The following is a 57,671-nucleotide window of genomic DNA, read 5'->3' on the forward strand; positions in this document are numbered from 1 at the left end:
TCATCACGACCATATTCAAATTCAGGCTCAAAATCATATTTTTGTTTAAATGCTTCTTTTTGCTTATCATCAATCGGTATGCAAGTCGCTCTCTGCACTGCATCAATCATTCCGTCAAATTTTACTAAATCCATTTCTGTTACCCCCTTATATATTTCTTATATAACACCTGTGTTCCACTATTACTTTCCCCAGCTTCAATTAACTGCTCATATAAATCTTTTGCTAAAGATAAACCAGGTACAGGTAATTGTAACTTTTCTGCTTCATCTAATGCAATTTTCATATCTTTCATAAAATGTTTCACATAAAAACCTGGTTCAAAATCTCCTTTTAACATACGAGGAGCCAAATTGCTTAAAGACCAACTTCCAGCCGCTCCAGTTGCAATACTTTGCAATACTTTCTCTGGATCTAAACCGGCTTTTTGTGCATATGCCACCGCTTCACAAACACCTATCATATTCGATGCAATTGCAATTTGATTACACATCTTTGTATGTTGACCACTCCCAGCAGGCCCTTGCAATTGAATATTTTCACCTAGCATGTTAAAAAGCGGAAAACAAACATCATATACTTCTTGGTCTCCACCAATCATAATAGCAAGTTTCCCTTCCTTTGCACCAATATCTCCTCCTGAGACTGGAGCGTCTAAAGCATATATATTTTTTTCTTTCCCAACTTCATATATCTTTTTGGCTAATGTTGGTGTAGAAGTAGTGAAATCAATCGCAATCGTTCCTTCCTTTGCATTTGCTAAAATTCCATCCACTCCAAAATATATTTCTTCTACATCATGTGGATATCCTACCATTGTCATAACAACATCAACATTTTTCACCAAATCTTTTGGCGTACTACACCATTTCGCACCCTCTCTTACTAAAGAAGCTGCTTTTTCTTTCGTACGATTATACACATATACTGTATAACCCCCTTGTAATAAATGATGTATCATGCTTTTTCCCATTACGCCTGTGCCAATAAAACCAATTGATGAAATGTTACGCTCCATCTTCTCATCCCCTTTGTTCTAATAAATCGCTAACCATTTTTCGGAACTCTTTATTAAAATCATCGTCCATACTATTTTTTACATTCGAGAATAAAATAACAAAAATCCCTTTATCTTTATTAAAGTTATTAAATGTATTCCAACCAGCAAGTACGCCATGATTATGAAAATAATCATTATATATATAGAAACTATATGCATACTTGCGCTCAGGTGAAGGAGTGAACATCGCTTGTCTACTTTGCTCTGATAGAAGTTTCCCATTTATAATTGCCTCATCTAGCTTTTTCATATCCCCAACAGTCGTATACATCTCACCACATCCATATAACCAATCCATTCCTAATTTTGGTGCAAGTACAAGTAGATGATCTTGCTTTTTATATCCTTTGGCTAAATGCTGCTCTCCGGGCATCGCATTCCCCATCCCAGATTCATGCATTTCAGCTGGTCCAAATATATTCTCTTTTATGTATTCACCTAAAGGCTTTTTGGATATCGTTTCAACAATATAAGCAAGCACCATATAATTATAATCTGTATATCTCCATCCTGTTCCTGCTGGAAATTCTAGTTGTTGATTTCCAATCCAATTCACTAAATTCAAACGAGATGCAGGATTTACTCGTCCCTTCCCTTTCTCTGGTAAACCGGAAGTATGTGTTAACAAGTGATATATTGTGATATTTTTATCCGCTGGAAATGAAGGAATATATGTATTTACATTATCTTGAATGTTTAATTTCCCTTGCTCTTGAAGCTGTAAAATTGAAGTTGCAACAACAGTTTTTGTGATCGAACCAATGCGGTATTTCGTTTGTGGTGTATTTTCAAGTTTCTTTTGAACATCTGCATATCCATAACCCTTGTTTAATATAACATGTTCCTTATCTGTAATAAGAACGGTTCCATTAAAGGCTCTATCTTTTAAATATTGATCTAATTTTTGTGCGATGCTAGCATAATCAATCGGTGACTCCTTCTCTTCTTCCATATGATCTTGTAATTCAGCTTGTACAGAAGGAGTTACCTTTGAAGTTAGTACTTTTTGTTCTTTTGGTTCTCTACAAAAATAGTATACACTCCCGAATACGATAAAGCACAGCGAAAACATAATAACTACCTTTTTTATCATTTCAAAACCTCCACGGTTATTTCATTATAAACGATTCCTCTCCTATCTATTATCAAGCAACAAAAAAAAATCGCAACACTTTGTTGCGAAAAATTTACATTTTTCCTTTTCTATATATACGAACTTGATTTTTTCCATTTTGTTTCGCCTCATATAACGCAATATCCGCGCGTTGTATGAGTTCTTCTTTCGTTATCCCTTGTTCGTATAATGCAACCCCAAAACTCGCCGTAAGCTTTGAAATACTTGAGAATTGTTTTGTCTCAATAAAAAAACGTAATGATTCAGCAACTTGAAACGCTTCTTTTTCCGTTGTATCTGTTACAAGTATAACAAATTCTTCTCCACCCCATCGCGCAAACGTATAATTGGAATCAATTTTTGTTTTCATCAGCTCGGCTAACTGAATTAAGGCCAAGTCACCAAAATCATGCCCATACGTATCATTTACCTTCTTAAAATCATCTATATCAAAGAAAATAAGTGCCATTTTTTGACGATTACGCTGAGCATTTTTCCATACTTCTTCTAATATTTGTTGAAACTTTAAACGATTATATATTTCTGTCAAAGTATCAATTGTAGCAAGTCGCTCTTGTTCCTGATACAACTCATCTAATTCTGTAATATCCGTACACTTTACAATAAATCTAGATACATCTTCTGGTAAAGCAGCTGCACGTAATAAAAAAACAAACTCCTCTCCCTTATCATTATACATTTTGATTTTTCTAGCTTTTATTAAAGAATCATCGAGCCAAGTTATGTCATGGTCTGTAGCATAATAACCATGCTCTTGAATAAAATGTTCTGCAAATACGATATGATTTTCACGATAAGCCATTAAATTTTCATATCCAAAAAAGTGCAAAAAATTCGTATTACAATCAATAATTTCATCATCTTCAACAATAAACAACAAATCATTTTGAAAATCAAACATCATTTGCAGCAGTTCTTGTTGTAAGCCTAGTTGCTGTAGTAAAGATAATTGATAGAGCCCCCTATTCACTTCTTCTAATACAGCTTGAGGCGTTACTGGGGGGAGAACAATATTCCGTATCCCTATTTTCAACATATCTACAAATTTTGATGTCACAGGCTGATCCCAAATTACAATGAAAGCAATCTCCGAATCATATATCCGTTTTATATGTTCTACTTGTATACAATCTGATACATATATAATGACAACTTGTGGATGAACCCTTTCGAATAATCTCTCCCCTTCTGCAAAACTGCCCGCTATAAACATACATTTAGGATGTACCCTTTCTATTGCATGTTGATGCTTACAGCCTTCTTCTATATAAAGTACGTTCAACCGCAGATCTTGCAATACATTTTGAAAAACCGTATTCTCTAATAAAAAATGTAGTATGTTTATCACTGTTCTTCACTCACTTCATATATCTTGTTCTACTGAATTCCTCACGATCCTTTTATCTCGCTATTTTAGGGCAGTAAGACTCCTACCTTAAGATTCAGAGAGAAGCAAGGAAGATAGGCGGGAGCCTTACTGCCCGTAACAACCTGGTTCATGAATTAAGCCACCTATACAACTTCATGAACGAAATTTCTCACTTTATAGGAAACTATCATCAAAAGAACCCGATTGATGAGGTTTAATCGTCAGCAGGACGAAGAATTCTCCTACTGATAGGAGCTATATTTTCCCTATTCTCCAATGTGAATTATCTTTTTATTGTATGATTACACAAAGGATATCGTTTGTACGAACGCCCTCTTTCTTACTATTCGAGAAACTTGACAATTAAAATAGAGATATTATATTCTTTACAGTGACAACTTACTAAATATAAGTAATTTATAGACATTATTTCATAAAATTGATATGTAATTTGGAGGAAATATAATGACAAAACAAGATTTTTTTAGTGTTTTATACGAGCGTACATCGAATCGTGCATTCAACCCAGAAAAGGAGATTTCCGCTGAAGAACTTCATCAAATTTTAAAAGCAGCTGCACAAGCTCCATCTGCTTGGAACTTACAGCATTGGAAATTCCTTGTTTTTCAAGGAAAGGATGTTCAAAGTCGCCTACTTCCAATCGCATACAACCAACAACAAATTGTTGATGCCTCTGCTGTAGTAGCGATTTTAGGTGATTTAGAAGCATATAAGAACGTGGAAACGGTCTACGGTCCACTTGTGGAACAAGGATTGATGAAAGTAGAAGCGAAAGAACGATTAGCTCAAAATATTGAATCTGCATACAATCGTGAGCAGTATCCACGAGATGCAGCTTTCTCAAATGCATCATTAGCAGCAATGCAACTTATGCTTGCAGCAAAAGCAACTGGTTGGGATACTTGTGCAATTGGTGGTTTTCATTCACAAGCATTAATGGAAGAGTTTCATATTTCTTCTCGTTACGTCCCAATTATGCTTATTACAATTGGTGAATCTACCCTAAAAGGTCATCCTGCACCACGTATGAGTGTGGAAGAAGTAACAGAATGGGCAAAATAAAAAACGAAGGTGAATCCCTTCGTTTTTTTATTTCATCTATTTGTAATATATGTCATTTGAATTCGACATAATGATTAGAAATCATGCGATAAACTTATCTACCCTAGCAAAAAATGAAGTATTATGTCGAATTTTGTTGTACATTCGGAATATAAGGGTGCTTTTTTGTTACAATTATGATACAATAGTAACAAATAGATAACAAGAGAGGGATTTTTATTGAATTCATGTGGAAGCTTTATTGCATTTTTAAGCTATGCCGTTACTGTATTACTTCTATACTTTATTGGTGATGCTACAAATATTGCAATATTGCAATTCTCAAAAGAAAAAGCATTCCAACTAGAAGAGGGATTACATACCTCGCGATCGATCGCACCATTACTTTTAGCACTTCCCGTATATATAATCGTTTTATATAAAAGTAAAAAAGCGTAAAGACTACCTATTTCTTTTATGAAGGTGGTCTTTATTTTATGTAGAAAATAACCTTTTACAATTCTCTTCAAACTACCTCTACTTCAAGTGAATGAAAATAAGAAAATATCCTAGTAAAAACTACACGCTTTGTCCAATCATCCCCTATACAAAATACATACATTATAAATATGAAAGGGGTGATGAAGAGTATGTTTGGATCTTTTGGGTGTTGTGACAACTTTAAAGAAAGAGATCGCCATCATCATGAAAAAGAAGATTTTAATGGACGTTCTAATAGAAACTTTGATAGAAGATTTGCTGTATGTAACGTCCTTGAAAATGTTGCAATAGGAACTAACATTTCCCTTCTTACGTTAAAAGACAACGGAACATTCAATAACGTAATATTTCAAGGTTTTTGTAATGGAGTTGCATTATTCTCTGCCGGCGAAAATGGATTTGAAGATGACTTCACAGGACTTTTACGCGTTTGTCTAGATGATATTGTTGCTATCGCTATCTAATAATCTCTTGCCTACTTCATGTACAAAAAAAGCCCTGAGACCGATTTCATTGGCCTCAGGTTTTTTGTACTTAAATACTTTTTACTAATTCAACAACTTCTTCAGCCGTTGACATCATTAATGCTTTTTGTGCTAACTCTTCCATTTCTGCTTTTGACAATTTACTTAATTGTGTTCTTGCAGGAAGAATAGATGTTGCACTCATACTAAATTCATCTAATCCTAAACCTAATAATAACGGGATTGCAAGTGAATCTCCTGCCATCTCACCACACATACCAGCCCATTTTCCTTCTTTATGAGCAGCATCGATCACCATTTTTACAAGACGTAAAATAGCTGGATTATATGGTTGATACAAGTAAGATACACGTTCATTCATGCGATCCGCAGCCATTGTGTATTGAATTAAATCATTCGTTCCGATTGAGAAGAAATCAACTTCTTTAGCAAATTGATCTGCTAATACTGCTGAAGCTGGTATTTCTACCATCATACCTACCTCAATAGAATCAGAAACTGTTGTACCAGCTTTAACAAGCTTTTCTTTCTCTTCTAATAAGATTGCTTTCGCTTGACGGAACTCAGCAAGAGTTGCAATCATTGGGAACATAATTTTTAAGTTACCGTATACGCTAGCACGAAGTAATGCACGAAGCTGTGTGCGGAACACATCTTGCTCTTCAAGACATAAACGAATTGCACGGTATCCTAAAAATGGGTTCATTTCTTTTGGTAAATGTAAGTATGGAAGCTCTTTATCTCCACCAATGTCAAGTGTACGAACAACGACTGGTTGACCTTCTTTTACCCCTTCCAGAACTGCTTTATATGCTTCGAACTGTTCTTCCTCTGTCGGAAGGTTGTCACGACCCATATATAAGAATTCTGTGCGGTATAAACCAACGCCTTCTCCACCGTTGTCAATGATACCTTGTACATCATTTGGTGTACCGATATTTGCAACAAGTTCAACATGATGTCCATCGCTTGTTACAGTAGCTTGATCTTTTAATTTCGCCCATTCAGCTTTTTGCTCTTCAAATTTTATTTTCTTTTCTTCAAAAGTACGAAGAGTTTCTTCAGATGGGTTTACAATGACTTCTCCATCTAATCCATCGATGATTACAATATCGCCATTTTGAATTTTCTCCATCACTACTTTCGTACCAACAACAGCTGGAATTTCCATAGAACGAGCCATAATTGCAGAGTGAGATGTACGTCCACCGATATCAGTTGTAAAGCCTTTTGCATATGTGCGATTTAATTGTGCTGTATCAGATGGTGTTAAATCTTCAGCAATAATAATCACTTCTTCAGAAATTGTGCTTGGATTTGAGAAGTTAACTCCTAGTAAGTGTGCAAGCACACGTTTCGTTACATCACGAATGTCAGCTGCACGTTCTTTCATATATTCATTATCCATGTTTTCAAACATGGTAATAAACATTGTTGCAACTTCATCCATTGCGAATTCAGCATTTACTTTTTCATTTTTCACTTTATCCTTAACTGGATTTACCAACTCCGGATCATTCAATACTAGTAAATGCGCTTCAAAGATAGCAGCTTTATCCGCACCTAACTCAGCAAAAGCGTGGTCTTTGATTGCTTCTAATTCAGATTTCGCCTTCTCTAACGCAGCTTCTAAGCGTGTAATTTCTGCAGCTTCATCCGTAATCGTTTTCTTTTCAATGTTAAATTCAGGATTCTCAAGTCTGAAAGCCTTCGCAATAGCAATCCCACTTGATGCAGCAATCCCTTGAATATGAAGAGTCATTATTCTCCTAATCCTTCGTTTTTCATTGTTTCTTCGATAGCTGCTAGTGCTTGAGCTGCATCATCACCATTTGCAGTGATTTTAATTTCTGCGCCTTGTTGAATCCCTAAAGACATAACACCCATGATTGATTTTAAGTTAACATTTTTTCCGTTATATTCTAAGTTAATGTCAGCACCGAATTTACTTGCTGTGTTTACAAGTAGAGTTGCTGGACGAGCATGAATTCCTGAGTCACTAGTTACTTTAAAAATTTTTTCCATAGTTATTTATCTCCTTTAAAATACATAATTTTTAGTTGTATAGACGTGAGTACTACACTATCTATTTTATATAATAGGTGATATTCGGTCAACCACATCACCTATTATAATTATAAACATTTTGCGTCAATTTCTTACTGAATGTCAATAATTGCGGCTTCGCCTTTCTTGACAGTTCCTTCTTTTTTCAATATCACTTGTTGTCCTTGCTGTAAATTTGTAAAAATAACTGGTGTAATCGTAGACGGTGCATTTTCTTTTACAAATGCTAAATCTACTTTTAATAAAGGTTGTCCTTGCTTCACTTTATCACCTTGTGCAATAAGAGCTTCAAAGCCTTCACCATTTAATTTTACAGTATCAATACCAAAGTGAATTAAAATTTCTTTTCCACCTTCAGATTGAATACCAATTGCATGTTTTGTTGGGAATACATTGACGATTTCACCATCTACTGGGGATACAACTGTTCCTTCTGTTGGTTCAATCGCAAAGCCATCTCCCATCATTTTACCTGAGAACACTTGATCAGGTACTTCTGTAATCGGTAAAATTTTACCTTCAATTGGAGATACAAGCGTTTCATTTGTATCAGACTTTTGTACAACTTCTTCTACCTTTGCAGGCTCTTCTTTCTCTACATGAGGTGTACGGCCTGACATAATATCATGAATTTGTGATTTTAACGTATCAGACTTCGGTCCAAAGATTGCTTGAATATTATTTCCTACTTCAAGTACTCCAGCTGCTCCAAGCTCTTTTAGACGATCTTTATTTACATTTTTTTGCTCGTTAACTTGAACACGTAAACGTGTAATACAAGCATCTAAAGAAGCAATATTTTCCTTACCACCAAGCGCTGTTAATACTTCGCGTGGAAGTTCTCCTGCTTCTGTTTTTCCTGCACCGTTCGTATCTGTTGTTACTTCGCGACCAGGTGTTTTTAAATTCCATTTACGGATTGCAAAACGGAAGCCGAAATAGTAAATTACTGCAAGTACAAGACCGACAATAATTACCCACCACCATGGTGTACGTCCCGGCAGCACACCAAATAATAAGAAGTCAATTAAACCACCAGAGAATGTCATACCAATTTTAACACCTAAAATGTGCATTGTCATGAATGATAGACCTGCAAAAACTGCATGTATTCCAAACAGTACTGGTGCTACGAATAGGAATGAGAATTCAAGCGGTTCTGTAATACCTGTTAAGAATGATGTTAACGCAGCAGAACCTAAAATACCAGCTGCTAATTTTTTATTTTCTGGACGAGCTTCATGATACATTGCTAATGCTGCTGCTGGAAGACCAAACATCATGAATGGATACTTACCAGTTGTAAATGTACCTGCTGTTAATTCTACACCGTCTTTTAACTGTGCCATAAAGATTTTTTGATCACCGCGTACAAGTTCTCCTGCCGCATTTGTGTATTGACCAAATTCAAACCAAAACGGTGAATAGAAAATATGATGTAATCCAAATGGAATTAGTGAGCGTTCAATTAATCCGAAAATAAGTGCTGCTAACGTTTTATTCGCATCAATCATTTGATGTGAGAATGTATTTAAACCACTTTGAATATATGGCCATACAAAGCACATTAAAATTCCTAAAATTAATGAAAATGTTGCAGTTGCGATTGGTACGAAACGCTTACCTGCAAAGAAACCTAAGTATGGTGGCAATTCAATATTGAAATATTTATTGTAGCAATAAGCTGCTAATATACCAACGATAATACCGCCAAACACCCCTGTTTGCAGTGTTGGAATCCCTAATACATTTGCATACGCGGGATCTGCGAAACCGATTTTAACTGGATCTGACCCTGTACTAGTTACTTTCACGAACTTGTCTACTTCTAAGAACACACTCATCGTTTTGTTCATAATTAAGTAACCGACGAATGCTGCTAATCCAGCTACCCCGTCTCCACCAGCAAGACCAATTGCTACCCCGACTGCAAATAATAACGCAAGGTTAGCAAATATAATGTCACCAGATTGTTCCATGATTTTTGCAACCATGACAAACCAATCTGCCTTTAAAGCAGGAATTAGATTTGTTAACTGTTCATTTTGAAATGCGTTACCAAATCCAAGTAAAATCCCTGCCGCCGGTAAAATCGCTACTGGAAGCATAAGCGCTTTTCCGACTTTTTGAAGAACACCAAAGATCTTCTTAAACATGGAAAACCTTCCTCTCTTATCTATATTGTACTTTTCGACAAACGCCAAAAAGGCATGAGGAAAAAAGACAGAACGATAACTATACAAAGGGTAGTATGTCCCTTTCTTTAGCTTACATTCCTTACTTTTCTCTACTCATGCCTGATCGAATCAGTAACACGTGTCAAAAATAAGTTTACGTATAATTTCACTATTATTAAAGCAAATATTTTCACTACTCGCTTTAATTTGTTTGTCGAATTTTGTATAACTTTGCAAAACCTATTATACAAAACAATTGTAAGCGATTCAATCATTTTTTTTAACGTTTTCATTTTAGACAAAATTATATACTTGTTAGACGCGTTCTGCCTTTACTAATCGTTGCAAGTGCATCGTCAAATATATACTTTCCGCTTCATATACAGGGAGTTGCAATTCCTTTTGCATGACCTTAACAAGTTTCCATGCTAGGTTATAGTAAACTGGATATTCTGCCTTTAATAAATCAGCAAATCCTTGTGCTTCTTCTACTTTTTCCCCTTTTTTTACCCGTTCAATTGCATATTGTAAATGACGAATTAGACGTAAATAATGAATACTTTCTGGATCTAATGTAAGGTGTAAATTTGTCTCAATTAAAGTTACCAATTGGGCAATAAGACGGGAGTTTTGATTGACAGAAGCTAACTCAGAGTTTGTAAGCGAGCTATAAATATGAAGTGTAATAAATCCTATTTCTCCTTCTGGCAATGTAATTTGCAAACGAGAATTCAGCATTTGCACGACACCCGCGGCAATTTCATATTCTTTTGGATACAGCATTTTCGTCTCTACTAAAAAAGGATTATCAATGGTCAAACCTTGTTTTAGCCTTTTAATCGCAAAAGAGATATGATCTGTTAGGGCAATATGAATATGTTCATTTAATGGCGCTTGTGCTTTTTCTTGGATATAAAGCATAATATCATTCATTAGTTCAATGAACTGTTCACTTACATGCGGTACTAAAAGTTTATATTGTTCACGATCACGTTCATTTTTTAAAACAAACATTTTTTCAATTTGCTCCTGCTCAAGCACATCTTTTGCTTTTTTTCCAAATCCAATCCCTTTACCAATCACTACTACTTCCTTATGTTCAGAATGATTAGCGATGATAACATTATTATTTAAAACTTTTTTAATCTCTAGACAATTATTCATATAACACCACCCTCGTCCTTAAATAGCCTGCCTTTATGTTACAGAACATTCTTCTTTTTCGTCAATGAAAACATCTACTGTTCGCGAAAAAGTCGTTTTTTAGACATGTTTGCACGAGATGCGTATAATGTTAAGAGCAACCGTACATAGAAAGGAGCTCGGCTACAATGATTAAAATGTTTGTAAGTGATATTGACGGTACGATGATGCAGCATGGCGGTTTGATTGATAAAGAAGATATTGCGGCACTTCGTAGCCTCGCAGAGCACAATATAATACTTTGTTTTGCTTCTGGTCGACTGGATAATGAAATTGCTGATTTAATGAAAGAAGTTGGCACTCATTTCCACCGTATCAGTGTAAATGGTGTCTTTGTATATACACATGAAAATAAACAATTATTATCGGCCACATTTGATTCTGAAATTTTACCTGATCTGTTATCTATAACAAATGAAGAACCTTATTTTCGTTATGTAAGTGATGAGCACAATTATTACATCGAAGAAAAAACACCTTTTATCCATGAGCTTGAAAAACAAGTTACAATGACTTCTATCGAAGAACCTAATTTATTAAAAAAAATTGATGACACGATTTTCCCAAATAAAATTTCTGTCGGTGGTAAAAAAGAAGATTTACAAACACTTCAGAAGAAAATTAATGAAACATTTAAAAACAAAGTTAGCACGTTTATCTCTGCTGAGCAATGCTTAGATGTTATGCCTTCAAATATTAGTAAAGGCTCAGCCATTTCTGTTTTATCAAAAGAATTCCAAATAAATCCTGAAGAAATCGCTTGTATTGGTGACTCTTACAATGATATCCCTATGTTTCACCTTACACCTCACAGTTTTGCCATGTCACAAGCTGATGAAGAAGTGAAAAAGCACGCTAAACATGTTGTTCCTTCTGTAAAAGATGCTGTAAAACATGTTTTACACTATAATGCTACACAATATAAAAATACGACTCGTTCCAAGTAAGGACGAGTCGTATTTTTTATATTTCACAAAGTAAAGTTACTTATTTCGTGAAATATTCGTAATAAACTTATAACGATCACCACGATAGATACATTTTACGTACTCTAATGGTAATTCTCCTTCTGCATATGACCATTGTCTCATTACAAGCACAGGTGCTTTTTTAGGTATATGCAGATGTTCAGCTTCATCATCTGTTGCAATTGAAGCTTCAATTGTTTGTGCGGCACGAACAAGTTTAAAACCTAATTTTTTCTCTAAATGTTCGTATAAAGATTGTTGCAAAATTTCTTCGTTAATATCTTTCACAAGAGTTGGTGACAAATATGTTGTCTCGAAAGCAATCGGTTCATCATCAGCTAAGCGAATACGCCTCACTTCATAAATCGACTCTCCCTCTTGTATTCTAAGTCGATCCGCTATTTTAGCAGTAGCAGGAACTAGCTGAAAACTTAGTAATTGACTGCTCGGTTTCATCCCACGTGATAACATATCTTCAGTAAATCCCGTCATCCCTTGCAGTTTTTGTTCCACTTTTGGAAGTTGAACAAACGTGCCAATTCCACGTTTTCGATATAAATACCCTTGTTCCACTAAGTTATTAATTGCCTGTCTAATCGTCATACGACTTACTTCAAACTTATCACAAAGTTCATTTTCAGATGGAATTTTATCTCCCGGCTTCCATTCACCGTCCTCAATTAGCTGTTTCACCCACTCTTGAATCTGATAATAGATCGGAAATGGTGAATACTTGTCGATGTTCATCAGCAATCGCCTCACTGCATAAAGATAGAGCTTCTTGATCAGCGATTACGGTTACATTCGGATGACGCTGCAGAACTGTAGCAGGACACGCTTCGCTATACTCTCCTTGCAATAATTCCTTAACTGCTTCCGCTTTTTTCTGTCCCATAGCAACAAGTAGAATTTGTTTTGCTTTTATGATGCTTCCAATTCCCATCGTAATTGCATGCGTTGGTACATCTTCTTCTTTTTCAAAAAAGCGACGGTTTGCTTGGCGTGTAGACTCTGTTAATTCTACAATATGAGTTTGAGAATGAAATGGCGTTCCTGGCTCATTAAATCCGATATGACCGTTTTCACCGATTCCAAGAATCTGTAAGTCAACTGGGTTAGCTGCTAGAATGCCTTCATAACGCTTGCACTCTTCCTCTAAATCGTTTGCCATCCCGTTTGGTACATAAGTTTCTTTAAATGGAAGATGATCAAACAACTGTTCTTTCATAAAATAATGATAGCTGTTTTTATCTTCATGTGGTAAGTTTACGTACTCATCTAAGTTTACAGTGGTTACATGACTTGTATCAAGTTTATTTTTTCTTATTTCTGCATAAATTCCAAGTGGAGAGCTTCCTGTAGCCATTCCTAAAGTTGGATTTTCCTTTGATTTTACAACATTTTCGATTAATTTATAACCTGCTTTGGCTAATTCTTCTGGGGATTTTACAACAAGAATATTCATCTTATTTCTTCCCTTCTTTCATATGAATTCCTAAACGAACTGTATCATATACATGTAAATTTTCATTCATTACAACGAAGTCTGCATCTTTTCCTACTGCTAATGCACCTTTATTTGTTAATCCAAACTCTTCTGCTTGGTTCACTGATGTCATCAGTACCGCGTCTTCAATTGAACATCCTGTAAATTGAATTACATTGCGGAATGCTTGGTCCATTTTCAAAATACTACCTGCTAACGTGCCATCTTCTAATCGAGCACTTCCGTCTTTTACATGCACTGGTTGCCCACCAAGCTCGTACAATCCATCTTCTAACCCTTTTGCACGCATTGCATCCGTAATCACGCTCATTTTTTTAGGACCTTTTAATTTATATGCTAATTTCACCATATCAGGGTGAATGTGAATACCATCTGTAATAACTTCAACCATTATCTCTGGATTTAATAACACATGACCAACTACTCCTGGCTCACGGTGATGTAAACCACGCATTTGGTTATATAAATGAGTTGCATGTGTAATCTTTCTATTTTTTAATTGCTCATCGATTGCATCAGTATGCCCTATCGTACCAACAACACCCGTTTCAGCTAAATACTGTTCAAATTCAATTGCACCTTCTTCTTCTGGTGCATATGTTACTAATTTAATTAAATTCCCACTTGCCTCTTGCCACTTTTTAAATTGCTCAATATTCGCTGGGACAATATGTTCAAGCGGCTGTGCTCCTGCACGTTTTTTAGAAACGTACGGTCCTTCTAAATGAATATATTCAAAATGCGCTCCTTTTTCTTTCGCTTCTTTTGCAGCGCGTAACGCACATTCAATCGCCTCTGGAGCTTGTGTCATTGTTGTTGGGAAGTAAGTTGTAACACCTTCTTTTAACATTTCTTTACCAAGGGTTACTAAACCATCGCTATTTGCATCCATTGCATCAATATCGTATCCACCATGAATATGAACATCAATCATACCTGGAATAATAATCTTTCCTTCTGCATCAAAAACAACTTCATTTTCTTGTGGTACATATTGAGCCATCAAACCAATTTCTGTAATTGTTTTTACATAACGAATAAATCCACTTTCTATTACTTCTTGACCTGTATAAATTTTGGCGTTGATGACAATTTGCGTTTTCATTTCTATCGACCCTTTCCCATAAAATACCTACTTGTTATCTTTACCTATTTGCCTAATCTCATCTTAATATACACACAAGTAGTTGTCTATACATTTAAGTGAAATTTCCTTTTCTATTGCTTAAAAAGGAAATTTCTATTTATTCTCATTATAATATATCTTATTCTTTTTTTCCAAAAAGGACCTTGCTCTTTTTTACTTTAATAATGGGAGTGGAGCATTTGACCACATTTTCATATGCTCCCCATCTGTTTCAATCTCCACCGTTCTTTTATTTGTCCCATACATCATCACACCATGCCGTTTTAACCTTTTGACTACACTTTGATGTGGATGACCATATGGATTTTTACTCCCATAAGAAAGAATAGCAAATTGAGGATTTACCTTTTTTAAAAAAGCTTCACCTGTTGATGTATAAGAGCCATGATGTCCTACCTTTAACACATCTGCATGGACATCATATCGCTTTACTATTTTATTTTCCGTCCGTACATCTGCATCCCCCATTAATAAAAAGTCCGCTTTCCCATAACGAACCTTTAATACAATAGAAGATTCATTATTCTCATCTTTTGATTTCCCATTATTCAGCACTTGAATGGACACATGAGGATCTAACGGGAGATATTGCCCTTGTTTGACACGAACAAATGGAATCCCTCTCTTTTTAATATGATTTCTATACGTATGATATGTAAGAGAACTATACGTTTTTCCACTATCTAATACAAGTGCTACAGGCATTTGTTCTATAATTGGAATCAACCCACCTATATGATCCATATCTGGATGCGTTCCTACTACAACATCTAAATGATTAATTCCTTTTTCAATTAACTTTTGAATAATGACTTCTCCTGCTTCATAAGGTCCTCCATCAATTAATACCGTTTGACCATTTGGTAACGTAATCAATGTTGCATCACCTTGCCCTACCTTAAAAAAACTTACTTTCATTTTCCCAAGATGCGGACGTTGCATAGAAAAAAAGGATGCCGCATGAATAGACATCATATATCGTTTCGCCGATGTGCTGTTTAATGAAAAACATAATAAAACAGAAACTAGCAAAAGAATACTCCGTACCCCTTTCATAACTTGCCTCCTTTTTTTCATTTAGTATGACACGCTATGTATTTCATATACAAAAAAGCTTAGCAAAGTGCTAAGCTTTACGAGGATTGGCAAAAGTAACGATTGAGTTTGGGCGGATTGCCATAGCCCACAACTTCCTCAAACAGGCGAAAAAACGCTTGTTTGAGGAAGAACATCAAAAAAATAACAAAACTCAGGGAGAAAATATATTTCCCCCTGAGTTTTAGTCATTTAAAAAAGCTTTTGGGACAGCTCCTTCATTTTGATAATTCTTGCAACGAACCGAAGAATAAATCAGCTTCATTCATTTGTTCATTTTCTTCCGAAAGAGTAGGTAAGTCATCTAACGTTTGTAATCCAAATGTATCTAAAAACTCTTTCGTTGTCCCATATAAAATCGGGCGTCCTGGTCCTTCCGCACGCCCAACCTCTTTGATAAGAAGATGTGAAACTAATGTTTGTAATGCTCTCTCTGTTTTCACACCACGAATTTCTTCCATTTCCATTCTCGTAATCGGCTGACGATAAGCAACAATGGCTAGCGTCTCAAGCGCTGCTTGCGATAACGAAGCAGCTGTTGGCGTGTCCATTAACTTTTGATAGTAAGGTGCATGTTCTTTCTTAGTAGCAAGGCGATATGCTTTTGCAAATTGTACAATTTGCAATCCACGCCCTGCACCTCCCCATGTCTCTTGCATTTCTTCAATTATTTTAATGACATCTTCCCCTTCAATCTCAAGTACTTTCGCTATTTGTTCTGGATAGATTCCTTCATCACCTGCGACAAAAAGAAGCCCTTCAATAATTGCCATCTGTTCTTTTCTTTCCAACGTACAATCTCCTTTCTCAAATTATTTCATACGAAATTCCCATAAAAAAACCGAATCACAGTTAAGTGCTTCCGGTTTGGTCTTTCTTTTTATTGTTCCACACTTTACTTAACAACAATTTTAATACAGCGAAACTTGAATCAATGTTTGTTCTTTATCCCTATTGATTAAAAGTCTACTCCTACCCAACTTTTTTACTTTCGTTAAATCGTGAGGCAGGCGTTTTCTTTCTCTAAAATAGCGAGATAAAGTGAAACTTGAATCAGTGGGGTTTTGCTTCATCTCCCACCGATTCTGCACCTTCACCAATCGGGATAAAAATCGCACTTCTCACTTATCTTCTTCATTTGTTCTCACGCTCAAATTTTATTTTGAATTATGATTTGAACACGTCAAAAAGATTTCATCAAAGTTTTGTTCTTGCTCAATAACAATTTGTTGATTTTTCATAAGCTCTAGTATAGCTAAAAATGTTACAACCATCATTTCACGCTCTTCATCAGCAAATAAATCGTAAAAACTTTGACGACCACCTAACGTTTCTAGCTTTTGTAAAATATCAGTCATACGCTGTTCAATCGGTATTTCTTGACGGGTAATCCGCGTTGTTACAGGACGCTTTGATTTTTTGCGACGCATCATTTTTTGAAACGCGGCTAACATATCATATAGCGTAACATCAAGAGGTAAATTCGCCGCCTCTTCTTGCTGAAACGATGTAAAATCAATCGGTGGACGTGTATATAGCTTTGCTCTTTCTTGCTCTCTTTCTTTTAACTCTGTAGCAACTTGCTTATATTTTTTATATTCAATTAATCGCTCCATCAATTCTTGACGGGGATCATCTATAAAGTCCTCTCCATTATCATGTACATCTTCTTCTTGTTTCGGTAACAACATTTTACTTTTAATTTGTAATAGCGTTGCCGCCATCACTAAATACTCACTCGCTACATCTAATTGTAATTCTTTCATCGTATGGATATAAGATAAATACTGCTCTGTAATTTCTGCCACAGGAATATTATATATATCGATTTCATAACGATGAATTAAATGTAATAATAAATCTAAAGGCCCTTCAAACGCCTCTACTTTAAAATTATATTGCACAAAGCATCCCACCACATTTTTTCTATAACAACATAAGTATAGAGCATACTTATGTTCTATCCAACCTTTTTAAGAAATTTAATAAAAAATAGATATGTGCCCATGCAAAGACGCCCACCCCTTCATATGATAACAATGTAGTTAGAACAATGTAGGAGGTACAAAAACTATGGGCAATGTTGATTGCGGTTTTAACAGTGGGTTCGCTTTACTTGTTGTCTTATTCATTCTGCTGATTATTGTGGGAGCAGCTTGCTTCTGCTAATGTAGAATGCAAGAAACGGCTAGAGAATAATCGCTCTAGCCGTTTCTTATTTATCCTGCTATGAATAAGTCAAATGAAACTAGGACGATCTGTAACTGTCTAATCCGCGACAATGGGGATGAAAAATCACTGATGGAAATTTCACCGATATGATAAACTATATTACATAAAACAACAGACAGGAGCGAACGAAATGTATCCGAAAGCATACATACAATTTCTCATTCATTTTCATGGGGACTACGATTATTTCGAATGTCATGAAGTTTTAGAAGAATATTGGAAATTAAAACCACGAGGTAAGCGTGATCACCATTGGGTTGGTCTTATTCAAATTGCAGTTTCTTTATACCATCAACGACGCTTAAATTGGAATGGAGCAGCCAAAATGATGAAAGGTGCTATTTCCAGCTTAGAAAAAGAACGTGAACATATACATACCTTAGGACTACATCATCAACAACTTTTAATTTTACTAAAAAAACAATTGCAATCTATCCAGAAAAAAGAAGGTTTTCAACCTTTATTTTTACCTTTTTTAGATCCTACACTAGAAAACAGATGTATAGACTTATGCGCTAAAAGCGGGCTTTCTTGGAAAAATACTCATCTAGCACCTAGTGAATATATCATTCATAAACATACATTACGCAATAGAGAACATGTAATTGCAGAGCGACATGAGCAATTAAAAAAAAGAAAGCAGAGATGACAAACATTGTATCTCTGCTTTTATGAATGTATATTCTGCTCTACATTTTTGCATTTCTCACAAAAACTTGCTGTTTGTTCATTCCCACAAATCGTATAATCAGCAAACCGATCTTGTAATTCTTGTACCATTTCTGTTCCAATTCCCATTTGCCGATGAGATGGATTTACACTAAGATGCTGAATTTCTAACAAATGACCTTCCTTTTCTACAACTCCAATAATTCCAACAAAATCCTCATTTTGTTTCCATAAATACAATTGCCAATTGTCCTTTGTTTCATACTCTTTCATTGTCAACTGTAATGTTTTCACATCTTTTTCATTCGGCATAAAAGAAAGAAGTCCCATTGCAATCTTTTCATAACTTTTTTTAAAACGAATTAACATAAACCTTATCCCTTCTTACAAAAGTTATAAACCTTTCGTCCCCTCAATCACTATTTCTACATCACATCTATTCTACAATATTTTGCCTATAGTGAGAAGGGCTATCAGCAGAACTCGATTCCCCTAACAAAAGGAAACTTAAAAACTTTATTTTATACCATCACACCACTGCACATCAATGCCACTGCTATATTCTATGTCCATTTACAAAAGTCGTTCCTTATATGACACTTATACACTCTACTTATCATGTACTGCGTCGCACTTATCAATTCCTTTTCTTCAAGCAAAAAACTTTCCTTGTGGTTAATTTTCCTTTCCAAGCACCAAAGACTGTATCATTTCATACAGAAATTTTCAATCCCAATAATTAAGGCAAACAGAAAAGGCTGTGTCCAAAAGGTCGTTGTTCACGACCTTTTGGCACAGCCTCTCACTTATTCTTCCCAAACTTTAACTTCTTTCATTACATCGCCTTGACGCATATTGAGTACCGTTTCGATACCGCTTGTTACTTTACCAAATACAGTATGAACGCCATCTAAATGTGGTTGTGGCTCATGAACGATAAAGAACTGACTACCACCTGTATTACGGCCAGCGTGTGCCATAGAAAGTGATCCTACAACATGACGATGAGGATTCCCATCTGTTTCACATGGAATTGTATAACCTGGGCCACCTGCACCTGTTCCTGTTGGATCTCCACCCTGACTCACAAACCCAGGGATAACGCGGTGGAATGTAACCCCATCGTAAAATCCTTGTGTTGCTAGTTTTTTAAAGTTTTCAACTGTTGTTGGTGCTTCTTCTGGAAAAAACTCTAGCTCAATTTTCTCCCCGTTTTCCATTAATATGTATCCTAAAGTTTTCATACGTATATGTCTCCTTTCAAGTATCTCAGCACTATATTACCATATTCACGACCAGAAACAAAAAGAATCCGACAATATAGATACATCTTTCTTCAATTAAAGAAGAAGAAAGATGACAAATCAGAAAAATATACTATAATAACTGTGTTGCCCGTAAATTTCAGAAAGAGAAAGGGAGCGATTGTTCGTGAGAACGAAATTAGTAGCTCTGCTATTAGCTGTTATGGTCTTTATGATTCCAACAGCTTCATTTGCAGATGTGATTGAGGGAGAATCTATCGTTACATTAGGAGAAAATTTATCTGAACAACAAAAACAAGACCTTTTAAAAGAAATGAAAGCACCAAAAGATGCACAAATTATTACTGTATCTAACGCGGAAGAACATAAATTTCTAGAGGGAATTGTTCCAAAAGCCCAAATTGGTACAAGGGCCATTTCCTCTTCTATGATTACGTATACAAAACCAGGATCAGGTATCATTGTACGCGCAACAAACATTAATTGGGTAACAGATGCAATGTATACAAATGCACTGATCACAGCAGGTGTAAAAGATGCTGAAATTCAAATTACTGCACCATTTAAAGTATCAGGAACTGCTGCGTTAACAGGGCTGATGAAAGCTTACGAAACAACTTCAAAAAAAGAAATTCCTGAAGAAGTTAAAAAAGTAGCAAATGAAGAAATGGTACAAACAGCAAAACTTGGTGATAAAATCGGTGATGACAAAGCAGTTCAACTTGTTGCAAAAGTAAAAGAAGAAATTGCAAAAGAACAGCCAAAGACAACAGAAGACTTACGTTCATTAATTAAAAAAATTGCTGATCAACTTGGTATTACACTAACGGATGAACAATTAGATAGTTTAGTTTCATTATTTGATAAAATGAAAAACTTAAATATTGATTGGAATCAAGTTGGTAGCCAATTAAATAAAGCAAAAGATCATGTATCAGCTTTCTTAGGATCTGAAGAAGGACAAAGCTTCCTAGATAAAGTAAAAGACTTTTTCTCTAGTATCATCGATTTTATAAAATCATTATTTAAATAGCAAGAAGCTCGTCAAATGACGAGCTTCTTGTCTTATGCAAGTAATGGTAATTTCATAATGGCTTCTTCCACTGAACGTACAACATAACTCGCCTTCTCTTTCACATACGGATGTGCATGATGAAGTGTGAATGAATGTGGCGTTACGGCGAACATCGAAATATCATTAAAAGAATCCCCAATACAAGCAACTTCATTCTCTTCAATCCCTAAATGATTGATTAAACGTTTTAAGGCATTCCCTTTACTGACTCCTGTCGGCATAATATCAACATAACCCTTTCCAGAAATTACAACTTCAGCAACCTCATGAAATTTCTCTCGTAGCTCTCGATCTAACCTTTCAATCTTGTTTTCTTCCCCATATATAAATAATTTTGCTGGATAAACTGTTTTACCAAATTCATCCTCAAGCGTCTCAATTTCAGTAATATGGACTCCCATATCCTTCTCAAAATTGTGATGATGTTTATTTTTCTTTTTCGTATATCTGTTCTCTTTTGCACATACAATATCAGCTAGTTGTTTTTCATGAATATATTGATATATTTCCTGGGCAACTGTATTATCAAATTTTGATTCATGGAATATTTGTCCATCTGGTAACAACATGGTAGCACCATTGAGACCTGTTATATAATATGGAAATTCGAAGCTACCTACTACCTCGTGAATTCGATGTGCAAAACGACCTGAGGCAAAACAAATATTTGTTCCCTTATCAGCTAACCACTGAATCGCTTTTTTATCCGCTTCGTGCATATGGTTCACGTTATAAACGAGTGTATCATCTAAATCACTTACAAATAATTTAATCATGCCTCTTCCCCTTTCATACACAATATCTACTCTAAGTGTACGAAAAAAATGTTGGTTTTTTGTTAAAAAATAATAAATTTATCATGAAAAATAAGCAGAGAATTCCCTGCTTATTTTTGCCTGCGTATATTTTGTGGTCTTACTATACTTGGACGCACTTTTAAACTTGACATCGTTGGTCGAAGTAAAATTTTAGTTAATGCTCCCCAATCAAATGGTAAAAATGGCCATAAATATGGTGTTTGTAAACTTTTTATAGATGTTAAAAATAAAATTAATATTGTCATTCCAATGACAAACCCCATCTCATGAAATAGGCCTGTTAAAATGATGACAAACAACTTTCCGATTTTATTACCAAGTCCTAATTCATAGCTCGGTGTCGCATATGATCCAATCATTGAGATTGCTACATATAAAATAACTTCTGGAACAAATAATCCAACATCAATCGCAATTTGTCCAATTAAAATTGCCGAAATTAAGCCGGCAGCAGATGATAACGGTGTCGGAGTATGAATGGCTGCCATTCTTAAAAACTCAAGCCCAACCTCCGCCAATAACACTTGTAATAAAATGGGTAAATGTGTCATTTTATTCGGCCCAATGAACGCAAGTTTCTCTGGTAACAAAGTCGGATCAAATACAAATACGAGCCAAAATGGTAATAAAAATAAGGAAAATAATACACCTAAAAATCGTACCCAACGTAAAAATGTGCCGACTGCTGGATTTTGTCTAAATTCTTCCGCATGTTGTAAATGATGAAAGTATGTTGTAGGTGTAATCATAACACTCGGCGATGTATCCGTAATCACTAATACATGCCCTTCTAATAAATGGTTTGCTGCTACATCTGGTCTTTCTGTATACCGGATGAGCGGAAAGGGATTATAGCTTTGTTTGACTACAAATTCTTCAATGGTTTTGTCTGCCATTGTAATACCATCTACTTCAATATTGCTTAACTCTTGTTTTATAATTTTTACTAAATCTGGATTGGCAACATCTTGCACATATGTAACACAAATATCTGTTTGCGACCTATCCCCTACACGAATAATTTCATTTCTAAGGCGTGGATCACGAATTCTTCTACGAATTAATGCTGTATTCACAACAATATTTTCAACAAATCCATCTCTAGCCCCGCGTACCACCTTTTCCGTATCCGGTTCTGTCGGAGTTCGTCCTGGATAACTGCGAACATCTATGACAAAAGCCTCTGTTTCACCTTCTACAAAAATAACAACAAGACCGGATAATACTTGAACCATTACCTCATCCATCGTCTTTACTTTACTTACTTGTTGATGAATCAGGCGATTTTCTAAAAGTGTAACAGTATTTTCATCTGCGTTTCTTATTTCATTTGTATCTACTGCTTCTTCTAGAATAGGGATAATGTAGTTTGTATCACATAATCCATTTACAAATAATACTCCAATTTCTTTATCGAGAATATGAAATTTACGAATTCCAACATCGAATGTTACGCCTAATCCAGCTGTTTGTTTTAAATAATTTTCATTATCACTTATGAACGAAGAAATTGGGATTTTAATTTCCTTCTCTTTCGTCATAAAAACCACTCCTTTCTAAAATGAATTGAATTGCCTTTTTCGTAATGGGAGCACCTCGCTCCCATTCATCATTTCCACACATTTTTCCAATATCTCCAATTCCAATAATGACCGGAACATTTAATTCATCCAAGCAATAAATTGTATCGCCGCTAATCCTGCCAATCTCCCCATCAGGAAGACCAAATTTATCAACGCCATACTCAGTCAATCTTCCCTCTCGATCTATGCTGACATCTACACGCGCCCATTCCCAATTATGAGTATTGGATGCCACAGCTAAAACTCCAAGAACGTCAATTTGTTTATGAGTAGCTACATATTTTAACGCCTTCTCTCCCGAACCTTCTCCAATAAATCCACTATCATCAAACATGACGAATACAGGGTCATATGGCGTTTGCATAATTAGCTCAACAATTTTCTTTCCCGTCAAGCTCGTTGGATTACTTTGCGATGCCGAAATGCATCTTCCGCCAAATTCCTTCGCTAACATCTCAATTGCTCGCTTTGCATATTCATCTCCATCTGTGACCAAAATAACCCTTCTTCTCATTTGATTTATCCTTTCGGTTTACATATAAGTGCGGTTAAAAAAGAAAACAATATCGCCGCTGAAATTCCTGCAGATGTTAAGCGAAACATCCCTATTCCTATTCCTAGATAGCCATATGTTTCAGCAGCTTCCAGTGCTCCATGTAATAAAGAATGGCCAAAACTTGTAATCGGAATGATTGCTCCAGCTCCTGCAAATTTTATCAATTGATCATAGAGACCAAAACTATCTAAAATAGCTCCCGCCACTACAAAAGTTGCCATTACATGTGCAGATGTTAACTTTACAAAATCCAGTAAAAGCTGGCCTACTACACAAATAATCCCGCCAACAAGAAATGCATATATAAAATCCACAATTCACCCCCCTTTTACTCTTTCAAATACTACTCCATGTGCAATCGCTGGAATTGTTTCTTTTTGTTGAATCATCATTGGATTAAGTAAAGCTCCTGTTGCAACAACAAAAATCCGTTGCAAATTTCCTTTTTTCATTTCTTCCAATAAATACCCATATGTCACAACTGCCGAACAGGCACAACCACTCCCACCTGCAAAAACTTCTTCTTGTTTTGCATCATAAATCATTAATCCGCAATCATTATATATATTTCCTAAATCATAACCTTCTTCTAATAACATTTGTTTGGCAATCGGTGCTCCAACACCCGATAAATCACCTGTGACAATGAAATCATAGTCCGCAGCACTTCTTCCTAGATCCTCAAAATGTTGTTGAATAGTATCAACCGCTGCCGGGGCCATAGCAGAACCCATATCAAAAGGATTTGCTATTCCTAAATCTTGCACTCTTCCAATCGTCGCAGCTGTTATTTTAATGTCGCTCTCTTCATTACTAATCATAATGGAGCCAGCACCGGTAACAGTTGAAGTCGCGGTACTCGGCCTTTGTCCACCATACTCTGTTGGATAGCGAAATTGCCTTTCAGCAGTAGCATTATGACTACTAACTGTCGCAAGTACACGCTTTGCAAATCCCCCATCAATAAAAGCTGATCCAATCGCTAACGTTTCCATCGATGTTGCACATGCACTAAACATTCCCAAAAAAGGAATTTCCATATCACGAGCGACATAATTAGCTGTCACCATTTGATTTAATAAATCCCCCGCTAAAAAAAAATCAATTTGAGAATTCATTATATTTCCTTTTTCTATCACTTTCTCAATAGAGTTCTTCATCAATTTTCTTTCGGCAAGTTCCCAATTTTGTTCCCCGCAATGTAAGTCATCATATGAAATATCAAAATATTTTCCAAGAGGACCCTCAGCTTCTTTAGGACCGACAGCTGTACCTGTTGCATTCACAAATATTTGATTTTGGAATACCCATGTTTGTTTCCCTGTCAATCTCATTTCTATCCTCCTTTAAGATATCCAAACTTTAAATGAGTACCGAATAAAGCCAATAATATAAGCTCCTACAACGCCAAAAACAATTACGCTTCCTGCTAATCTAAACATATTGGTCGCAATACCAAGTACAACTCCCTCACTGCGATGTTCCATTGCAGCACTAACCATAGAATTTACAAACCCTGTTACAGGAACTAAAGATCCCGCACCGCTAAATTGCCCTATTTTGTCGTATATTCCAAGCCCAGTTAAAATGGAAGATAATAATACTAATGTTGCAATAGTTATATTCCCAGCATTCTGTTCACTAAAGTGAAAAGAATGTATATACATTTTCATCAAGGCTTCCCCTCCTGTACAAATGACTCCGCCTACAAGAAATGCCTTTACGCAATTCATCATATAGTTCGGCTTCGGATGATAATCTTTCACTTTATTTATGTAATCATTTTTCAACTTTTTCACACGCTCTCACCTCCTACTTCACAAAGTAAATCCAATGAAACAATGACCCGACTACTTTTCCGAGTACTAACGCTATGAGTAACAGTACGATTTTTCCATCTATTCTGATTCGCTTAGCCAATATAGGCAAAACATTTAATACTTCTGTTAATGCCGCTGCCAACATCCCGATAAATGTCCCACAAAATATCCCTAATACAATAAGCCAATACTGAGATGTTTGAAATGTAATATTCCTTAAACTACACCAAGCACCAGCTAACGTTCCGCCGATAACCGCCCATTCAAAAACCTGAATATATTTCCAACTTTTTGTTAATTGCACTAAACGTGGAATGACACCAAGCACTGCTAAAAACGCAACATACCCTCCACCAACTGCAAGTCCACCAGCCAGCCCAATCATAATTACGAAAGCATATTCAATCATCTGAAATTTCTTTTTTGCTTTCTTGATTTTCATGAACTACAACATATTGGTCGAGAGACTGTTGATATTGGAACATTTCAACTTCTAATGGACTCGGTTCTTCATTAATTCGCTTCTGAAATACATGATTGAAAAATAAAATCATACCTAGTCCAAGTCCTATCGAATATGGAATTTGAAATAAAAGCGGTTGGTTATTTCTCTCTCCCGTAACCATGTAATATAAGCGACTATGTACTTGCTGCATGCTAACATCTTCATGAAAATAAATAATTGCAAGCGCCGCTCCTACAAATAGCAAAATCCAAACAAGACCGAAAAAAATAGGGTTCACTTTCTTTTTTTCATATACAATTTCAACAAGTGTTTGTCCAGGACCAAGTAAATTAATCTGTACTTGCTCTATTTTTTTCTGAATAATATCGATTACTTTCATCGCATCAATCACAACATGTGTTTTGTCACGAGTTGTTATTTTGTAGACAATCTCATTCCCTATCTTCCTTATAACATTAGGGTCTCCAACGATTTGAGCAATATCCTGTATCTTCAATTCATACGAAGGAGACACTTGCAGGCGATTTCGCATTTTGAGATAAACTGTTTGTTCCAACTCGATTCACCTCTTTACTATCCTCGTAGTTGTAGTATGGTTTCTGAAAAATTTTCTAATACAATTTTTTTCAGAAAAAAACATCTGTACCAAAACGGTACAGATGTTTTTACTTACACTTTCTTTTTCTTAAAAAGGTTTGCGATACTTAATGCTAATCCGCCCCAAATCACTATCATTCCAATCACCATCATCATCATTGCTGATACACTCATTATGAAACACCCCGATCTTTCCATTCTTTTTCAAGCTTGGCAGAATCTAAATGTATTTGCGCATTCCATTTTTTCACACTAAGCATGAATGCCACAATAATAAATGCCGCCGCCAAAGACCAGCCATATGTCACAACAAACTGCGTTGGATAATCCCCGTAATTCTTTTGAATATTTTGGATCGTACCATCAATGAGCATGTATCCTAGCATAAGTGGTGTAATAACAAGCAAACTCACCTTCCAAAATGCACCTAACTTAATATCTGATACAAAATTGGCATGATTTTGATAAACCGGTAAGCGACGTAGAATCAGTCCCACTGTCGTAACTTCCGCTAAAGCAATTAAAATTAAACCAAAGTTGTTCGCAAAGTAATCTACAAGATCCAAAAACATGAGTCCACCGCGCGTTGCAAATACAAGCGAAACCAATACGAGAAGCGAACCCATAATTCCAATTGTTTTTTGCCGGCTTAAATTAAACTTTTCAGATACAGCTGCAAAACATACTTCCGCTAGTGAAATAAGCGATGTAATACCAGCTACCGTTAAAGAAAGGAAAAATAACACACCAAAAAATGGTGACATCGGTAATTGATTAATAATTTGCGGAAATACAACAAACGCAAGCCCTACACCAGCAGTAGCTACCTTATCAACCGATACCCCCATATTGTTTGCCATAAAACCAAGAGCAGCAAACACACCAATACCTGCTAACAATTCAAACCCTGAATTTGCAAACCCCGCTATAAAAGCATTATTCGTTGTATCAGAATTTTTCGGTAAATAACTAGAGTATGTGATCATAATTCCAAACGCTAACGATAAACTAAAGAAAATTTGCCCATATGCGGCAAGCCATACTTTTCCATCAAAAATTCGGTTCCAATCTGGCTTAAAAAAAGCATCGAGCCCTTGCATGGCCCCTTCTATCGTCACAGCGCGAACGACAATAATTAAAAACATACATACAAGTAAAGGAATGAAAATCCGATTTACAACTTCAATTCCTTTCTTAACTCCTTTAAACGCTACACCGAGTACGATAATCCAAACAATTGCCAACGGAACTAACACTTCGAGAACAAGACCACCAAATTGTCCTGGCTTATCAGCAACATGCAAATATTCCTTAAATAAAAAGGCTTCCGTGTCCTTCCCCCACGCTCCACTTATAGAGAAGTATGTATAGGAAAGTGACCATGCAATAATAACAGCATAATAGGTTGAAACAATAAAAGTAACTGCCATCTGCCACCAACCGATAAACTCTGCACGCGGATGAATGCGAGAAAACGTAAGTGGTGATGATCCACGATGCCGATGACCAAGTGCAAATTCAAAAGCCAACAATGAAATACCTGTTGTTAATAATGCAAATAAATACGGTAAAAAAAAGGCTCCCCCTCCATTTTCATAAGCTGTATATGGAAAGCGCCATATATTCCCTAATCCAACAGCAGAACCAATTGCTGCAAAAATAAACCCCGCTCTTGAGCCCCATTGTTGCCTTGACTCCATGTTTTCCTTCCCCCTTTATGACAAGTTTATACTAGGATTATATTTTAAATTTACTAAATTATCAATAAATTCTGTAAACTTTTTATAAATATAATTTGATCAACATATTCAACCACTCTCATCTTCCTCTACATGAGTTTGATGCGAGAGTTTCATCGCCTTCGCATAACAGAAAAAAGACCGGATAGATGCCTACTCATCTATCCGGTCTTTCATTTGCTTCAATATTTTCTTTTCCAACCTTGAAACTTGCACCTGTGAAATTCCAATTCTCTCTGCTACTTCCGATTGAGTTTGATCCTTATAATAGCGCAAATATACAATTAAGCGTTCTCGCTCATCTAGTTCTCTTATCGCTTCTTTTAAAGCAATCTTATCAAACCATTTCGTTTCTGTTTGATCCGCAATTTGATCCAAAATCGTAATTGGATCCCCATCATTTTCATATACAGTTTCATGTATAGAAGATGGCGTACGACTTGCCTCTTGCGCCAGAACAACTTCTTCCGGCGTTAGTTCAAGCGCCTCTGCAACTTCATTAATGGTTGGTGCTCTTCCATATTCTTTCGAAAGCTCATCTTTCATTTTTCGAATCTTATTACTCATTTCTTTTAACGATCGGCTCACTTTTACTGAACCGTCATCACGTAAAAAACGTTGAATTTCACCAATAATCATTGGAACTGCATAAGTTGAAAACTTTACATCAAAAGATAAATCAAATTTGTCTACTGATTTCAAGAGGCCGATACAGCCAATTTGAAATAAGTCGTCTGGTTCGTATCCTCGATTGAGAAAACGTTGTACAACTGACCATACAAGGCGCATATTACTTTGAACAATCGTATCTCTCGCCCCTTGATCTCCATCTTGACTTTTTTGAATTAACGCTTTTAACTCGTGATCCTTTAACTGAGGCTTCTTCTTTTCACTTCTGACCTCTATGTCCATAGGCGATTCTCCTTAATTGCATAGAGCGTTACTATTTGATAAATATTTTGTCAAATGGATTGTTGTCCCGAAAGATTCGTTTGAAATAATTTCTACTTCATCCATAAAATTTTCCATGATAGTAAATCCCATTCCCGAACGCTCTAATTCAGGTTTAGTTGTAAAAAGGGGCTGCCGCGCTTCATCGAGATTAAAAATACCAACCCCTTCATCTCGAATCGTAAGTTTCACCATTGCTTCTTCCAAAATTACAGAGATGTAAACAATTCCCTCTGGATCCCCTTCATATCCATGAATAATAGCATTTGTGACCGCCTCAGATACGACTGTTTTAATTTCAGTTAATTCTTCCATTGTTGGATCTAATTGTGCAATAAACGCAGCCACCGTAACGCGAGCAAACGACTCATTTTGACTTAATGCTGAAAATTGAAGGTTCATTTCATTTCTCATCTACGCCACCCCCAATGTCGCGAGCGCATGCGCTTCACTTTCTTCTAAACGAACGATTTTAAATAAACCTGACATTTCAAATAAACGTTTGACAGGAGGTGAAATTGCACAAACAACCATTTCCCCTCCTAAACTTTTTACATGTTTATATCTCCCTAATATAACGCCCAGTCCAGAACTATCCATAAATGATAATTCTTCCAAATTCAATACAATATGATGGACGTTATGTGCTTCAATCATATCGGTCACTCTCGCTCGCAACTCTTCAGCAGTATGATGGTCTAACTCGCCTGCTAACCTAACGCATAAAACATCACGCTTTACTTCTAAATGCATGGAAAGGCTCACACGATTTCCTCCTTATGCTCAAACTTTACTCATTTACATAAGATTTTCGTGAATAGAAATAAGAATCCTTCCTCATGACAAAAGAAGTACTATTTCGCCATAATGTGTAGATTTTATGCCATTATTCTACGTATTTCCTCTATTCCTATCGAATCACACAAAATATTGACTACTATTTTGATGTTGAAAATATCCCAAAGCTTCTTTTAAAAAGTTCCCACCAACTTGCTGCGTCGATATCTTCTTTTGCCACAATGGTCTGTTTGAATAAAACTTCTTTATCTTTTGTAATGACAAGCGTACCAAGTGCATCTCCTTTTTTAATCGGCGCTTTCACTTTCTTTTCAGCAATAATTTCTTTCTTTATCTTGTCCATATCTTCGCCCTTTTTCATAAGAAGAGAAATATTATCTGCTGCAACTAAATCCACTTTTTCTTTTTTACCTTTTCCTACTTGTACGGTCTGAATCTTTTCCCCGCGCTTATATAATTTCTTTGTTGTATATTGTCCAAAAGCATAATCAAGAAGCTTTGTCACTTGACTATTTCTCTCTTTTGATGTAGGCGCTCCCATTACAACAGAAATAACACGCATGCCATTTTTTTCTGCCGATGCTGTTAAACAATATTTCGCTTCTGTCGTAAATCCGGTTTTCACTCCATCTACTCCTGGATAAAAACGAACTAATTTATTTGTATTAACAAGCCAAAACTTTTTATCCGTATCTTCACGTAAATAATCCTCATACTTTCCGGTATATTTACGAATCAGCGGATATTTCATTAATTCTTTCGCTATAATTGCCATATCAATTGCTGTAGAATAATGATTCTTTGCAGGAAGGCCTGTTGGATTTTGAAAATGCGTATTTTTTAAGGCTAGTTCCTTCGCTCTTTTATTCATCATGTTGACAAATCCTTCTTCTGACCCAGCAATATGCTCAGCAACTGCAACAGAAGCATCATTTCCTGATGCAATCGCAATACCTTTTAGCATCTCATTTACCGTCATTTCTTCACCAGGTTCAAGAAAAATTTGCGATCCCCCCATCGAAGCGGCATGTTCACTCGTTCTTACTTTATCTTCTAGCTTTAATTTTCCTTTTTCCACTTGTTCCATAATAAGTAACATTGTCATAATCTTTGTCATACTAGCAGGCGGTAATTTTTCATTTGGATTCTTTTCAAATAAAACTTTACCTGTATCTTGCTCAATTACGATCGCTGACGAGGCTTGTTCTGCTAACTTCGGCTTTGTTTCTTCTATTGCTTTCTCCGATTTTGCAAAACTAACCGAAGTATGAGAAAGCAATAACATGCAACAAACAAGTATTCCAAAAACTCGCTTCATGACTAACCCTCCATTCTATATCAAACCTATTTTTTCCAGTTTTCATATGTTTCATACCATATTTTTCTATCATTTTCTGTTGACAAATTATTTTATTGTATATATTGTATTAAGTGTACTACACACACTAGTACACTTAATACTCATCAGGAAGGAGATATTGCTCTTGCATATTCAACTTGATCCAAGAAGCAGCACTCCGATATGGGAACAAATTGTTCAAAATATAAAAGAACTTATATTAAAAAACATATTAGCTCCAAACGATAAACTACCTTCTGTACGCGAACTCGCTTCTTTACTTATTGTGAATCCAAATACAGTGAGTAAAGCATACCAAGACTTAGAGCGACAAGGAATTATTGAAACATTACGTGGAAAAGGAACGTTTGTCTCCCAATCGATTACACCAACATTAGACGAAAGGAAAATCACTATGGTTGAAAAGCAATTCCAGCAATTATTATTAGAGGCTTCTTACCTTGGGATTACGAAAGAAAAAATTCATGATTGGATTGACGCTTATTATAAGGAGTTAGGAGGAACTACAAATGTTAACAGTGAAAAATGTGAGAAAAACAATTGATGATCAAGTTATTTTAGAGAATATATCTTTTACTTTATCAAAAGGAAGCATTGTTGGATTACTCGGCAGAAATGGGGCGGGAAAAACAACTTTACTTCGAATATTAGTTGGAATTTTAAACCCTGACGAAGGAACCGTTACATATGAAGAAGTAGATGTTCATAAACAACCGGAAATCAAACAAAAAGTGGCCTATGTACCTGATTCAACGAATATTTTAAACGGATATACAGTAAAAGAAATTGTGAAGTTTTACAAAGCAGTCTATAAAGCATTTGATGAACAATATTTCTACCAACTATTAGAGCGCTTTCACTTGCCAAACAAACGGATTCGTAGTTACTCAAAGGGAATGAAAGCTTTACTAGCTATCATTTTAGCTTTTGCTTCAAAAGTTAACTATATCATTTTAGATGAACCAACAAATGGGCTGGATCCTATTGTAAAAAAACAAATTTTACAATTTCTCGTTGAAGAAGTGGCAGAGAAAGAAATGACGATTTTGATTTCTACTCACCATTTAGATGAAGTAGAAAAAATTGCTGATACAATTATCATCTTAAAAAATCATACTATTTCTTCGGTCACCGCATTAGATGATGCAAAAGCACGATATGCAAAAATCCAAGTTGCTTATGAGCGGTCCCTTCCTCAAAAACTAGAAAACTTAAGCAATATTAAAATATTAAATCAAACCGGAAAGGTATATACCATTTTAATAGAAGGAAACGTAGCTGCAACTCTTGAGAAATTTTATAAAGAACAGCCACTTCTTATTGAAGAATTGGCCATGTCGCTTGAAGATATATTTGTTACGACATTTGAGGAGGATGTTTATGTTTCATAAAGCTTTATGGATGCGAAATTGGAAGCAAGGGAAATATGTTGTATCGCTATTCTTTTTTAGCACGCTTTATTTTTTATCTTATAGCTACTATGAAGCTGCTCAGCAACAACTTGCCAATTATCATGAATTTCATGCAAAAGGAACATTCTATTATAACTACTCATTTTTTTCAGCAAATAGCTTTCTACTAACGATTCTTATCATTTCTTTAGCTTGCCTTCTATTAGGGTGGCAACGCCATAATCAATCTAATAACATCCTGATGGCAATGCCTTTTAAAAGAAGTGATATATTTTTATCTAAATGGCTTTTTGGAACATTCGTTATTTCAGGATCACTTCTTATTAACTGGGGCCTTATGTATGCTATTTATAAAACAAGCATTCATTATAATTATCAATCATTTGGCCCATTTCATCGATATTTTCTTTATGCAATTGTTTCATATGTCGCTGTTTATACAACTGCTTTATGTATCGGAACTTTTACTGGCAGTATTGTTTCACAAGTAACTTTTTGTATTCCTTGGTTACTCATGGGACTTACGTTCATTTCATTAAGTCATTCTTTCGTAATCAATCATCTAAATGCACTAGATTACCAAAATCCCCATTTATATGAACAACTTGATGAAATAAATGCAAAAACAAATATCGTTGTACCCATATACAACTTTTCTATTTACTATGATTATGATCCAAAATCACGACAGGAAGATGATAATTCGGCCATTTTGAGAGACCCTGCATCCTATGTATATTATTCAGCAAAATCAATGCTAGTTCCGATTTTCTATACAATTTTCTATTTACTACTTGGCACATTTTTTTACAAACGGTCCCCAAATGAAAATAATCAGAAAATCTTTCTCTTTCAAAAGCACTTACCTATATGGATTGGTGGGACTACACTCTACTTTGCTTTACTAGGTGGTTATAAGCTACACCAGTTTAATTTATTTAGTTACTATATAGGTATCTTTCTAGTTGGGACGATCACCTATTTTATATTATCACGTTTTACAAATTATAAAGTTTTTTAAAGGAGAGATCCTATGTTTCAAAAAGCACTATGGCTACGCACATATCATCAAAGTAAATATATTGTTTGGTTGTTTTGGCTTGTTAGTTTCTATCTCTTATCTTATAAATACTATATGACATCCGCTCAACAATTATATTTTTTAGAGTTAAGTCGTAACTACTGGAAGGAACCGTTCCATTATTATTATAGTCTTTCACTCATAGACCCTATCATTGCCCAGGGTGCTATACTTATTACTTTAGCTTGTGTATTGATAGGTTGGGAACGCCAAAGTCAGTCAATGGATTTTCTTTGGTCTATGCCATTTAAACCTACACATCTCTTTTTCACGAAATGGCTCTTTGGAGTTTGTAACATTATAGTAGTTGTTATGCTAAACTGGGGACTGTTTGGTATTATAAAAAAAACAACTTTCCATAATAAATATCAAATATTTTCTCCTTTCCATACCTATTATATATATATGCTAATTATACTAATTGCTATTTACACACTAGCAATATGCATTGGAGCAATAGCTGGTAATATCATTTCACAAGGATTTATAACAGCGTCGATATTGATTTTACCTTATATTCTCCCAGCAATTATTGTTGCATTTATAACCATTCATACAAATCCAAATAGTTCTTACGATGTCGAAAAAGAGTTTTCATACGGCACAATGTTAGAAAAAATAAGTATTGTTGGACCCGCTCAGCACTTTCGCATTCTGTTTGATTACGATCCACGGAATGCTTATACTGATCATGATGGCGTACGACATGATGAACCAAATTTCACATATATCCCTTCATCTAAAATACTAATTGGTCCACTGGCAAATATACTGATTCTATTACCTATAGGAATATTTTTATATAATAGATCACCTAATGAACTGAATGGGAAAATTTTCATATATTCAAAAATCAAAAAAATATTTTTAGCATGCTCCGTCCTCATTGTTGGACTAATTGGTGGAGCAATCGTACAGAACTATCATTCACTACTTATCTATTACATCGGATTTTTAGGAGCGAGTTTGATTGCCTACTTCCTTTTATCTCGCTTATTAAAATGGAAATTGTCATGGAATGTGAAATAACCTCCTCATCAGAAGGAGGTTATTTCACATTCTCTCTCCGGTCCCCATACTCCTTTTCCTCTTTCATCCTAAATCCATCACCATTTCGTATCAGTTGCTCTGTCGGTGCGGCTACACTTTCTGCAATTTTCCATTTCCCTTGCTCTTTGACAAAAACTTGTAAGAAATAATTCATGCCATTTAATTGATATGGATTTTCTTTTTTCACCTTGTAACGTACGGCGATATAGTATACTGCAATATTTTCTTTTCCAGTCTTTGAAACATATTGAGATAATCTTGGGATATATGTTGCTGCTTTCTGAAATGATAATTTCTTTACTTTCACTAGACTTGAACTTGTTACATTGTGCAGTGTATCTTGATGACGAATATTGTCGCTATGATGAAATAATACCGCATTTTGCATAGAACGAATCCATAATTTTGAATATAACACAGGATTATCATCTGCGATGTACTTTGTTCCTTTTTGCATAACTTGGAGAGGAGTATCCGCATATAACAATGGGGGAAAGCAGAAAAAACTTCCGATCACAATGGCAAACGACATCATTTGCTTCATAATTCTTCCTCCGATACTTTTTAATTAAAGTATCGGAATTTCAAAATATTTTTATTCAAAAAAAGGATAGGAAAGCTTCAGCTCCCTATCCTCAATTTATTATAATATGCGACCAAATAGTTCTAATACCATCTCTATTTCTTGATCGCTCCAATCTTTAAATTTATCTCTATAGTATTCTTTACGTATCGCTTCCAGTTCTTCTGTTACTTCTCGCCCATGTTCTGTAATCTCTAAATACACAATACGACGATCTGAATTCGAACGTTTTCTCGTTACAAATCCCTTTCGCACAAGACGATCTGTTACCGCTGTAATATGGCTGGATGTTACGTTTACCTCATTCGCAATTTGCGAAGCCATTTGTGGACTCTTCAAAAATAATGCACGTAATACAGAGAATTCATTATATGGCATATGCTCTGAAAAACGTGTATTAATATCGGTTTGTAATAAACGTATCATCTTTCGAAATGATACTGATAAATCTAAAATCAGCGCTTCTCTTTGTTCGTTCACTATCCTCGACCCTTTTTCATCATATTTATACATAATTATAATCTATAAATACCTATGTTGTATACGATTTCTTTCTACCTCACCTTCATTCTGTAACTTTTTACATGCAATTTTTAGGTGACTTCATTCATATACATATAAAAAGGACGGTGAAAAGAAATGCAAAGCGGAATGAACCATTATGTACCTAACCTTCGCCATCATAAAGATGATAAAACAGCAACGATTACTGTACAAGGTGAAGGGATTGTTAGAGTGAGACCAAATATTGTTACGTTAACAATTGGTGTTCGAACCGATCATAAAAATGTAAAACAGGCACAAGAAGAAAATGCCATACAATCTAGACAGCTACTTGATGCACTTAAAGCACTTGGCATTGCAGATCAAGACATCGAAACAATTTCCTATACTATTACACCTCAATATGAATATGTGAATGATAAAGCTTTGCTACAAGGATACCGTGTAGAACATTTGTATGAAATTACCGTTTTAAATGTGCAAAAAGCTGGGGAAGTATATGATATAGCTGTCACAAACGGGGCAAATGTAGCCAAAGGATTACGTTTTCAACTCTCTCATCCACATCAATATTATCAACAAGCATTGCTGCAAGCTCTGCAACGTGCAGTAGAAAAAGCTCGTGCTATTGCGAGTACATATAACTTAACTATTAATCCCGTCCCACTCTCGCTTACAGAAGAATCAGCACAACTACCGCGTGAAATGGTGTCTCACACTTCTTTACACGCGCAAGCAGCCCCACCAATTCAAACAGGACAATTAGAAATCATTTCTTCTATTCGTGCTATTTTTACTTATTTATAAATGGATTTCACTTTTAAGTAAACGTTCTCATTTTATTTGTTGTAAAAACATGATGTTCTGATATAATAAAGAATGGTGAGCCCTGAACAAAAGGGATATCACGGGTGGGAGAGGGATATAAAAAAGAAGGTTTAACATGAAAGGAATACTTGAAAGAACATTTAAATTAGACCTACACCACACATCACCAAAACAAGAAATGTTAGCTGGCGTGACATCATTTTTTACAATCGTTTACATTATGATTGTAAATGCATCTATTTTATCTGATGCCGGCATTCCGCTTGAAGCGGGGATTTTGGCAACTGTTTTTAGTTCATTTGTCGGATGTCTTATGATGGCCTTTTGGGCAAACGCACCTGCAATTCTTGTACCAGGTATGGGGGTAAATGCATTCTTTACGTATACTGCTGTTCATACGCTTGGATTAGCTTGGCAAGAAGCGTTGGCAGCCGTTTTCATTGCTGGTATAATTTTTGCCGTAGCTGCGTTTACACCAATTGCTCGCGTGCTATCTTTATCAATTCCAAAATCATTAAAAGAATCCATCACTGTTGGGATTGGTTTATTTCTAGCTTTTATTGGATTACAAAAAGGTGGTTTAGTCGTTTCGAATGCGAATACTACTGTTGCATTAGGTAAATTAAGCAGTCCAATTGTTCTTGCTACACTGCTTACCCTCATTGTAGCTCTTGCTCTATTTATTCGAAACGTACGTGGGAATTTTTTATGGACAATTGCAATTGGAACTGGTATTGCATGGCTATTCGGCCTTGTTGATACGAGTCAGGTAGGCAATAGCTCATTTTCATTTGCAAATTACAGTAATGTATTTGGAGCTATGTCATTCGGAAAACTTTCTTCCTTACCATTTTGGATTGCAACATTCTCTTTAAGCATGGTGCTCATTTTTGAGAATATGGGACTATTACATGGTTTATTAGAAGATGATCGTAAATTCCCACGTGCTTATCAAGCGAATGCCATTTCCGCAATGACATGTGGTCTATTTGGTACAAGTCCAACCGTTTCAACAGTAGAAGGTGCCGCAGGTATTACAGCAGGTGGAAAGACAGGTCTGACGTCTATCGTTACAGGGGTGTTATTCTTCGCATCACTGTTTGCTCTTCCGTTTGTCCAACTCATTCCTGATAGTGCCATTGCACCAATCTTAATTATTATTGGTGGTCTAATGATTACAAGCATTCAAGAAATTCCTCTGAATGATTTTTCAGAAGGATTTCCAGCGTTTCTGATCATTGTTATGATCCCGCTCACATATAGTATCGCCGATGGTATTGCGTTCGGATTTATCGCTTATCCTATCTTAAAAGTTGCTATTGGAAAGCGTAAAGAAGTCGCACCGTCTATGTATATCATTGCATGTTTATTTTTAGCTATGTTCATATTACAAGCTATTAGCTAAAAAACACAGCTGGGGAGTTTCCAGCTGTGTTTTTTATTTAAACCATCCTTTTTTATAAAACCAGGCCATCATTCCGCCGCCTATTAATGCCATAATAGCTAAACAAATAAAATAGCTATACTTCCCCTCTAATTCAGGCATATGTGTAAAGTTCATTCCATATACTCCTGCAATAAATGTTAATGGCATAAAGATTGTTGAGAATACTGTTAATGTTTTCATAATGTTATTCATATGATGTGAATTTAATGAAAAATAACTATCTCGAATATCTGCTGTTAATTCACGGCTCGTCTCAATCATTTCCGTAAGTTTAAGTAAATGATCATGTATATCTTTAAAATAAATTTCATGATCGCTTATACCGTAAAAACGAGTTGAATTTAAAATGCGATACAATAAATCTCGCATTGGGATAATGGTACGTCTTAATTTCGATAAGTCCGCGCGAATTTCAAATACTTCTTCTAGTACACATCCTGCTGTATCCCCTGTTAAATTATCATCGATTGCATTTAAATGATCTTCAATATAATATACAGGTGGAAAATAATCATCAACGATTTGGTCAATAATTGTATGCGCTACATGGAGGGGACTTTTCTTAATACGCTTTCTTTCACCAAGTGTTTTCCACACTCTTTCAATTGCGTTATTATGTGAGAAATGAAATGAAACAATATAACGATCTCCAACAAACAAGTCGATTTCATGTGGTTCTAACCCTTCTTCTCCAAATGCATGAAGAACTAAAAAATTATATCCATCATAAAAATCAACTTTTGGCCTCTGTACATATTCGAGGCAATCTTCAATCGCAAGGGGATGGAATTTAAAATGATCTTGTAAAATATATGTATATTCCTCTTTCGTTGGTTTATATAGATCAAGCCAATACCACATAATATCTTCACGAGATGTTTCCTCTAGTGAAACATCATATAAAATCTCTTCTTTTTTCGTTATTGCACAAATTCTAATCATAATTTCACCCATTACTATTATAAACAAAAAGTAATAAAAAAAGCCAAGGAGAACTCTCCTCAGCTTTTCGCTTATTATTCCGTTACAATACCATGTACTAATGTAGGTGCTTTGACATGATTTTTTGTAATTTTTATATTCTCATAAATCTTCATCTTCACATCTTCTACATGTTCACGGTTTGCATAAATTGTTACAAGCGATTCACCTTGTTTTACGCTATCGCCAACTTTTTTCCGAAGCATAAGGCCGACCGCTAAATCAATTTCAGATTCTTTCGTTGCACGTCCAGCACCTAAAAGCATTGCTGCTGTCCCGATTTCATCTGCCACAATCTCAGATACATATCCGTCTTCTTTTGCTTCAACTTCAATTTTATATTTAGCCTGCGGCAATTTAGAAGGATCATCAATAACTGAAGCATCTCCGCCTTGCGCTGCTAAGAATAATTTAAATGCGTCTAATGCCTTTCCATTATTCATTACTTCAATAAGTTTGTTACGCGCATCTTCTAAAGAAGAGGCTTTACCAGCAAGGTATACCATTTGACTTCCAAGTGTTAAACATAGCTCTTCTAAGTCTTTTGGACCTTTACCTTGCAATGTATCAATTGCTTCTTGTATTTCCAACGCGTTACCGATTGCTTCACCAAGCGGTTGACTCATATCCGAAATAACTGCCATTGTCTTACGGCCTACATTATTTCCAATGCGCACCATTGCTTCCGCAAGACGTTTTGCATCTTCATCCGTTTTCATAAATGCACCCGCACCAGTTTTTACATCTAGAACGATCGCATCTGCACCTGCAGCAATTTTTTTACTCATAATAGAACTTGCGATAAGTGGTATAGAGTTTACCGTCGCTGTTACATCACGAAGTGCGTATAACTTCTTATCAGCAGGTGTTAAGTTTCCGCTTTGTCCAATAACAGCAATTTTATTTTCATTTACAAGGCGAATAAACTCTTCATTTTCAATTTCCACATGGAATCCTGGCACAGCTTCTAATTTATCAATTGTACCGCCAGTATGTCCTAAACCACGTCCAGACATTTTTGCAACTGGTACACCTAAAGCAGCTACTAATGGACCTAGCACAAGTGTAGTTGTATCCCCAACGCCACCTGTAGAATGCTTATCTACCTTTATCCCTTCAATTGCTGAGAGATCAATTGTATCACCGCTATTTACCATTGCCATTGTTAAATCAGCACGCTCTTGTTCATTCATATCTTGAAAGAAAATCGCCATTGCAAAAGAGCTCATTTGATAATCAGGAATATCACCGTTTGTAAATCCTTCAACAATAAAATGAATTTCTTCTGTTGTTAGTGCATGTCCATCACGTTTTTTGGCAATTAGGTCCACCATTCTCATAGTGAGCTCACCCCTTCATTTGTTTTACAATCGCTTTTACCAATGCTAAGAAGTTTGCTTTTACACGTTCTGTTGTTTCAATTACTTCATCATGATGAAGTGGCTGATCTAAAATACCAGCTGCCATATTTGAAATACAAGAAATTCCAAGTACTTTCATACCAGCATGACGAGCTACAATAACTTCTGGCACAGTTGACATTCCTACTGCATCTCCACCTAATGTGCGAAGCATACGAATCTCAGCAGGTGTTTCATATACTGGACCTGTCATCGCGACATATACACCTTCTTGTACTTTAATATTTAACTCTTCGGCAACTTGTTTCGCCATTACACGTAGTTCTTTCGTGTAAGATTCAGACATATCTGGGAATCGCACACCCATTTCAGCATCATTTGGTCCAATTAATGGATTATGTCCCATAAAGTTAATATGATCTGAAATTAACATAAGATCGCCAGGTTCAAATGATGTATTTACACCGCCTGCCGCATTTGTTACAACAACTGTTTCTACACCTAGTTCTTTCATTACACGAACTGGGAACGTTACTTTTTGCATGTCATATCCTTCGTAATAATGAAAACGTCCTTGCATTGCAACTACTGTAACACCTTGAAGTGTCCCAAATACAAGTTGTCCTGCATGTCCCTCTACCGTTGATACAGGAAATTCAGGAATTTCACTATATGGTACTTTCACTGCATTTTCAATTTCATCTGCTAGTACACCTAGTCCAGATCCAAGGATTAATCCAACCTTTGGTGTTTCTTGAAATTTCTCTTTTAAGTATGTTGCTGATTTTGTAATAAGTTCACGATTCATAAATATATCCTCCTATTTCTTTAATTCCTTTAAGAAACTTGTTCCGTATTCTGGCATGTTCACACCGAAGTTTTCTGCTACAGTTGCACCAATATCAGCAAATGTTTGGCGAAGTGGTAATTCCTTTCCGCCATCCTTCATGCTTGGGCTATACACTAATAATGGTACATATTCACGCGTATGATCTGTACCGTGGTGAATTGGATCGTTACCATGGTCTGCTGTAATGATTAATAAATCATCTTCTTTTAATTTTTCAAATACCTCTGGAAGGCGTGCATCGTATTCTTGTAATGCTTCTCCATACCCTTGTGGATCACGGCGATGACCAAACATTGCATCAAAATCAACTAAATTTAAGAAGCTAAGACCTGTAAAATCCATATTCAATGTATCTACAAGTTTATCCATTCCGTCCATATTAGATTTTGTACGAAGCGCTTCTGTTACGCCTTCTCCATCGTAAATATCAGAAATCTTTCCAATCGCAATTACATCATAATTATTATCTTGTAATTCAGTCATGACTGTACGTCCAAACGGTTTTAACGCATAGTCATGACGATTTGGTGTACGTGTAAAGTTTCCTGGTTCACCAACGAACGGACGTGCAATAACGCGACCTACCATATACTTTTCATCCAATGTTAATTCACGTGCAATTTTACAAATATTGTACAATTCTTCAAGCGGTACTACTTCTTCATGAGCCGCAATTTGTAATACGCTGTCCGCAGAAGTATATACAATTAAAGAGCCTGTTTCCATTTGTTCTTTACCAAGTTCATCAAGAATGGCAGTTCCAGAAGCAGGCTTATTGCCAATAATTTTGCGTCCTGTTCTCGCCTCTAATTCATCAATTAATTCTTTTGGGAATCCTTCAGGGAACACTTGGAATGGTTTATCAATGTAAAGACCCATAATTTCCCAATGACCTGTCATTGTATCTTTCCCTGTAGATTTTTCTTGCATTTTTGTATAGTAACCAAGCGGATTTTCTACTTTGGAAATTCCTTTCATTTCACTAATATTTCCAAGTCCTAACTTCACCATATTTGGCATATTCAATCCATTCATATGTTCCGCAATATGCCCTAATGTATCAGCTCCTAAATCACCAAACTTTTCAGCATCTGGTGCTTCTCCAATTCCTACTGAATCCATTACGACTAGGAAAATACGTTTATATTTATGCATCATGACAACCTCCTATATGTTCAGTTCTACTTCTTGTAGTATGTTCAAAACGCTGTAAAGTGAAACTGTTATGAATGAGAATTCTCTCATTTGCTCAAGAATATAACTTACATTTTTCAGTCATTCTCTAACTCTTCTCATCTGATATAAAATGAAACAGAAACTTTCCTGTTTTTTCTAAGTCAGATGTCAGACTTCTTATACTTACATCATAACATGTTTGCGCTTTCTTTTTCATACATTTTCGTAGAAATTCTTATTTTCCTCACATTTCTATTGTAATCTATTCTGGTGCAAATCGCTAATAAAATTATGACTTATTTCGTACTATAATAATAAAAAAACAGCCCTAATGAGCTGTTTTTTATTTTACTTCTATTGCTTCTTCTTTATGTTCGTGAAGATCACCTTTTCTTACATGAACTTTCACATTATATTTACCGGATTCTTTAAATGTATATTTGCTTACATATTCACCTTTGTTATCTTCTTTTGCTGTGATGAATGCATGTTTCTCTACACCATCTTTCCAAATTTCAAATTGCACTTCTGCTTCAGTTAGTGCTTCTTCTTTTTGTTTCACATGAGCTTTCATTGTAGATTCAACATTTGCTTTCACATCACCAGCCATAAGATGAATCATTGTATCACTTTTATGGTCACCATGTCCTGCTTCATGACCATCATGTCCTTTTTTTGCATCTTCAACTTTCGCATTTCCTACAGCCACTTTTACTTCTGGCATTACATGCATTTCACGAGCGTTTGTATGAGCAATAATATGGTACACACCATCAGAAGGGAATATTTTTTCAACAGCATAAACCCCTTTTCCTTTATGCTTCCCATTTAACATTTCATGCTTTTCATCGCCATCTTTCCAAATTTCAAACTTCACATCGTCAGCATCTGTTACTTTCTCTTTTCCTTGTGTGACAAGTGCTTGTACTTCTGTTTTCTCATTTGGTTTCATTTCTTTTGGATTTGTTTGAACTGCTACCTTCACTTCTTCAAGCTTCTCTTTTTTTGGAGATTCTTCCTTATTTGTATTGCAACCAGCCAATGCTAGCATTGCGATAAATAAAGTAGTTATAAATTTTTTCATTGTATTTTCCTCCTTCGTACTTTATTTAGTATAGAGGAAATCACTAGTTATATTCTAGCCTTCTGCTGAAAACAATGTACGAAATGTTTGTGAAGTTTTTGTGAAATACTCTTTTTTATTCGAAATGGCACGAAAAAGAGCATAAGTCATCTTATGCTCTTGGGTGAAACTGTTTATATACGTCTTTTAATCTAGTTTTTGAAACATGTGTATAAATTTGTGTTGTAGAAATATCTGCATGCCCTAACATTTCCTGTACAGCACGTAAGTCTGCTCCATTTTCTAACAGGTGCGTAGCAAAAGAATGACGCAATGTATGCGGTGTAAGCTCTTTCTCAATATTTGCTTCTTTTGCTAAACGCTTTAAAATCTTCCAAAAACCTTGACGAGATAATCGATTACCGTGGTGATTTAAAAATAATGCATCCACTGCCTTTTTTCCCATCAATTCTTTTCTTCCTTTTTCAATATAGCGCTGAATTGCTTCTGTAGCTAAACTTCCAAGTGGAATAATTCTTTCCTTATTTCCTTTTCCGACGCAGCGAACAAATCCCATTGTTAAATGAACATCCTCTAAATTGAGTGCAATTAATTCTGAAACACGCAGTCCTGTGGCATATAATAACTCCAACATTGCTTTATCTCGAATACCGTAAGCACTCGTCGTCTTTGGTGTTTGTAACAATGCTTCAACCTCACTTACCGATAAAACTTTCGGCAGTTTTCGCTCCCCTTGTGGTGTTTCAATATGTACTGACGGATCATGTTCTACCGCTCGTTCACGAAGTAAAAATTGATGAAACGAGCGAATCGATGCAATATGGCGCGCTAATGTTTTTGAAGATTTTCCATTCTCTCTTAAATGCTGCAAAAAGTTAACGATTTGCATACGAGTCACTTCATGAAAAGTTTTCATTTGTTCCACCTTTTGCAAATACTTTACATAACTTTTTAAATCTCTTTCATAAGATACAACCGTATTTTTGGCCAATCCTTTTTCCACAACCATATAATGTATAAAATCTTTTAATTGATCTTCCAATCTACACTACTCCCCATTTTCATAGAAAAAAATCATTCTATTTACGAAAGCATCTTTTGCTGGTTCCTCATTCCCTGATACTTTTTCTACTGTCTCTTCTTTTGGCTTTTCATAACGATGATAACTTTCATATTCTTCATTTATCCATAGTATAGCGAAATAAAACAAAATCGTACAACTTGTAAACAATAAAAATACTTTCATTCCATCATAAGTTAATTTCAAAGCCCGGCGCATAATAAACTCCTCCAAATGATATGTTATTACAACATATGCCAAGCTTTCTATCATTTATACCTCACTCAAATAAAAAACCTCTTCCTAGCTAGATAGGAAAAGGCTATTTTTCATTCGTTTCATTTTCTTGACAGTTTTCACAAATCCCATGGAAAGTTAAACGATGATCTTTCACCTTAAAGTTCCAATCTCGCTCTACTTTTTTCTCCACTTCTCCAAGCAAATCTTCTTGGATTTCTTGGACAGCACCACATTTTGTGCAAATTAAATGATGATGGAAACGCTGTGCACCTTCTTGGCGTAAGTCATAGCGTGAAACACCGTCTCCAAAGTTGATTTTATCGACAACTTTCAACTCAGATAATAACTCTAAAGTTCGATAGACGGTTGCTAATCCGATCTCTGGCGACTTTTCTTTTACAAGGAGGTAAACATCTTCTGCACTTAAATGATCTTCTTCATTTTCCAGCAGCACACGAACCGTTGCTTCACGTTGTGGTGTTAATTTGTAGCTCGCTGCATGTAATTGTTTCTTAATTCGTTCAATTCTCTCTTCCATTCGGTACTACTCCCTCCTCGCCACTCTTACACCATTATATCAGAAGAAGGGCTTCTGTCAAAAGAAAAAACAATCAAAATAAGTTGATAATTATTCTCATGTAATATTTATTTTTTATTAATAACTTCAACGACTTCTTTCATAAGTACTGGTGACGCATAAGCTTCAATACTTGAAGCGATTGCTAGTACAGCCCCAATAATAAGAAAAAAACAAGTATAACGAATTAATAACGGTAGTAGTGGCTCGTTGATCTTTCGAATAAATTGATGCTTGATCATGCGCAATGAAAAACTAGCAGCAATCGTTGTCATGATAAGAAAGGCTGGAATAATAATTAAATTTTGCGGCAAAACGGAGACAAAGGCTAATAATAGTCCGTTCCAACCATGTTGGCTCACTAAAAAACCAACTGTAAATCCAATAACGACTCCTTTTAAAAATAATAAAATAAAAATAAGTGGTAATCCAATAATAGAAATCCCTAGTATCCAAATAAATCCAATATATTTCAATTGTGAAACGTAACTTTCACGAAACATTTCACTCGCGAGTGCAAATTCCCCTTTTGAGACTTGTCCAAAAAAACGACTTAAATAAAATGATAAATCTTGCTTCTGATTCACCTGTAAGCTATTTACAAGTATTGCTCCAAACACCACGCCCATCAGTAGTAAAACTGAAACAAATATATAAAGCGAGGAGTTTTCTTGTATATGAGCTATTACACGATCTTGCCAAGTTTTTCGCAACATTTTTCTTCCCTCCGTTCATACTCTTACTAAAAATGTATGAACAAGAGAAAAAAAGTATGATTAATTAAGATTGAAATTCCGCCCTACTTTGCTAAACTTAAAAGTAGAGAATAGGAGGGATTTCCTTTGAAACCATTATTATTAGATTTTCCAACATTATTTCAGACGGAGCGTTTACAAGTGCGCAAGCCATTTCCAGGCGACGGATCCGAGGTCTATGAAGCAATTCAAGCTTCTTTAGAAGATTTACAACCGTGGATGCCCGTTACAATCGACACCGAAGAAAAGGCTGAAGAAATCGTCCGAGAAGCTCACGGACAATTTCTACTTCGTGAAACATTAGCCTTTCACTTATATGATAAAGTCTCTAGTACTTTTATCGGAGCTCTTACTCTTCAGCCAGAAAACTGGGATATTCCAAAGTTTTCGCTTCATTTCTGGTTACATAGCGCTTATACAAAACAAGGATATATGACAGAAGCTGTGAAAGGCGCTGTTCAATTTGCTTTTGATAAACTCAGTGCTAGAAGACTTGAAATTCGCTGCGATGCAACAAATACAAATGCATGCGCTGTAGCAGAGCGACTTGAGTTTATTTTAGAAGGTACGCATGAAAATGATTTTCTCGCTCCAGACGGTACATTACGTGATACACGCGTCTATGCGAAAATCAACTAAAACACTCGCCTAAGGCGAGTGTTTATTTTTGTAATTGTAAATATTGCACAGCAAACATTGTCTTTGCATCATGAATACGTTGACTTTTCATAAGTGAAATCGCTTCTTCTAATGATACTTCCATAAGCTCTACAAATTCATCTTCATCTAAAGCCGCTTTATTTTCTTTTCTTTTTAACCCTGTTGCTTTATATACATACAGAATTTCATCGGCAAAACCTGGCGATGTGTAAAAGGATGTAATAAATTCCATTTCGTCACATACATATCCTGTTTCTTCTTCCAATTCACGAACAGCCGTTACTTCAGGCTTCTCTCCTGGCTCTAATTTGCCAGCAGGAATCTCCACGATCTCTTTCTCGAGCGCTTTACGATATTGCTCAACAAGAACGATTTTCCCTTCGTCCGTTATCGCAATAATCGCAACCGCGCCAGGATGATTGACAATCTCACGTTTACTCATTTCTCCATTTGGCAATACTACTTCATCAACGCGAACTTTAATGACTTTCCCATCAAAAATGGGTTCAGTTGCAACTGTTCTTTCTGCAAGATTACTCACACTTATCCATCTCCCTATTCTATTTCCTATTTGTTCTTCATACATTTTACCACAATGAAAGGAGCGTGATAAAAATGAAAATATATATTTTACCAAATCAAGTTACATTAGTCGGTAAAGCTTGGCAAATTCGCAATAAATTAAAGCAATACGGAAAAGAATACGAAACGGTACAAGATTGGATTACGAAAACGAAAAGGTAAACATTTGTCAACCTTCTTTCGCTTTCGTACAATACAGGTAAGGAGGTTGACAAATGAAAAAACGCCAATTAGGACATTCAGATTTATATGTGACTGAGATGGGACTTGGCTGCATGTCTCTTGGTACAGAAGAAACGCAAGCCATTTCTATTATTCATGAAGCCATCGATTTAGGAATAAACTTTTTTGATACAGCAGACTTATATCATTACGGACTAAATGAAGAGTTTGTCGGAAAAGCTTTGAAAGGAAAACGCGATCAAGTTATTTTAACAACAAAAGTCGGAAATCGCTGGACATCAGAAAAAAACGGATGGTCTTGGGATGCTTCTAAAACTTATATAAAAACAGAAGTAAAAGAAAGCTTAAGACGCCTTCAAACTGATTATATTGATTTATATCAACTACATGGAGGAACGATAGAAGATCCGATTGAAGAAATAATTGAAGCGTTTGAAGAGTTAAAACAAGAAGGAATCATCCGCCATTACGGTATCTCTTCGATTCGTCCAAATGTGATTCGCGAATATGCAAAACGCTCTAATATCGTGAGTGTACTGATGGAATATAGCTTATTAAACCGCCGACCTGAAGAATGGTTTCCGCTGCTTCAAGAACATCAAATTAGCGTTATCGCAAGAGGTTCACTTGCAAAAGGATTATTGACAGATGACAATGAGAGAAAAGTAGAAAAAGTGAAAGAAAAAGAGTATTTGTCTTATTCTTATCCTGAATTAACTCGCACTTTAACTGCGATAAAAGAAGTTACGAAAGAACGTTCATTAACTGAAACTGCGCTTCAATATTGTTTACACAATCCGATTGTAGCAGCTGCCATCCCTGGTGCAAGCTCTATTCAACAATTGCGAGAAAATGTACGAGCTTATTCAAAATGTGCATTAACGAATGAAGAATATAAACAAATCCAAGCTGCCGTAAAATGTGATACATATGCACTACATCGATAAAAAAGCTACCAAATGGTAGCTTTTTTACATCGTATCGTACTTATCAGGATTTGTCCCAATACGTACATTACAATCTAATGTATCAATTTGTTTCATTTCCTCTTCTGTTAATGAAAAATCAAAGATTGTAAAATTCTCTTTAATGCGAGATGGTGTAACGGACTTTGGAATGGTTACAATGCCACTTTGAATATCCCAGCGTAAAATAATTTGGGCAGGTGTTTTGTTATACTTACTAGCAATCTCTTGAATAATCGGATGCTCAAATACTTCTCTCCCCCTCATTAACGGGCTCCACGCTTCCATTTGAATTTGTTCATTTTGACAAAAGTCACGTAACTCAAACTGCGCAAGCATTGGATGCAGCTCCACTTGGTTTACCATCGGCTTCACATGACAGTTGGCTAAAAGATGTTCTAAATGATGTTGATGGAAATTAGAAACTCCAATCGCTCGCACTTTTCCTTCTTCATATAATTTCTCTAAAGCTCGGTATGTATCGATATACTTTCCTCTAACTGGCCAGTGAATTAAATATAAATCTACATAATCCATTTGTAACTTTTTCAAACTTTTTTCAAACGCTTGAAGTGTCTCTTCATACCCTTGATTATCATTCCATACTTTTGTTGTAATAAATAACTCTTCACGCGGAATTCCCGAGTTACGAACCGCTTCACCGACACCGCTTTCATTTTCATATACTGCCGCTGTATCAATAGAACGATACCCAATTTCTAAAGCCGTTTTTACCGCTCGGTTTACTTCCTCTCCCTCTTTGGCTTTATATACCCCTAAACCAAGCATTGGCATTTTTACACCATTATGAAGTGTCGTTGTTGGAATATACATGATTACTCCTCCTTCTTTATCCTTGCAATATAAAACTTAATCGACCAGTTCTATCATTTTTTTATAACCTTCACTTCATTTGAACAAGATTTCCGAAAAAAGTCAAAACATACACACGGTTTACATAATTTTTTATTTTTCTCTTCCCTATAAAAATAACGCAAGCTTATTCACTTGCGTTATTTCCTAACCACTCTTTTGCTTTTTTATCAATATTCCGTATAAATTCCGTTTTTCCTTCTGTATACTTTCCACCATCATATGTATACTTTTCAGCTAATTCGTTTTTTAAAGTTGCATAAGCTTCCGCTTCTTCGCAGTGTGCCATCATATAGTCACGAAACGCTAGATGCCTTACAATTTCTGGATTCCCTCTTTCGAAGACGTGTAAATGATAGGAACGTTTTTCTTCTGTGCCATGAATGAAGTAACGGCGACCGATCATACCATTTTCCCCTTTTACAATATAACCAAGCTTTTCAAACAGCTTATTCCACTCGTCCACTCTTCCAATATTTTCCACTTCCATAATCATATCTACAATTGGCTTCGCAGCGAGTCCCGGTACAGATGTACTGCCAATATGATGTATTTTCACACGTTCTGGCATCACTTCTTTTAACCTTTTTGCCTCCGCTTGAAATTTCTCAATCCAATGATTTTCATACGGAACGACTACAATTTTTCTCATCCCAATTCCCCTTTTTCCTCTAGATTGTAAAAAATCATCAGCGTAAATCTACTGATGATTTCTTCCTACTATTTAAAGTCTTTCCAACTTAGATTACTTTCACTTAATAGTTCTTCAAACGACTTATTTTTTTCGCGTTCTTTTTGTTCTCGGCGTTTTCTTTCTTGCTCTTTCAACTCTTTTTCTTCTATTCTTGCTTGTAGTTCTTTCTTTTTACTTTTCAACTGATCCATTAACGATGCATTCAGCTGATCTCCAATTGTAATAGAATCTTTTTCTTTTTGATTCATTTGACTTTGTCTTTGTTTCTTTTTCTTCATGTCTTGCTCACCTTTTACTTTTTTCTTCATTATAGGGTAAATGCGGTACTCTAAACAATAAAAAAGCTATATCAATTCATTTTCTCATTCTAAACCACTTGGACTAAAAAGAGGCCGAATCGTTTCTACGTATGAGCAGATCCTCTCTTTCATACATAATATAAGATTTGTAAAAATGTAAATTCATCAATAATTTTTTGTTAATTCTCAAAAATCTTGCTATTTTTTGTAGAAATAACTCTCTTAATCTATTAAAATTATGCCGTATGATGTCAAATTATAAAAAGGAGTAATCGATAATGTGGAAAAAAATAATTCCTTCCCTTGCTATTTTTAGTATGGTCACATGCTCAACTGTCTTTGCTGCACCTCACTCTCAAACACCTTCAGAACAAAATCGCTACATAGATGTACAAATGCTTGGCATCAATGATTTTCATGGTCAATTAGATACGGTAAAGAAAATAAATAACAAGGAAGCAGGTGGCGCTGAATACTTAGCTACCTATTTACGTGATCGTGAAAAACAAAACCCAAATACATTAATGGTACATGCTGGTGATAGTGTTGGAGCTAGTCCACCTATTTCAGCCTTATTACAGGATGAGCCAACGATTGAATTTTTAAATGATTTAGGTTTTGATGTCGGAACAGTTGGGAACCATGAATTTGATGAAGGAATCAACGAGATGCATCGCCTTATTTATGGCGGTTATCATGAGAAGACTGGAAACTTTAAAGGGGCGAAATTTCCATATATCGCTGCCAACTTCTACAACAAATCTACCGGCCGTTTATTTCTACCACCATTTACTGTCAAAATGGTGCAAGGCGTACCTGTTGGCTTCATAGGTGTAGTCACAACAGATACCCCTAACATTGTCATGCCTACCATGCTCGAAAATGTTCAAATTACAGATGAAGTTGAAGCAGTTAATAAAGCTACAAAACAACTTAAAAGACTAGGGGTCAAATCCATCGTTGTTCTCGCTCATGTTGGAGGTACGACGAATCATGATGGTGTAACAAACGGAGATCTCGTTCGCTTAGCAACGGAAACAGATTCAGAAGTCGATATTATTTTCGGTGGGCATAGTCACACTTATGTAAATGGAACAGTTAACAATAAACTACTTGTACAAGCTCATTCATACGGCACGGCTTTTGCTGATGTAGATATACAAATTGATCGAAAAACAAAAGACATTGTTTCCAAAAAAGCAGAGATTGTTACAACCTATCATGAAGGGATAGAACCTGATAAACAAGTGAAACAAAAGCTTGATCAATATAAAGAAAAGATTGCACCTCTTGTCAATGAAGTTGTCGGAAAAACGAATACTCCACTAGATCGGAAACAAAATGCTGCTGGAGAATCTACTCTCGGAAATTTCATTGCTGACGCTCAGCGTGCCACTATGCAAGCTGATATTGCCCTAATGAATCCAGGTGGCATTCGTAACGACTTAGACGCAGGCGATATTACATGGGGAGAATTATACGGAGTTCAACCGTTCGGTAACCAATTAATCAAAGTACATTTAACAGGGCAAGATATCCGTGATCTGTTAAATCAACAATGGCAAAAAGGAATAACAAGGATGCTACAAATCTCCGGTATTCAATATAGTTGGGATGCCAATAAGCCAGATGGTGAAAAAGTAACAACGATTCGTCTAGCCAATGGAGAAGAACTCGCTCCTTCCAAAACATACAGTGTTGTTGCCAACGCTTTTCTAGCTTCAGGTGGAGATGGATTCATTAGCTTTAAAAATGGGCAAAATGCTGAAACAGGTCCAACTGATTTTGAAGCGTTAGTTGATTACGTCAAACAAATGAAAGAACCAATCCAACCAACGATTGACGGAAGGATACAAAGGGTGAACTAACTCTCAAAACCCTCTATTCTATTAAAAATAGGGGGTTTTTTATTGATTTTGTATTCTTTCGCTTCTCTTTCGTTAAAGATGGAAGTCTCACTACGCACAAATAGTTTCAATTTCTCCGCATCATAATATCGTTACCGAGAAAGCGCCTCTTTTAAGAAAATAACAGAATCGTTGTCACTCAAAAAGTAGGTAGCTATCTCGTATTGTTCATCGTTCAATCATCATATATCTCATATTTTTTTAGAAATTCTTGTAATGCCTCTTCTACTGCTTGAGATTTATGCATCCCTTTCGTGCTACATAGATCATCTAATTGCTCTAGCACTTCCGTACATATAGAAAACGTACGTTTCTTTTTTTTCTTGCAATCTTTTTTCTTTAGAAAAAAGCGTTCCTCTCTTCTTTGTAATAATTCATATATGCTCTGCAATTGTTCATAAATTAATACTTGATAATCCGTCTTTACGTACTGCAATGCTATGGCCTCCTGGAGGTATAAATGACGAGGTTCTTCTCCCTCTCCAGTAAATATTCGTTTCTTCTGCTCACTGTCATATTCATATCCAAGCATTCTTAACTTTTTTGACAATGTATAGGGGCTCATTTCGAGACGTTTTGCAAGAATTGCGATCGGTTCCCGTTTATTTAAGCGATCTATAATTTCTCCAATTGTCACTTTTTTCTCCCCCCTCCAGAGCTCACATACTTGAAATACAGATAGTAAGTTATGATACAATGATTTTCTAACAGTATATGCAAATTCCCCAGCTTGTGCGATACATATACGATTGAAGAAAGAGAGGTTTTTCACATGCTTTTTCGTAGCCACACTCCATCGTTTTACACTGAAAATAAACAGCTCATCCCTGGTAGTATCGCTACGATTGAAAGCGTAATGATTAACAACCGAAAACAATCTTTACTTATACGCGGGCGAGCCGTAACAAACCCTATCTTGTTATGTTGCCACGGTGGGCCTGGTATGGCGCAAATCGGATTTATTCGCCATTTTCAAACAGAGTTAGAAAAGCATTTTATCGTTGTCAATTGGGATCAGCGCGGGGCGGGAAAGTCTTTTTCATGGCGAGATATTCAAACTCCTTTCACCATTGAACAGTTCATTTCAGATACAGTGGAAGTCATTCGATATCTTCTATCTCGCTTTAACCGAAAAAACTTATTTTTAGCTGGACATTCATGGGGCAGCATTATTGGATTAAAAGTCGCACATACGTATCCAGAATATATCAAAGCTTATATTGGTATTGGACAAATTGTACACATGAAGCAAAACGAAGAACTTTTATTTCAACACTTAATTCATTCCGCCAAAAAACATGGACATACACGAGCATTGACCTCTCTTACAAAATTAGGAAATCCACCTTTCTTAGACATGAAACGGCTGATGATTCAAAGAAGGTGGCTTAGCATATTTGGAGGTGCCGTTCAAAACGGTTCTTCATTTTCCTTTATTCGAAAAGGTTTCTTTTCTTCAGAATATACTTTGCTTGATTGGTTGAAATTTCTCGCCGGTAATGTAAAGTCAGGAACATTATGGGAAGAGATGTTAACCGTTGATTTTTTCTCAACTATTTTAGAATTGTCGATCCCAATTTATTTTTGTTCTGGCCGCTTCGATTATCAAACTCCTTATGCACTTGTACAACAATATTGCGATAGGATTCGAGCGCCAATCAAGAAAATGATTTGGTTTCCAAATTCCGCACATTCCCCGAATTTGGAAGAACCAGAACGATTTGCTCACTCTTTACATTCCATTAAACAAGAATTGTCCTTTTCACATTAATCATTTTTGTACCCTTTTACATTTTTGTGAAAACATTTTATAATGGTATGTCGCAACTTTAAATGCTTCGAACGCATTCTTTACGGTAAAAATGATATAAACAGAATAAAGTTTAGGAGATTATATTGATTATGAATGCTGTACTTATCGCAGTAGCCGTCATGCTATTGCTTAGTTTATTACGTGTCCAAGTCATTGTCGCCATTATTGTTGGTGCTTTAACAGGTGGGCTAATCGGTGGCCTTAGTATTTCAGAAACAATTAACGTATTTACTACTGGCCTTGGAAACAGTGCACCAATCGCTTTAAGCTATGCGATGCTCGGTGGATTTGCTATTTCCCTTTCGAAAACTGGACTACCTGATGCGATGATTCACGCTGCACTAAACATAATTGGAAATGATAAAGACACAAAGAAACAAATGTATTCCAAAATACTCATTTTATTTATTATTCTGGCAATGGCCTGTTTTTCACAAAATGTGATTCCAGTTCATATCGCCTTCATCCCAATTTTAATTCCAGCACTTTTAAAAGTGTTAAATGAATTGAAAATAGATCGCAGATTGGTGACATGTCTCATTACTTTTGGGTTAATTACACCTTATATGTGGATACCAGCTGGATTCGGGAAAATTTATCATGACGTCTTACAAACAAATGCTCAGCAAAGCGGACTTACATTTGATGTATCTCTCATTCCTAAGGCGATGACTATCCCAGCAATTGGTATGATAATCGGATTATGTATAGCTATATTCATTACTTATCGCAAACCGCGTACGTATGAAACGAAAACGATTCAAGGCACAGCGAATGAAGATATTCCTTATACAAAAAGAAGCATTATATTTGGATTATTGTCTATTCTGGCAACGTTAACTGTTCAATTAACAACAGAATCAATGATTTTTGGTGCCTTAGCAGGAATTATCGTATTATCCATTAGTGGAAGTCTTCCTCTTAAAGAGGCAGATGCTATTTTAACAAGTGGCATGCGGATGATGTCCTTCATTGGGTTTGTTATGATTTCTGCTGCTGGTTTCGGCGCTGTCTTAAGAAAGACAGGACATGTTGAATCACTTGTGCAAGCGAGCGCTCATTTAATCGGAAATAGCAAACCGCTTGCAGCGTTTCTTATGCTTATTATTGGATTACTCGTCACAATGGGAATTGGATCCTCCTTTTCTACTATTCCCATTTTAACAACCATTTTCGTTCCTCTTTGTATCCAACTTGGATTTAGCCCAATGGCAACAATTGCCATCATTGGTACAGCGGGGGCATTAGGCGATGCAGGTTCTCCGGCATCCGATAGTACACTCGGACCTACTTCAGGATTAAATGCGGATGGGCAGCACCACCATATATGGGATACATGTGTGCCAACTTTTCTACACTACAATATTCCATTACTTTTATTCGGATTTATTGCCGCAATTACACTATAAAAAGGTGCGCTGTTCAAGCGCACCTTTTTCACTTCGTTGATTCTCTTTCTATAAATACAAATTCCGTTTTCACAACTTCATGTTTCACTTGTTTCTTCTTTATTTTCCCAACTAATTGTTGCAAAGTATACACTACTCTTTTTTCATAACAGTTTTCTATCGTTGATAATGATGGGTTTATCCATTCTCCTTGCATACTCCCCTTAAATCCAATCACTTGCAATTCATTCGGTATATGAATGCCAAGGGAATTTGCTGCACGAATAATAGAAATAGCAACTTTATCACTTGAAGCTACAATACCGTCTACGTATGGATATTTTCGTAATACTTCTTGATATCGCTTTTCCGTAGCTCCTTCTAAAGTTTCTACTCGATACGGTATTTCCTCTTCCCAAACTGCATCTAAAAAACCAGATATATGCTCCTCCATCTCTTCACTACGATCCTTTTCTCCAATATACGCTAGAAAATGGCATCCTTTTTCCTTAAGCATAGTAACGGCCTTTTTTGCACTTTGATAATATTCGAAAAGCGGTACTTTCGCATCTATTACAGTAAACGGAACTGAAACTTCTCCTACTTCCCGAAAGACTTCCTCCGTCATAAGAATTCCAGCTATATGATTTCTAGATAATATATCTATATAATTCCTTTTATTTTCCACACTACAAACAATTACTTGATACCCCTCTTGATATGCCGATTCTTCTATAAAACGAAGTAAAGTTATGTAGGATGGATTCCGTAAATTCGGCACAAGTATAGCGATAATTGTTGAAGATTTTTTAAATAAAGCTTTCGCTACCGCATTGGGCCTATAGTTTAATTCTTCAATTGCTTGTTTCACTTGTTTAACTGTATCTTCATGAACATATCCTTTTTCATTCATGACTCGTGAAACGGTTGCGACTGAAACACCGGCTACTTTTGCAACATCACGTATTGTTGCCACATCGTCACCCCTTGATATGGTAATAGTTTACAATTAAAAATTAAACTAAAAAATGTATATCGTCAAGTTTGTTATTTTATATTTCTGAAAATTGTTACATAAACGACCGTTTATAACCTATATTCGAGTTGAATTTCATGCAATATACGAATATCATCATAGCCAAAAAACGGTATTTCTTTTTTCATTTCCCTTGCCTTCTCCACGGCATCGACGTACAAATTTGTCATGATAAAACCACGTTTCTGATAAAATCGAAGTGCGTTCGTATTATCATTTGTCGTAATGAGCCATACTTTGTTACACATATGCTCGCGAGCTAATGTCATTACGCATTCTACAAGTCTCGTGCCAATCCCTTTCCTTTCAGCAAAACTATCTAATGACACAATTTCACACATGCTTTCTTTTAATTCAAACGTTATAATTCCTACTATTCTGTCATTTTCAATTGCAACAAATCCTGGTAATTCGTCTAATTGATGAGCTCTTTCTTTGGAAACCATCATTGTGCTACCCCAATTTTTACACATAAAATTTCGAATCGTATCTCTCATCTCATCTGTAATTTTTTGTATTTGAATCATTCCCTGTTCCCACCTTTTTAAACTACTATGATACAATATAAGTGTATCAT

At 35.8% G+C, this 57,671-nt stretch carries 68 protein-coding genes (1 of these 68 cut by a window edge); 20 read left to right on the forward strand and 48 right to left on the reverse strand.

The genetic code is table 11. The features are described from left to right. The 4 genes from MR058_RS08820 to MR058_RS08835 all read right to left on the reverse strand — a co-directional run. A protein-coding gene (locus MR058_RS08820) for a DUF3909 family protein (protein ID WP_242143611.1) crosses the window boundary here: on the reverse strand, positions 1-134 show its 5' end (the start). It extends 199 nt beyond the left edge of the window; the window shows 134 of its 333 coding nt (coding positions 1-134); it begins with the start codon at positions 132-134; its stop codon lies off the left edge, out of view. Between the two features lie 5 nt (positions 135-139). Continuing rightward, positions 140-1,018, reverse strand: a complete 879-nt coding sequence (locus tag MR058_RS08825) for an NAD(P)-dependent oxidoreductase (protein ID WP_242143612.1) — start codon at positions 1,016-1,018, stop codon at positions 140-142. A 4-nt stretch (positions 1,019-1,022) separates the two neighbouring features. Beyond that, positions 1,023-2,153: a serine hydrolase domain-containing protein gene (locus tag MR058_RS08830; RefSeq protein WP_242143613.1), complete on the reverse strand. Its 1,131-nt coding sequence runs from the start codon at positions 2,151-2,153 to the stop codon at positions 1,023-1,025. A gap of 94 nt (positions 2,154-2,247) precedes the next feature. Then, positions 2,248-3,540: a GGDEF domain-containing protein gene (locus MR058_RS08835; RefSeq protein ID WP_242143790.1), complete on the reverse strand. Its 1,293-nt coding sequence runs from the start codon at positions 3,538-3,540 to the stop codon at positions 2,248-2,250. 489 nt (positions 3,541-4,029) lie between these two features. Between MR058_RS08835 and MR058_RS08840 the strand changes: the two genes are divergently transcribed. From MR058_RS08840 to MR058_RS08850, 3 genes are all read left to right on the forward strand, one after another. Continuing rightward, entirely contained in the window at positions 4,030-4,647 is a 618-nt protein-coding gene (locus MR058_RS08840) for a nitroreductase family protein (RefSeq protein WP_242143614.1), read from the forward strand. Positions 4,648-4,866: 219 nt separating this feature from the next. Further along, positions 4,867-5,085, forward strand: coding sequence for a hypothetical protein (locus tag MR058_RS08845; protein ID WP_242143615.1), 219 nt, complete (start codon positions 4,867-4,869; stop codon positions 5,083-5,085). A gap of 191 nt (positions 5,086-5,276) precedes the next feature. Further along, positions 5,277-5,591, forward strand: a complete 315-nt coding sequence (locus MR058_RS08850) for a DUF3915 family protein (protein WP_242143616.1) — start codon at positions 5,277-5,279, stop codon at positions 5,589-5,591. Between the two features lie 70 nt (positions 5,592-5,661). Here the strand turns inward: MR058_RS08850 and ptsP are convergent, their stop codons facing one another. The 4 genes from ptsP to glcT form a co-directional block, all read right to left on the reverse strand. Then, complete coding sequence (gene ptsP, locus MR058_RS08855) at positions 5,662-7,374, reverse strand: phosphoenolpyruvate--protein phosphotransferase (protein WP_242143617.1); 1,713 nt, start codon at positions 7,372-7,374, stop codon at positions 5,662-5,664. Continuing rightward, positions 7,374-7,637 carry a phosphocarrier protein HPr gene (gene ptsH / locus MR058_RS08860; RefSeq protein ID WP_000411078.1) on the reverse strand — a complete coding sequence of 88 codons (264 nt, stop codon included), beginning with the start codon at positions 7,635-7,637 and terminating at the stop codon, positions 7,374-7,376. The genes ptsP and ptsH overlap by 1 nt, the downstream gene beginning before the upstream one ends. A gap of 134 nt (positions 7,638-7,771) precedes the next feature. Continuing rightward, positions 7,772-9,835, reverse strand: a complete 2,064-nt coding sequence (gene ptsG / locus MR058_RS08865; RefSeq protein WP_242143618.1) for a PTS glucose transporter subunit IIABC — start codon at positions 9,833-9,835, stop codon at positions 7,772-7,774. 336 nt (positions 9,836-10,171) lie between these two features. Continuing rightward, a complete protein-coding gene (gene glcT, locus MR058_RS08870) occupies positions 10,172-11,020 on the reverse strand; it encodes a glucose PTS transporter transcription antiterminator GlcT (protein WP_242143619.1) in 849 nt (282 codons plus the stop codon). A 167-nt stretch (positions 11,021-11,187) separates the two neighbouring features. Here glcT and MR058_RS08875 point away from each other — a divergent pair, with 167 nt between their 5' ends. Next, positions 11,188-12,006, forward strand: coding sequence for an HAD family hydrolase (locus tag MR058_RS08875; protein WP_242143620.1), 819 nt, complete (start codon positions 11,188-11,190; stop codon positions 12,004-12,006). A gap of 36 nt (positions 12,007-12,042) precedes the next feature. Here the strand turns inward: MR058_RS08875 and phnF are convergent, their stop codons facing one another. From phnF to MR058_RS08895, 4 genes are all read right to left on the reverse strand, one after another. Continuing rightward, positions 12,043-12,774, reverse strand: coding sequence for a phosphonate metabolism transcriptional regulator PhnF (gene phnF, locus MR058_RS08880; RefSeq protein WP_242159503.1), 732 nt, complete (start codon positions 12,772-12,774; stop codon positions 12,043-12,045). Beyond that, on the reverse strand, positions 12,704-13,492 hold the full coding sequence (locus MR058_RS08885) for a glucosamine-6-phosphate deaminase (RefSeq protein WP_242143622.1): 789 nt from the start codon (positions 13,490-13,492) through the stop codon (positions 12,704-12,706). Before MR058_RS08885 ends, phnF begins: the two co-directional genes overlap by 71 nt. A gap of 1 nt (position 13,493) precedes the next feature. Beyond that, positions 13,494-14,639, reverse strand: coding sequence for an N-acetylglucosamine-6-phosphate deacetylase (gene nagA / locus MR058_RS08890; RefSeq protein WP_242143623.1), 1,146 nt, complete (start codon positions 14,637-14,639; stop codon positions 13,494-13,496). A 195-nt stretch (positions 14,640-14,834) separates the two neighbouring features. Then, the gene (locus MR058_RS08895; RefSeq protein ID WP_242143624.1) at positions 14,835-15,737 is read right to left on the reverse strand and encodes a ComEC/Rec2 family competence protein; all 903 of its coding nucleotides are present in this window, start codon (positions 15,735-15,737) and stop codon (positions 14,835-14,837) included. Between the two features lie 86 nt (positions 15,738-15,823). Between MR058_RS08895 and MR058_RS08900 the strand changes: the two genes are divergently transcribed. Further along, a complete protein-coding gene (locus MR058_RS08900) occupies positions 15,824-15,964 on the forward strand; it encodes a hypothetical protein (protein WP_242143625.1) in 141 nt (46 codons plus the stop codon). Between the two features lie 30 nt (positions 15,965-15,994). On the opposite strand, the gene scpB is transcribed toward MR058_RS08900, so the two are convergent. Together scpB and MR058_RS08910 are read right to left on the reverse strand one after the other, a co-directional pair. Further along, the gene (gene scpB / locus MR058_RS08905) at positions 15,995-16,567 is read right to left on the reverse strand and encodes an SMC-Scp complex subunit ScpB (protein ID WP_242143626.1); all 573 of its coding nucleotides are present in this window, start codon (positions 16,565-16,567) and stop codon (positions 15,995-15,997) included. Positions 16,568-16,933: 366 nt separating this feature from the next. Next, on the reverse strand, positions 16,934-17,680 hold the full coding sequence (locus MR058_RS08910; protein WP_242143627.1) for a segregation/condensation protein A: 747 nt from the start codon (positions 17,678-17,680) through the stop codon (positions 16,934-16,936). Positions 17,681-17,849: 169 nt separating this feature from the next. On the opposite strand from MR058_RS08910, the gene MR058_RS08915 reads away from it, so the two are divergent. Both MR058_RS08915 and MR058_RS08920 read left to right on the forward strand, forming a co-directional pair. Then, on the forward strand, positions 17,850-17,945 hold the full coding sequence (locus MR058_RS08915) for a YjcZ family sporulation protein (protein ID WP_081428399.1): 96 nt from the start codon (positions 17,850-17,852) through the stop codon (positions 17,943-17,945). Positions 17,946-18,138: 193 nt separating this feature from the next. Beyond that, entirely contained in the window at positions 18,139-18,657 is a 519-nt protein-coding gene (locus tag MR058_RS08920) for a DUF309 domain-containing protein (protein ID WP_242143628.1), read from the forward strand. Positions 18,658-18,677: 20 nt separating this feature from the next. Here MR058_RS08920 and MR058_RS08925 read toward each other — a convergent pair whose 3' ends face one another. Further along, positions 18,678-19,046: a GNAT family N-acetyltransferase gene (locus MR058_RS08925; RefSeq protein ID WP_242143629.1), complete on the reverse strand. Its 369-nt coding sequence runs from the start codon at positions 19,044-19,046 to the stop codon at positions 18,678-18,680. Between the two features lie 437 nt (positions 19,047-19,483). Then, entirely contained in the window at positions 19,484-19,921 is a 438-nt protein-coding gene (locus MR058_RS08930; protein WP_242143630.1) for a peptidylprolyl isomerase, read from the reverse strand. A 187-nt stretch (positions 19,922-20,108) separates the two neighbouring features. Between MR058_RS08930 and MR058_RS08935 the strand changes: the two genes are divergently transcribed. Continuing rightward, positions 20,109-20,975, forward strand: coding sequence for a DUF1002 domain-containing protein (locus MR058_RS08935; RefSeq protein ID WP_242143631.1), 867 nt, complete (start codon positions 20,109-20,111; stop codon positions 20,973-20,975). Positions 20,976-21,007: 32 nt separating this feature from the next. Here the strand turns inward: MR058_RS08935 and MR058_RS08940 are convergent, their stop codons facing one another. The 14 genes from MR058_RS08940 to MR058_RS09005 all read right to left on the reverse strand — a co-directional run bounded on the left by MR058_RS08940 (position 21,008) and on the right by MR058_RS09005 (position 31,663). After that, positions 21,008-21,793, reverse strand: a complete 786-nt coding sequence (locus MR058_RS08940; RefSeq protein WP_242143632.1) for an HAD family hydrolase — start codon at positions 21,791-21,793, stop codon at positions 21,008-21,010. A gap of 110 nt (positions 21,794-21,903) precedes the next feature. Next, complete coding sequence (locus tag MR058_RS08945; protein WP_242143633.1) at positions 21,904-23,376, reverse strand: spore germination protein; 1,473 nt, start codon at positions 23,374-23,376, stop codon at positions 21,904-21,906. Further along, a complete protein-coding gene (spoVAEA, locus tag MR058_RS08950; protein ID WP_242143634.1) occupies positions 23,354-23,932 on the reverse strand; it encodes a stage V sporulation protein SpoVABEA in 579 nt (192 codons plus the stop codon). The genes MR058_RS08945 and spoVAEA overlap by 23 nt, the downstream gene beginning before the upstream one ends. Before the next feature lie 5 nt (positions 23,933-23,937). Continuing rightward, on the reverse strand, positions 23,938-24,288 hold the full coding sequence (gene spoVAE / locus MR058_RS08955; RefSeq protein ID WP_242143635.1) for a stage V sporulation protein AE: 351 nt from the start codon (positions 24,286-24,288) through the stop codon (positions 23,938-23,940). A 3-nt stretch (positions 24,289-24,291) separates the two neighbouring features. Further along, on the reverse strand, positions 24,292-25,308 hold the full coding sequence (gene spoVAD / locus MR058_RS08960) for a stage V sporulation protein AD (protein ID WP_242143636.1): 1,017 nt from the start codon (positions 25,306-25,308) through the stop codon (positions 24,292-24,294). 12 nt (positions 25,309-25,320) lie between these two features. After that, entirely contained in the window at positions 25,321-25,773 is a 453-nt protein-coding gene (gene spoVAC / locus MR058_RS08965; protein ID WP_242143637.1) for a stage V sporulation protein AC, read from the reverse strand. A gap of 13 nt (positions 25,774-25,786) precedes the next feature. Then, positions 25,787-26,203: a stage V sporulation protein AB gene (locus tag MR058_RS08970; protein WP_242143792.1), complete on the reverse strand. Its 417-nt coding sequence runs from the start codon at positions 26,201-26,203 to the stop codon at positions 25,787-25,789. Next, positions 26,196-26,816, reverse strand: coding sequence for a stage V sporulation protein AA (locus tag MR058_RS08975; protein ID WP_242143638.1), 621 nt, complete (start codon positions 26,814-26,816; stop codon positions 26,196-26,198). Before MR058_RS08975 ends, MR058_RS08970 begins: the two co-directional genes overlap by 8 nt. A gap of 113 nt (positions 26,817-26,929) precedes the next feature. Continuing rightward, on the reverse strand, positions 26,930-27,031 hold the full coding sequence (locus MR058_RS08980) for a methionine/alanine import family NSS transporter small subunit (RefSeq protein WP_242143639.1): 102 nt from the start codon (positions 27,029-27,031) through the stop codon (positions 26,930-26,932). Continuing rightward, positions 27,031-28,557 (reverse strand): sodium-dependent transporter, encoded by a 1,527-nt coding sequence (locus tag MR058_RS08985; protein ID WP_242143640.1) that lies wholly within the window; start codon positions 28,555-28,557, stop codon positions 27,031-27,033. The genes MR058_RS08980 and MR058_RS08985 overlap by 1 nt, the downstream gene beginning before the upstream one ends. Before the next feature lie 192 nt (positions 28,558-28,749). After that, the gene (sigF, locus tag MR058_RS08990; RefSeq protein WP_242143641.1) at positions 28,750-29,508 is read right to left on the reverse strand and encodes an RNA polymerase sporulation sigma factor SigF; all 759 of its coding nucleotides are present in this window, start codon (positions 29,506-29,508) and stop codon (positions 28,750-28,752) included. 12 nt (positions 29,509-29,520) lie between these two features. Continuing rightward, positions 29,521-29,961, reverse strand: a complete 441-nt coding sequence (spoIIAB, locus tag MR058_RS08995; protein WP_242143642.1) for an anti-sigma F factor — start codon at positions 29,959-29,961, stop codon at positions 29,521-29,523. Further along, on the reverse strand, positions 29,962-30,312 hold the full coding sequence (gene spoIIAA / locus MR058_RS09000) for an anti-sigma F factor antagonist (RefSeq protein ID WP_242143643.1): 351 nt from the start codon (positions 30,310-30,312) through the stop codon (positions 29,962-29,964). Between the two features lie 172 nt (positions 30,313-30,484). Next, positions 30,485-31,663 (reverse strand): D-alanyl-D-alanine carboxypeptidase family protein, encoded by a 1,179-nt coding sequence (locus MR058_RS09005; protein WP_242143644.1) that lies wholly within the window; start codon positions 31,661-31,663, stop codon positions 30,485-30,487. A gap of 166 nt (positions 31,664-31,829) precedes the next feature. Between MR058_RS09005 and MR058_RS09010 the strand changes: the two genes are divergently transcribed. The 4 genes from MR058_RS09010 to MR058_RS09025 are packed head-to-tail and all read left to right on the forward strand — an operon-like array spanning position 31,830 to position 35,227. Further along, complete coding sequence (locus MR058_RS09010) at positions 31,830-32,249, forward strand: GntR family transcriptional regulator (RefSeq protein WP_242143645.1); 420 nt, start codon at positions 31,830-31,832, stop codon at positions 32,247-32,249. Further along, a complete protein-coding gene (locus MR058_RS09015; protein ID WP_242143646.1) occupies positions 32,215-33,096 on the forward strand; it encodes an ABC transporter ATP-binding protein in 882 nt (293 codons plus the stop codon). Before MR058_RS09010 ends, MR058_RS09015 begins: the two co-directional genes overlap by 35 nt. After that, positions 33,086-34,138: an ABC transporter permease subunit gene (locus MR058_RS09020; protein ID WP_242143647.1), complete on the forward strand. Its 1,053-nt coding sequence runs from the start codon at positions 33,086-33,088 to the stop codon at positions 34,136-34,138. Before MR058_RS09015 ends, MR058_RS09020 begins: the two co-directional genes overlap by 11 nt. A gap of 12 nt (positions 34,139-34,150) precedes the next feature. Next, positions 34,151-35,227, forward strand: coding sequence for an ABC transporter permease (locus MR058_RS09025; RefSeq protein WP_242143648.1), 1,077 nt, complete (start codon positions 34,151-34,153; stop codon positions 35,225-35,227). 19 nt (positions 35,228-35,246) lie between these two features. Here MR058_RS09025 and MR058_RS09030 read toward each other — a convergent pair whose 3' ends face one another. Both MR058_RS09030 and MR058_RS09035 read right to left on the reverse strand, forming a co-directional pair. Then, positions 35,247-35,792 (reverse strand): hypothetical protein, encoded by a 546-nt coding sequence (locus tag MR058_RS09030; protein ID WP_242143649.1) that lies wholly within the window; start codon positions 35,790-35,792, stop codon positions 35,247-35,249. A gap of 99 nt (positions 35,793-35,891) precedes the next feature. Next, positions 35,892-36,311, reverse strand: coding sequence for a MarR family winged helix-turn-helix transcriptional regulator (locus tag MR058_RS09035; RefSeq protein ID WP_242143650.1), 420 nt, complete (start codon positions 36,309-36,311; stop codon positions 35,892-35,894). A 159-nt stretch (positions 36,312-36,470) separates the two neighbouring features. On the opposite strand from MR058_RS09035, the gene MR058_RS09040 reads away from it, so the two are divergent. Together MR058_RS09040 and MR058_RS09045 are read left to right on the forward strand one after the other, a co-directional pair. Then, entirely contained in the window at positions 36,471-37,142 is a 672-nt protein-coding gene (locus tag MR058_RS09040) for an SIMPL domain-containing protein (RefSeq protein WP_242143651.1), read from the forward strand. Between the two features lie 136 nt (positions 37,143-37,278). After that, positions 37,279-38,568: an NCS2 family permease gene (locus tag MR058_RS09045; RefSeq protein ID WP_242143652.1), complete on the forward strand. Its 1,290-nt coding sequence runs from the start codon at positions 37,279-37,281 to the stop codon at positions 38,566-38,568. 33 nt (positions 38,569-38,601) lie between these two features. Here MR058_RS09045 and corA read toward each other — a convergent pair whose 3' ends face one another. From corA to spoIIM, 9 genes are all read right to left on the reverse strand, one after another. Continuing rightward, complete coding sequence (corA, locus tag MR058_RS09050; RefSeq protein ID WP_242143794.1) at positions 38,602-39,564, reverse strand: magnesium/cobalt transporter CorA; 963 nt, start codon at positions 39,562-39,564, stop codon at positions 38,602-38,604. A gap of 62 nt (positions 39,565-39,626) precedes the next feature. Continuing rightward, positions 39,627-40,931, reverse strand: a complete 1,305-nt coding sequence (locus MR058_RS09055; protein ID WP_242143653.1) for a pyrimidine-nucleoside phosphorylase — start codon at positions 40,929-40,931, stop codon at positions 39,627-39,629. A 7-nt stretch (positions 40,932-40,938) separates the two neighbouring features. Next, on the reverse strand, positions 40,939-41,760 hold the full coding sequence (locus MR058_RS09060) for a purine-nucleoside phosphorylase (RefSeq protein ID WP_048721756.1): 822 nt from the start codon (positions 41,758-41,760) through the stop codon (positions 40,939-40,941). 12 nt (positions 41,761-41,772) lie between these two features. Further along, a complete protein-coding gene (gene deoB, locus MR058_RS09065; RefSeq protein WP_242143654.1) occupies positions 41,773-42,957 on the reverse strand; it encodes a phosphopentomutase in 1,185 nt (394 codons plus the stop codon). A gap of 364 nt (positions 42,958-43,321) precedes the next feature. After that, entirely contained in the window at positions 43,322-44,062 is a 741-nt protein-coding gene (locus tag MR058_RS09070; RefSeq protein ID WP_242143655.1) for a FixH family protein, read from the reverse strand. Positions 44,063-44,213: 151 nt separating this feature from the next. Next, positions 44,214-45,104 carry a site-specific tyrosine recombinase XerD gene (xerD, locus tag MR058_RS09075; protein ID WP_012095247.1) on the reverse strand — a complete coding sequence of 297 codons (891 nt, stop codon included), beginning with the start codon at positions 45,102-45,104 and terminating at the stop codon, positions 44,214-44,216. Between the two features lie 6 nt (positions 45,105-45,110). After that, positions 45,111-45,341, reverse strand: a complete 231-nt coding sequence (locus tag MR058_RS09080) for a YqzK family protein (RefSeq protein ID WP_242143656.1) — start codon at positions 45,339-45,341, stop codon at positions 45,111-45,113. Positions 45,342-45,444: 103 nt separating this feature from the next. Next, positions 45,445-45,900 (reverse strand): ferric iron uptake transcriptional regulator, encoded by a 456-nt coding sequence (gene fur, locus MR058_RS09085; protein WP_242143657.1) that lies wholly within the window; start codon positions 45,898-45,900, stop codon positions 45,445-45,447. Positions 45,901-46,007: 107 nt separating this feature from the next. Next, entirely contained in the window at positions 46,008-46,625 is a 618-nt protein-coding gene (spoIIM, locus tag MR058_RS09090; protein ID WP_313949168.1) for a stage II sporulation protein M, read from the reverse strand. Between the two features lie 156 nt (positions 46,626-46,781). On the opposite strand from spoIIM, the gene MR058_RS09095 reads away from it, so the two are divergent. Continuing rightward, positions 46,782-47,333, forward strand: a complete 552-nt coding sequence (locus tag MR058_RS09095; protein ID WP_242143659.1) for a GNAT family N-acetyltransferase — start codon at positions 46,782-46,784, stop codon at positions 47,331-47,333. 22 nt (positions 47,334-47,355) lie between these two features. On the opposite strand, the gene MR058_RS09100 is transcribed toward MR058_RS09095, so the two are convergent. Next, the gene (locus MR058_RS09100) at positions 47,356-47,895 is read right to left on the reverse strand and encodes an NUDIX domain-containing protein (RefSeq protein WP_242143660.1); all 540 of its coding nucleotides are present in this window, start codon (positions 47,893-47,895) and stop codon (positions 47,356-47,358) included. A 74-nt stretch (positions 47,896-47,969) separates the two neighbouring features. Here MR058_RS09100 and mciZ point away from each other — a divergent pair, with 74 nt between their 5' ends. Next, positions 47,970-48,098, forward strand: a complete 129-nt coding sequence (gene mciZ, locus MR058_RS09105) for a Z-ring formation inhibitor MciZ (protein ID WP_242143661.1) — start codon at positions 47,970-47,972, stop codon at positions 48,096-48,098. 53 nt (positions 48,099-48,151) lie between these two features. Beyond that, the gene (locus MR058_RS09110) at positions 48,152-49,066 is read left to right on the forward strand and encodes an aldo/keto reductase (protein WP_242143662.1); all 915 of its coding nucleotides are present in this window, start codon (positions 48,152-48,154) and stop codon (positions 49,064-49,066) included. 24 nt (positions 49,067-49,090) lie between these two features. Here MR058_RS09110 and MR058_RS09115 read toward each other — a convergent pair whose 3' ends face one another. The 3 genes from MR058_RS09115 to MR058_RS09125 all read right to left on the reverse strand — a co-directional run bounded on the left by MR058_RS09115 (position 49,091) and on the right by MR058_RS09125 (position 50,929). Continuing rightward, positions 49,091-49,918, reverse strand: a complete 828-nt coding sequence (locus MR058_RS09115; RefSeq protein WP_242143663.1) for an aldo/keto reductase — start codon at positions 49,916-49,918, stop codon at positions 49,091-49,093. A 166-nt stretch (positions 49,919-50,084) separates the two neighbouring features. Continuing rightward, entirely contained in the window at positions 50,085-50,609 is a 525-nt protein-coding gene (locus MR058_RS09120; protein WP_242143664.1) for a GrpB family protein, read from the reverse strand. Positions 50,610-50,677: 68 nt separating this feature from the next. After that, on the reverse strand, positions 50,678-50,929 hold the full coding sequence (locus MR058_RS09125; RefSeq protein ID WP_242143795.1) for a YqkE family protein: 252 nt from the start codon (positions 50,927-50,929) through the stop codon (positions 50,678-50,680). 299 nt (positions 50,930-51,228) lie between these two features. On the opposite strand from MR058_RS09125, the gene MR058_RS09130 reads away from it, so the two are divergent. Next, complete coding sequence (locus tag MR058_RS09130) at positions 51,229-52,818, forward strand: bifunctional metallophosphatase/5'-nucleotidase (RefSeq protein WP_242143665.1); 1,590 nt, start codon at positions 51,229-51,231, stop codon at positions 52,816-52,818. A gap of 214 nt (positions 52,819-53,032) precedes the next feature. On the opposite strand, the gene MR058_RS09135 is transcribed toward MR058_RS09130, so the two are convergent. After that, positions 53,033-53,494 carry a ribbon-helix-helix domain-containing protein gene (locus MR058_RS09135; protein ID WP_242143666.1) on the reverse strand — a complete coding sequence of 154 codons (462 nt, stop codon included), beginning with the start codon at positions 53,492-53,494 and terminating at the stop codon, positions 53,033-53,035. A gap of 135 nt (positions 53,495-53,629) precedes the next feature. On the opposite strand from MR058_RS09135, the gene MR058_RS09140 reads away from it, so the two are divergent. Beyond that, entirely contained in the window at positions 53,630-54,628 is a 999-nt protein-coding gene (locus MR058_RS09140) for an alpha/beta fold hydrolase (RefSeq protein ID WP_242143667.1), read from the forward strand. 131 nt (positions 54,629-54,759) lie between these two features. Continuing rightward, entirely contained in the window at positions 54,760-56,079 is a 1,320-nt protein-coding gene (locus tag MR058_RS09145) for a Na+/H+ antiporter family protein (protein ID WP_242143668.1), read from the forward strand. Between the two features lie 28 nt (positions 56,080-56,107). Here the strand turns inward: MR058_RS09145 and MR058_RS09150 are convergent, their stop codons facing one another. Together MR058_RS09150 and MR058_RS09155 are read right to left on the reverse strand one after the other, a co-directional pair. Further along, positions 56,108-57,034 (reverse strand): LacI family DNA-binding transcriptional regulator, encoded by a 927-nt coding sequence (locus MR058_RS09150; protein WP_242143669.1) that lies wholly within the window; start codon positions 57,032-57,034, stop codon positions 56,108-56,110. A gap of 110 nt (positions 57,035-57,144) precedes the next feature. Next, positions 57,145-57,621 carry a GNAT family N-acetyltransferase gene (locus MR058_RS09155; RefSeq protein WP_242143670.1) on the reverse strand — a complete coding sequence of 159 codons (477 nt, stop codon included), beginning with the start codon at positions 57,619-57,621 and terminating at the stop codon, positions 57,145-57,147. Positions 57,622-57,671 lie beyond the last annotated feature (50 nt).

Source organism: Bacillus cereus group sp. BfR-BA-01430 (genome assembly GCF_022663115.1).
Lineage (GTDB): Bacteria > Bacillota > Bacilli > Bacillales > Bacillaceae_G > Bacillus_A > Bacillus_A cereus_BD.

Coding starts and splice junctions, on each gene's coding strand:
- MR058_RS08825 (WP_242143612.1), bottom strand. CDS start 1,018: ATGGAGCGTAACATTTCATCAATTGGTTTTATTGGCACAGGCGTAATG.
- MR058_RS08830 (WP_242143613.1), bottom strand. CDS start 2,153: ATGATAAAAAAGGTAGTTATTATGTTTTCGCTGTGCTTTATCGTATTC.
- MR058_RS08840 (WP_242143614.1), top strand. CDS start 4,030: ATGACAAAACAAGATTTTTTTAGTGTTTTATACGAGCGTACATCGAAT.
- MR058_RS08850 (WP_242143616.1), top strand. CDS start 5,277: ATGTTTGGATCTTTTGGGTGTTGTGACAACTTTAAAGAAAGAGATCGC.
- ptsP (WP_242143617.1), bottom strand. CDS start 7,374: ATGACTCTTCATATTCAAGGGATTGCTGCATCAAGTGGGATTGCTATT.
- ptsH (WP_000411078.1), bottom strand. CDS start 7,637: ATGGAAAAAATTTTTAAAGTAACTAGTGACTCAGGAATTCATGCTCGT.
- ptsG (WP_242143618.1), bottom strand. CDS start 9,835: ATGTTTAAGAAGATCTTTGGTGTTCTTCAAAAAGTCGGAAAAGCGCTT.
- glcT (WP_242143619.1), bottom strand. CDS start 11,020: ATGAATAATTGTCTAGAGATTAAAAAAGTTTTAAATAATAATGTTATC.
- MR058_RS08875 (WP_242143620.1), top strand. CDS start 11,188: ATGATTAAAATGTTTGTAAGTGATATTGACGGTACGATGATGCAGCAT.
- phnF (WP_242159503.1), bottom strand. CDS start 12,774: ATGAACATCGACAAGTATTCACCATTTCCGATCTATTATCAGATTCAA.
- MR058_RS08885 (WP_242143622.1), bottom strand. CDS start 13,492: ATGAATATTCTTGTTGTAAAATCCCCAGAAGAATTAGCCAAAGCAGGT.
- nagA (WP_242143623.1), bottom strand. CDS start 14,639: ATGAAAACGCAAATTGTCATCAACGCCAAAATTTATACAGGTCAAGAA.
- MR058_RS08895 (WP_242143624.1), bottom strand. CDS start 15,737: ATGAAAGGGGTACGGAGTATTCTTTTGCTAGTTTCTGTTTTATTATGT.
- MR058_RS08915 (WP_081428399.1), top strand. CDS start 17,850: ATGGGCAATGTTGATTGCGGTTTTAACAGTGGGTTCGCTTTACTTGTT.
- MR058_RS08920 (WP_242143628.1), top strand. CDS start 18,139: ATGTATCCGAAAGCATACATACAATTTCTCATTCATTTTCATGGGGAC.
- MR058_RS08925 (WP_242143629.1), bottom strand. CDS start 19,046: ATGTTAATTCGTTTTAAAAAAAGTTATGAAAAGATTGCAATGGGACTT.
- MR058_RS08930 (WP_242143630.1), bottom strand. CDS start 19,921: ATGAAAACTTTAGGATACATATTAATGGAAAACGGGGAGAAAATTGAG.
- MR058_RS08940 (WP_242143632.1), bottom strand. CDS start 21,793: ATGATTAAATTATTTGTAAGTGATTTAGATGATACACTCGTTTATAAC.
- MR058_RS08945 (WP_242143633.1), bottom strand. CDS start 23,376: ATGACGAAAGAGAAGGAAATTAAAATCCCAATTTCTTCGTTCATAAGT.
- spoVAEA (WP_242143634.1), bottom strand. CDS start 23,932: ATGAGAAGAAGGGTTATTTTGGTCACAGATGGAGATGAATATGCAAAG.
- spoVAD (WP_242143636.1), bottom strand. CDS start 25,308: ATGAGATTGACAGGGAAACAAACATGGGTATTCCAAAATCAAATATTT.
- MR058_RS08970 (WP_242143792.1), bottom strand. CDS start 26,203: ATGATTGAATATGCTTTCGTAATTATGATTGGGCTGGCTGGTGGACTT.
- MR058_RS08980 (WP_242143639.1), bottom strand. CDS start 27,031: ATGAGTGTATCAGCAATGATGATGATGGTGATTGGAATGATAGTGATT.
- MR058_RS08985 (WP_242143640.1), bottom strand. CDS start 28,557: ATGGAGTCAAGGCAACAATGGGGCTCAAGAGCGGGGTTTATTTTTGCA.
- sigF (WP_242143641.1), bottom strand. CDS start 29,508: ATGGACATAGAGGTCAGAAGTGAAAAGAAGAAGCCTCAGTTAAAGGAT.
- spoIIAB (WP_242143642.1), bottom strand. CDS start 29,961: ATGAGAAATGAAATGAACCTTCAATTTTCAGCATTAAGTCAAAATGAG.
- MR058_RS09005 (WP_242143644.1), bottom strand. CDS start 31,663: ATGAAGCGAGTTTTTGGAATACTTGTTTGTTGCATGTTATTGCTTTCT.
- MR058_RS09015 (WP_242143646.1), top strand. CDS start 32,215: ATGTTAACAGTGAAAAATGTGAGAAAAACAATTGATGATCAAGTTATT.
- MR058_RS09020 (WP_242143647.1), top strand. CDS start 33,086: ATGTTTCATAAAGCTTTATGGATGCGAAATTGGAAGCAAGGGAAATAT.
- MR058_RS09025 (WP_242143648.1), top strand. CDS start 34,151: ATGTTTCAAAAAGCACTATGGCTACGCACATATCATCAAAGTAAATAT.
- MR058_RS09030 (WP_242143649.1), bottom strand. CDS start 35,792: ATGAAGCAAATGATGTCGTTTGCCATTGTGATCGGAAGTTTTTTCTGC.
- MR058_RS09040 (WP_242143651.1), top strand. CDS start 36,471: ATGCAAAGCGGAATGAACCATTATGTACCTAACCTTCGCCATCATAAA.
- MR058_RS09045 (WP_242143652.1), top strand. CDS start 37,279: ATGAAAGGAATACTTGAAAGAACATTTAAATTAGACCTACACCACACA.
- corA (WP_242143794.1), bottom strand. CDS start 39,564: ATGGGTGAAATTATGATTAGAATTTGTGCAATAACGAAAAAAGAAGAG.
- MR058_RS09055 (WP_242143653.1), bottom strand. CDS start 40,931: ATGAGAATGGTGGACCTAATTGCCAAAAAACGTGATGGACATGCACTA.
- MR058_RS09060 (WP_048721756.1), bottom strand. CDS start 41,760: ATGAATCGTGAACTTATTACAAAATCAGCAACATACTTAAAAGAGAAA.
- deoB (WP_242143654.1), bottom strand. CDS start 42,957: ATGCATAAATATAAACGTATTTTCCTAGTCGTAATGGATTCAGTAGGA.
- MR058_RS09070 (WP_242143655.1), bottom strand. CDS start 44,062: ATGAAAAAATTTATAACTACTTTATTTATCGCAATGCTAGCATTGGCT.
- MR058_RS09080 (WP_242143656.1), bottom strand. CDS start 45,341: ATGCGCCGGGCTTTGAAATTAACTTATGATGGAATGAAAGTATTTTTA.
- fur (WP_242143657.1), bottom strand. CDS start 45,900: ATGGAAGAGAGAATTGAACGAATTAAGAAACAATTACATGCAGCGAGC.
- mciZ (WP_242143661.1), top strand. CDS start 47,970: ATGAAAATATATATTTTACCAAATCAAGTTACATTAGTCGGTAAAGCT.
- MR058_RS09110 (WP_242143662.1), top strand. CDS start 48,152: ATGAAAAAACGCCAATTAGGACATTCAGATTTATATGTGACTGAGATG.
- MR058_RS09115 (WP_242143663.1), bottom strand. CDS start 49,918: ATGTATATTCCAACAACGACACTTCATAATGGTGTAAAAATGCCAATG.
- MR058_RS09120 (WP_242143664.1), bottom strand. CDS start 50,609: ATGAGAAAAATTGTAGTCGTTCCGTATGAAAATCATTGGATTGAGAAA.
- MR058_RS09125 (WP_242143795.1), bottom strand. CDS start 50,929: ATGAAGAAAAAGAAACAAAGACAAAGTCAAATGAATCAAAAAGAAAAA.
- MR058_RS09130 (WP_242143665.1), top strand. CDS start 51,229: ATGTGGAAAAAAATAATTCCTTCCCTTGCTATTTTTAGTATGGTCACA.
- MR058_RS09140 (WP_242143667.1), top strand. CDS start 53,630: ATGCTTTTTCGTAGCCACACTCCATCGTTTTACACTGAAAATAAACAG.
- MR058_RS09145 (WP_242143668.1), top strand. CDS start 54,760: ATGAATGCTGTACTTATCGCAGTAGCCGTCATGCTATTGCTTAGTTTA.
- MR058_RS09155 (WP_242143670.1), bottom strand. CDS start 57,621: ATGATTCAAATACAAAAAATTACAGATGAGATGAGAGATACGATTCGA.